Here is a 56,330-nt window from a genome sequence, read left to right on the forward strand (position 1 = left end):
CGATGGAGAGCGTGGTCACAGTCCCACCTTCTTGTAGCGGCGCAGCAGAAGGCCGTAGCTCGCGGCGATGAGGCCGAGGACGACGAGCAGGTACACCGCGCCCTGGGCGTGGGAGGGTCCGTCGCCGCCCGGGAAGGTGTTGGTGCCGCCGAGCAGGGCGGTGCTCAGGCCGCCGATCAGGGTGACCGGCGAGAAGAGGCCGATCCAGGGGATGGCGCTGGTGCTGCCCTGGGAGTCGGCGATGGCCTGGAGGGTGGAGACCGCGCCGTAGGAGACGATCAGTACGGCGATGACGGCGGCGATGCCGAAGCCGCGGCGCGGGGTGATCGACGCGATGACCAGGCCGATGCCGGCGAAGAGCAGGGACAGCAGGGCCACCGAGAGCAGTCCCTGGCCGAACCCCTTGGTCTGGTGGGCGAAGTCCATCTTGGCGAGCAGCGCGCCGATGTACAGCACGACCAGCGGGGCGCCGGTGAGGACGAACATCGCGGAGGCCAGGGCCGCGAACTTGGCCTGGACGTAGTCGGCGGTCTCGATGGGCCGCGAGAAGTACAGCGGGATGGTCTTGAAGCGCAGGTCGCGGGAGACGGCCTGGGGTGCCTGGGAGGCGACGTACAGGCTGATGACGGCCTGCATGATGATCGCGTACCGCGTGTAGGGCACCGGCAGGTCGTGCGCCTTGGTGGCGACGGCGACGGCGACCATGATGGCCGCCGGCACGCACATCACGGCGAACAGCAGCATCGGCAGCACCTTGGACTTCACCGAACGGCCGAGGCCGTAGGAGCCGCGCAGGGTCTGCGAGTAGAGGGACCGGCGGGCGTACGCGCGGCCGAGACGGGGGCCGTCGTAGCCGCGGTAGCCGATGTCATGGATCCGGGACTGGTCACCCGGTCCCGCGATGGGCTGGTCAACCGCCATGGACGGTCGCCTCCTTCCGCTGCTCGTCGTCGTTGGTGAACACCTCGGAGATGTGGTGCCGGCGCTGCTCCATGCGCACCAGGCCGAGGCCGAGGTCGGCGACGACGTCGCGGACGAGGTCGTACGTCTCCTCGCCCTGGGCGGTGAGCAGCAGGATGTGGCCGGCGCCGGGGAGGCCGCCGCCCTCGTTGTCCGTCTCCACCCCGCGCGCGTGGAGCGCGTCGCGCATCGCGCGGGTGCCGTCGGGGTGCTCGTCGCTGTCGGTGACCTCGATGGCGAGGGTGGTCGTGGACTGCGTGAAGTCGGTGGTGGAGCTGGACCGCAGCAGCTTGCCGCCGTCGACGACGACCACGTGGTCGCAGGTGCGTTCCAGTTCGCCGAGCAGGTGCGAGGTGACCAGGACCGAGATGCCGAAGTCGGTGTGGATACGGCGGATCAGGCCGAGCATGTCGTCGCGGCCGACCGGGTCGAGGCCGTTGGTCGGCTCGTCGAGGAAGACCAGCTGCGGGTCGTGCACCAGGGCCTGGGCGAGCTTGACGCGCTGCTTCATGCCGGTCGAGTAGCCGCCGATGGGGCGGTACCGCTCCTCGTAGAGCCCGACGTGGCGCAGGGTGTCGGCGGTGCGCTCGCGGGCGGCGGCGGGCGGCAGGCCGGACATGCGGGCCATGTGCACGACGAACTCGGTGGCCGAGACGTCGGGCGGCAGGCAGTCGTGCTCCGGCATGTAGCCCACGCGCTCGCGGATGGCGGCGCCCTTGGTCGCGACGTCGAGGCCGAGCACTTCGGCGCGGCCCTCGGTCGCGGGGGACAGACCCAGCAGGATCTTGATCAGGGTGGACTTGCCGGCGCCGTTGGCTCCGACGAGTCCGGTCACACCGGGTCCGATGTCCACGGACAGCCGGTCGAGCGCGGTCACCCGGGGGAACCGCTTGCTCAGGCTTTCGGTCGCGATCACAGTCACGCCATAGAAGGTAGTGACCCGGGCCACTCGGGTCGTCAGACCTCGGAGCCGTCTTCGCGTCAGACTCCAGTATTACGGGGCCCTAGGGGAACCCCTGCCTGAGAGCTACGCAGAGTTGTCCACAGGCCTTGCCCAGGCCTATTGACGTCGCCTCTAACAACTGTCACATTCACCAGTGTCAAGTTACGGACGCGTACCGCAGTCGACGGAGACGGGGACGGGGCGGATGACGACGGCAGTGGCATTGCAGGATGAACGCGCCACGGAGCTCCAGGGTTTCCGGCGGGTCCAGCGGCTCGCGTACGAGTGCGCGGAGGCGGTCGCGGCCCGGCTGGAGCCGGGGATCACCGAGCGCGAGGCGGCCCGGATGCAGCGCGAGTGGCTGCGCGCGCGGGGCGTGCGGGACTGGTTCCACCTCCCCTTCGCCTGGTTCGGCGACCGCACGGCGTTCACGGACTTCCGCATACCGCTGCAGTTCTTCCCGACCGACCGGCGGCTCGCGCCCGGGACGCCGTTCATCCTGGACCTGGCCCCGGTGTACGAGGGGTACACGGCCGACATCGGCTACTCCGGCTCCCTCGGGCCCAACCCCGTGCAGGACCGGCTGATGGCCGACCTGGAGGCGCACCGGGAGCTGATCCTGCGCGAGGTGCGCGAGCGGCGCCCGCTGCGCGAGATCTACGAGGACGTGGACCGCCTCATGGTCCGCCAGGGCTACGCCAACCGGCACCGCGCCTACCCCTTCGGCGTGATCGCCCACAAGGTGGACCGGGTGAAGCAGCGCCGCTGGTCACCGCACCTCTTCGGGTTCGGCACCCAGTCCCTGAAGGGCCTGGCGTCCGACGCGCTGCACGGCCACCGCGAGGGCTGGTCGCCCCTGTGGTCGCCGTACCGCTTCTCCGACCACCCGCCCAAGCCGGGCCTGTGGGCGGTCGAACCGCACCTCGGTTTCCGGGGCACGGGCGCCAAGTTCGAGGAGATCCTCGTGGTCACCGACTCCCGGGACCCCGAGCAGAGCGCCTTCTGGCTGGACGACGATCTGCCGCACGTGCGGCGCTGGGCGGAGGACAAGTGACGGACATCGAAGGCGCCCGCGAGCGCCGGGTGCGTACGGGCGGCGTCGACCTGTGCGTGGCGGAGCTGGGCGACCCGTCGGCCCCGACGGTCGTCCTCGTCCACGGCTACCCGGACAGCAAGGAGGTCTGGTCCGACGTGGCGGCCCGCCTGGCCGACCGCTTCCATGTCGTCCTGTACGACGTCCGCGGCCACGGCCGCTCCACCGCCCCCAGGCCCCTGCGCGGCGGCTTCACCCTCGCCAAGCTCACGGACGACTTCCTGGCGGTGATCGACGAGGTCAGCCCGGACCGCCCGGTGCACCTGGTCGGCCACGACTGGGGATCGGTGCAGTCCTGGGAGTTCGTCACGGTGGGGCGCACGGAGGGCCGCATCGCCTCCTTCACGTCGATGTCCGGGCCGTCCCTGGACCACTTCGGACACTGGATCGACGTGCGCGTGCGGCGCCCGACGCCCCGCCGGGTGGGCCAGCTCCTCGGCCAGGGCGCCAAGTCCTGGTACGTGTACCTGCTGCACACCCCGGCCCTTCCCGAACTGGCCTGGCGCGGCCCCCTGGGCAAGGCCTGGCCGAGGATCCTCCAGCGGGCCGAGAACCTCCCCGCAGGGGACTACCCGACCTCCTCCCTGCCCTCCGACGCGGCACACGGCGCCTGGCTGTACCGCGACAACGTACGGGCCCGGCTGCGCCGCCCGCGCGAGGACGCGTACGCGCACGCGCCCGTGCAGCTCATCACGCCCCTCAGCGACGCGTTCCTCTCCGAGCGGCTCTACGACGACCTGGAGCGCTGGGTGCCCCGGCTCACCCGCCGCACCCTGCCCGACAAGCACTGGGTTCCGCGCACACGCCCGGACCAGGTGGCGTCCTGGATCGAGGAGTTCGTGACGTCGGTGGAGGCCGGCCGGAGCGCGGAGCAGAAGCCCGCCGACCGCCACGCCCAGCGGTTCGGGGGCCAGTTGGTCCTGGTCACCGGTGCGGGCAGCGGCATCGGACGGGCGACGGCGTTCGCGTTCGCGGAGGCGGGCGCGCGGGTGGTGGCCGTGGACCGGGACGCGGAGGCCGCCGCACGCACCGCCGAGCTGTCCCGGCTGATCGGAGCGGCCGAGGCCTGGCCCGAGACGGCGGACGTCTCCGACGAGCAGGCCATGGAGAAGCTCGCGGAGAAGGTCCACCGCGAGTACGGGGTGCTGGACGTGCTGGTCAACAACGCGGGCATCGGGCTGTCGGGGTCCTTCTTCACGACGACGACGGAGGACTGGCGGCGGGTCCTGGACGTCAACCTCTGGGGCGTGATCCACGGCTGCCGCCTCTTCGGCGCGCGGATGGCGGAACGCGCCCAGGGCGGCCACATCGTGAACGTGGCGTCGGCCGCCGCGTACCAGCCCTCCCGCGCCCTGCCGGCCTACAGCACCTCCAAGGCGGCGGTCCTGATGCTGTCCGAGTGCCTGCGCGCCGAACTCGCCTCCCGGCGCATCGGGGTGACCGCGATCTGCCCGGGGCTCATCAACACCAACATCACCTCCACGGCCCGCTTCACGGGGGTCGACGAGGAGGAGGAACGCCGCCGGCAGCAGCGGTCGGCACGGCTGTACGGCATGCGCAACTACCCGCCGGAGAAGGTGGCTTCGGCGATCCTGGAGGCGGTGGAACACAACCGCGCGGTGGTACCGGTGACGCCGGAGGCGAGGGGGGCACGGTGGCTTTCGCGGGTGGCACCAGGCGTGCTGAGGAGGATCGCGCGAGTGGAGCCGAAGTTGTAGGGCGCCGTTGTCCGGGTGCGGGCCGGTGGGGGTTGCTCGCGCAGTTCCCCGCGCCCCTGACGGGGCGCCTCAGCTGCCGTCTCTCTCCTCAGCTGCGGGCAGGCGTGCCGCAGGGCGGCACGGGTGGGCGCAGCGGCACCCCGCCAGCGCGGGCAAGCGAAATCCCCCGCCCCACCCAGCCGCACCAGCCAAGGGACCCCACATGACCGACCCCCCGGCCGCCCCCTCCTACCGCATAGAGGACCTGGCCCACCGTTCCCGCACCAGCGTCCGCACCATCCGCGCCTACCAGGACAAGGGCCTCCTCCCCCGCCCCGAACGCCAGGGCCGCGCCAACCTCTACTCCGACGCCCACCTCACCCGCCTCCACCAGATCGCCGACCTCCTCGCCCGCGGCTACACCCTCGCCTCCATCAAGGAGCTGCTCGACGCCTGGGACACCGGCCGTGGCCTGGCCGGCGTCCTCGGACTGGTCACCGAGGCCGAGGGCCCCTGGACCGACGAGGAACCGGTGCGCCTGTCCCGTGCCGACCTGGACGCCCGCTTCGGCGGCACCCCCGACGACACGGCCGTCGCCGAGGCCGTGGCACTCGGCGTACTGGAACCGGTGGACGGCGACCCCGGCTCCTTCCTCGTCCCCAGTCCCCAGGAGCTGGCCGTGGCAGCGGAGTTGTACGCGGCGGGCGTCCCCCTCTCCGCGATCGCCGGGCACCTGCGGGAGTTGAGGGTGCAGGTAGAGCACATCGCGGCCCGTTTCCTGGAGTTCACCACCGAGCACGTCTTCGCCCGCTACCTCGACGACCCGGACCACCGCACCGACGCCGGCGCGGCCGAAGCGGCCTCGCTGGTACGCCGGCTGCGCCCCCTCGCCCAGCAGACCGTGGACGCCGAACTCGCCCGTGCCATGCGCCTGTTCGCCACCCGCGAGGTACGCCGGCGACTCGGTGCGGGGGAGCAGCCGAAAACCCCCGACGAGACGCGTCCCGTGTCCCTCCCCGCCGACACGATTCAGGCCGTACGACGGCTCGTCGGCCCGGACCGCATCGCCGAGTTCTTCGCGATCGCCGCCGAACGCGAGGTCCGGGCCCGGCGTTTGGACGCACTCGCCGCAGATCACAGGCCTGTTAACGATCTTGACGAAACACCCTGAACTGCCCAGCACTTGTCCACAACTCGGCCAATTTCCTTGTGGATAACCGCACTTGGTTGTGGATCAAACCTGCGGCGAAAAATATCTGCGTGATCCACGTCTCGCCCGGCACCCTGATGGCATGAACACAAGACACAACGAAGGAGCACAGGACGAGCGGCGCACCGTGAAGGTGTCGAAGTACCTCTCGAAACACCTGCGCCACCAGCCCGAACGCATCGGGCTCAGCCTGGACGACGCGGGCTGGGTGGAGATCGACACGCTGCTCGCGGCGGCAGCGGCACACGGTTTCCCGGTCACCCGCGAGGAGCTGGACCACGTCGTCGCCGCCAACGACAAGCAGCGGTTCGCGATCGACGGCACCCGGATCCGCGCCAGCCAGGGCCACAGCATCGACGTCGACCTCGGACTGCCTCCGGCGACCCCGCCGCCGTATCTCTACCACGGCACCGTCGCAAGGAATCTGGACGCGATCCGGAGCGAGGGTCTCAGGCCGATGAACAGGCACGACGTGCATCTGTCGGCGGACCGGGAGACCGCGACGCGGGTGGGTGCCCGGCGCGGGCGCCCCGTGGTGCTCTCGGTCGACGCGGGCGCGATGCACCGGGACGGGCACGTCTTCCACATCAGCGCGAACGGGGTGTGGCTGACCCAGGCCGTACCGCCGCGCTACCTGCGCTTCCCCGATCCGCACTGACCCCGGCATCATGAGTGGTATGGACCATTCGGAGTACCAGGAGCACCGCAACCACCGAGAGCACCTGCCGACCACCGAGGCGGCCGTCGGCGCACTCCACGCGGTCGCGGCCGAGCACGGACGCGGGATCGAGGTCACGCACGACATCGGTGCCGACCGGACCTCGCGGCGCAGCGCGGCGGGCTTCGGTGTCACCACGGACCCGGACGGTTCGCTGCCGCACGAGGCGTACGCCGAGTTCGGCGGCCTGCCCCGGGTGAGCGTGCGGCTCTTCCCGGAGGACGACGCGCTGATCACCGTCGAGGGCGTGGACTTCCACGACGTCTCGCGCGACGACGTGCCCGCCTTCCTGCACTCCGTCTTCGGAGGCCTGGCCCATGTCCGGGCCCGCCGCTTCCCGCCGGCGGCCACCCTGGTCGTGCCGCTGGCCGGGGACCGCACGTACCGGGAGTACCTCGCCGCGCACCTGCTCACGCCGTGGCTGAGCAGCCGCATACGGTGACCGTTTCGTCCGTTGTCGGCGAGTCCCCTTAGTCTCGGACCCATGAGTCTGCGTCTGAGCACCGTGATCCTCCCGTACCGCCGCTGGAGCGAGGGCGGCCGCGCCGCCTGGACGCGCGCGGAGGAGCTGGGCTTCCACACCGCGTACACGTACGACCACCTGTCCTGGCGCAGCTTCCGGGACGGCCCGTGGTTCGGTGCGATACCGACGCTGACCGCCGCCGCCTCCGTCACCGACCGGCTGCGCCTCGGCACGCTGGTCACCTCGCCGAACTTCCGGCATCCGGTGCCCCTCGCCAAGGAGCTGATCTCCCTCGACGACCTCTCCGGCGGCCGCATCACCCTCGGCATCGGCGCGGGCGGCAACGGCTTCGACGCCACCGCGCTGGGCCAGGAGCCGTGGACTCCGCGGGAGCGGGCCGACCGGTTCGCGGAGTTCGTGGCGCTGCTCGACCGGCTGCTCACCGAGGACGCCGTGACGTCCGAGGGCGAGTTCTACTCGGCCGACGAGGCGCGCAACATCCCGGGCTGTGTGCAGCGGCCCCGGCTGCCCTTCGCGGTGGCCGCCACCGGCCCGCGCGGGCTGAAGCTGGCCGCGCGGTACGGCCAGGCGTGGGTGACCACCGGCGACCCGAAGCTGTACGAGAACGGCACGCCCGAGCAGTCGGTCGAGGCACTCCGCGGTCAGCTGGGGAAGCTCGCCGAGGCCTGCGCGGCGACCGGCCGGGACGTGTCGGAGCTGGACAAGGTCCTGCTCACCGGGTTCACCCCGGACCGCGGCCGCCCCCTGGAGTCCCTGGACGCCTTCGTGGACTTCGCAGGCCGCCACCAGGAGCTGGGCTTCACCGAGTTGGTGATCCACTGGCCGATCCCCGACTCGGACTTCGCGGCCGAGCAGAAGGTCTTCGAACAGATCGCCATGGAGGCCGTGGCCCAACTCGGCTGAGGCACGCCCGAGGACGCTTCGGAGTCGTCTGTGTCTCGTCTGTGCGCCCGGCCGCACGACCGTGCGGGCATATGCGCGAGAATGGCCCGGTGACCTCAGCGACCCGACAGCCCGAGACCCCTGCCTTCGCGACCCCGCCCCGGCTGATCGCCACCGATCTCGACGGCACCCTGCTGCGCGACGACAAGTCGGTCTCCCCGAGGACGGTCGCCGCGCTGGGCGCCGCCGAGGAGGCGGGGATCGAGGTCTTCTTCGTCACCGGCCGACCGGCCCGCTGGATGGACGTGGTCAGCGACCACGTCCACGGCCACGGCCTGGCGATCTGCGGCAACGGTGCGGCCGTGGTCGACCTGCACGGCGGCCCCGGCGCCCATCGCTTCGTGAAGGTGCGCGACCTGGCCCGGGAGAACGCGCTGGACGCCGTGGGCCTGCTGCGCGAGGCCGCGCCGGGCACGGTGTACGCGATCGAGCAGACCTACGGCTTCCACCAGGAGCCGGCCTATCCCAAGCTGCACCTGGAGATACCGGACCACCTGCTCGCCGCGGAGGAGATCCTCGCGGTCGACGGTCCGAGCGCGGGCGAGCCCGTGCTCAAGATCCTCGCCTACCACCCCGACCTCGACCCGGACGCCTTCCTCGCCATCGCCCGCCTGGCCATCGGCGAACGCGCCACCGTCACGCGGTCCAGCCCCAGCGCCCTGCTGGAGATCAGCGGTCCGGGCGTCTCCAAGGCCAGCACGCTCGCCCTGGAGTGCGCCGAGCGCGGCATCTCGCGCGCGGAGGTCGTCGCCTTCGGTGACATGCCCAACGACGTCGAGATGCTGACCTGGGCCGGCCAGTCGTACGCCATGGGCAACGCCCACCCCGCCGCCGTCGCCGCCGCCTCCGGCCGTACGGTCGCCAACAACGAGGACGGGGTGGCCGTCGTGATCGAGCAACTGCTGGCCGCCCGCGCCTGAGACCGTCCGCCGCGCCGGACTAGCGGGCCCCCACCAGCGACTCCGCCGCCGCCTCCCGCTCCGCCATCCCGCGCAGCGGTCCGGCCACGGCGGCCAGTTCCGCGTAGGTCCCGCGCTGCGCCACCCGGCCCTCGTCAAGGACGATCACCTCGTCCACGGCCTCCAGGCCCGCCAGCCGGTGCGTGATGAGGAGCGTCGTACGGCCCTCGGTGGCGGCCAGCAGGTCCGCGGTGAGCGCGTCGGCCGTGGGCAGGTCGAGATGCTCCGCGGGCTCGTCCAGCACGAGCACCGGGAAGTCGGCGAGCAGCGCCCGGGCGAGCGCCAGCCGCTGCCGCTGCCCGCCGGACAGCCGCGCCCCGTGCTCGCCGACCAGCGTGTCCAGCCCGTCGGGCAGCCCGTCCACCCAGTCGAGCAGCCGGGCCCGCCCCAGCGCGCCCCGCAGCTCCTCCTCGTCGGCGCCCTTCCGGGCGAGCAGCAGGTTCTCGCGCACCGAACTGTCGAAGAGATGCGCGTCCTGGGCACACAGCCCGACCAGTCTCCGTACGTCGTCGCTGTCCAGGCCGTACGCGTCCACACCGGCGAGCGTGTAGGAGCCCGCGCCCGGGTCGAGGAACCGCAGCAGGACCTGGGCGAGGGTCGACTTGCCGGCCCCGGAGGCACCGACCACGGCGACCCTGCGCCCCTCGTGCAGGGTGAGGTCGAGCCCGGCGAGCGCGTCCCGCACCTGTCCCGGGTACCGAGCCGTCAGGCCCTTCAGTACGACGGGGAAGGGCGCGGCGGGCGCCTGGCGCGGCCGCTCCGGCTCCCGCACGGGCTCGGGCGCGTCCAGCACCTCGTAGATGCGCTCGGCGCTCCTGCGCACCCGCTGCCGGTGCCGCACGGCCAGCGGCAGCCCCAGGACGGCCTCGAAAGCGGCCAGCGGAGTGAGCACGACCACCGCCATCGCCACCCCGCTCAGCCGGCCGTCGGCGACCCCCTGGGCGCCCAGCAGCGCGGCGGCCGCGACGGTCAGCCCCGTCAGCAGTGCGGTCAGCCCGTCACCGAGTGCGGTGGCCGTGGCTCCCCGCGAGGCGATCCGGGTGAGCGTGCCGTCCGCCCGCCGGGCTTCGCCGGTACGAGCGGGCAGCGCGCCGGCGACAGCCAGTTCGGCGGTGCCGGTGAGCAGGTCGGTGACCCGCGTCGCCAGCAACCCGCGGGCGGGCGCCAGCCGGTGCTCGGCACGCCGGGCCACCGCCGACGTCACCAGCGGAACCCCCACCCCGGCCGCCAGCAGCCCCACCGCCAGTGCCGCCCCGGCCTCGGGCAGCAGCCAGGCCGTGAACCCCACGGCTCCGGCGGACACCACCACCGCGACCCCGGCGGGCAGCAGCCACCGCAGCCAGTAGTCCTGCAGGGCGTCCACATCGGCGACCAGCCGACTGAGCAGATCACCCCGCCTGGTCGTCCGCAGCCCGGCCGGCGCGAGCCGCTCCAGCCGCCGGTACACGGCGACCCGCGTATCGGCCAGCATCCGCAGCACCGCGTCGTGCGACACCAGCCGCTCGCCGTACCGGAACACGGCCCGCCCGATCCCGAAGGCCCGCGTGGCCGTCACGGCGACCATCAGATACAGCACCGGCGGCTGCTGCGAGGCCCGCGAGATCAACCACCCGGAGGTCGCCATCAGCCCGACGGCGCTGCCAAGCGCAAGAGCCCCGAGCAGCAGCGCGAACAGCAACCGCCCCCGCCGAGCCCCGGAGGCAGCCCGAACCCGCCCAAGAACACTCAACCGACGCCCAGCCCCCGACTCCCCACCCTCCCTTCCCACCCCACCGGCCAGCCCCACGACCGCACTCCCCGACCGACCGAGCCGATCCGCGCCCCCACCTTCCCCTCGACCGTCCCGGCCTGCGACCTCGCTTCGCGGCCCACCGAGCCGATCCGCAACCTCGCCTTCGAACTGACCGAGTCGGCCCGCGACCCCGCCTCCCACCCCACCGAGCCGATCCGCGACCTCACCCTCCAACTGACCGAGTCGGGTGGTGGGTGGGCGAAGGTTCTGGGGGTCCAGGGGGCGGAGCCCCCTGGGGACCTCGCCTCCGGAGAGCCGCACCACCCGGTCCGCCACCGACAGCAACGCCGGCCGATGCACCACCAGCAACACGGTCCGCCCCTCGGAGAGTCTCCGTACCGCCGCCACGACCTCCCCCTCGGTCACCCCGTCCAGCGCAGCCGTCGGCTCATCCAGCAACAGCACCGGCCGGTCCGCCAGAAACGCCCGCGCGAGCGCCAGCCGCTGCCGCTGCCCGGCGGAGAGACCGGCCCCGTCCTCCCCGAGAACCGTCTCCACGCCCTCCGGCAGCGCGTCCACGAACTCCAGCGCCCCGGCATCCCGCAACGCCCTCCGGACGGCGTCGTCGCCCGCGTCGGGACGCGCCAGCCGTACGTTCTCGGCGATCGTCCCGGCGTACAGATGCGGCCGCTGCGGCACCCACGCGATCCGCGACCGCCACTGCTCCAGGTCGACGTCGGCGAGATCGACGCGGTCGGCACAGTCAGCTCCCCCGACCCGCACCCGCCCGGCCACCGGCCGTACGAACCCCAGCAGCACGTTCAGCAGCGTCGACTTCCCCACCCCGCTGGGGCCGACCAGCGCGACGGTCTCCCCGGGTTCGACGGTGAACGACACATCGGTGACCGCGTCCGCCGACCGGCCCGGGTAGCGGACCGTCACCCCCTCGAAAGCCAGGCCTGCCCCCGCGGGGACCTCACCCACCCCGGACGCCGGCACCGGCGTCTCCAGCACCGCGAAGATCTCCTCCGCCGCCGCCAACCCTTCCGCCGCCGCGTGGAACTGGGCGCCCACCTGCCGCAACGGCAGATACGCCTCGGGCGCCAGCACCAGGATGACCAGCCCGATGTACAGGTCCATGTCGCCGTGCACGAGCCGCATGCCGATGGTCACCGCGACCAGCGCCACCGACAGCGTGGCCAGCAGCTCCAGCGCGAAGGAGGAGAGGAAGGCGATCCGCAGCGTCCGCATGGTCGCCTGCCGGTACTCGCCGGTGATCCGTCGGATGGACTCGGCCTGCGCCTTGGCCCGCCCGAACACCTTCAGCGTGGGCAGCCCGGCGACCACGTCCAGGAAGTGGCCGGAGAGCCGGGACAGCAGCCGCCACTGACGTTCCGTCCGCGACTGGGTGGCCCAGCCGATCAGCACCATGAAGAGCGGGATCAGCGGCAGCGTCCCGACGATGATCGCCGCGGACACCCAGTCCTCGGTGACGATCCGCGCCAGCACCGCGACCGGCACGACCACTGCCAGCCCCAACTGCGGCAGATAGCGCGAGAAGTAGTCGTCGAGGGCGTCGACCCCGCGCGTGGCGAGGGTGACCAGGGAACCGGTCCGCTGACCGCTCAGCCAGCCGGGACCGAGCGCCACCGCCCGGTCCAGAAGCCGCCCTCGCAGCTCGGACTTGACCGCCGCGCTCGCCCGGTGCGCGGCCAGCTCGGTCAGCCAGGAGACCAGCGCCCGGCCGACCGCCACGGCCACCAACAGCAGCAGGGGCGTGCGGAGTTCGGAGACCGAGCGGCCATGCTGGAAGGCGCCGACCACCACCTCGGCGAGGAGCATGGCCTGGGCGATGACCAGCCCGGCTCCGACGGCACCGAGGCCGACGACGGCCACCAGGAAGAGGCGGGTGGCGCGGGCGTAACGCAGCAGACGGGGATCGATTGGTTTCACGTGAAACATGCCCTTCGGCCCGGAGAGGGCGTTTCACGTGAAACATCACGAGCCACCGCGACCATCACCATGAGACACCCTCCCCTCGGACTCAGTGCGCGGCTTCGGTCGCTATGTGCTGCGTACCGATCCGCTTGCGGAACACCCAGTAGGTCCACCCCTGATAGAGCAGGACGAGCGGCGTGGCGATCGCCGCGAGCCACGTCATGATCTTCAGGGTGTACGGACTCGACGAGGCGTTGGTGACCGTAAGGCTCCAGTCCCCGTTGAGCGACGACGGCATGACGTTCGGGAAGAGCGACAGGAAGAGCATCGCCACGGCGGCCACGATGGTCACGCCGGACAGGGCGAACGCCCATCCTTCACGGCCCCGCAGATTGGCCCCGAGAGCCGCCACCAGCGCGGCCACCGCCACGACCAGCGCCACCAGGCTCTTGCCGTCACCGCTGTCGGCCTGGGTCCAGAGCAGGAAGGCCAGCGCCAGTACGGCGGTGAGGACACCGACCTTGGTCGCCAGCTTCCGTGCCCGCACCCGGATGTCGCCGACGGTCTTGAGCGCGGTGAACACCGTGCCGTGGAAGGTGAACAGGGTCAGCGTCACCAGTCCGCCCAGCAGGGCGTACGGGTTGAACAGGTCCCAGAGGGTGCCGACGTACTCGAAGTTCCGGTCGATCTTCACGCCGTGCACGATGTTCCCGAAGGCCACGCCCCACAGGAACGCCGGGATCAGCGAGGTCCAGAAGATCGCGGTCTCCCAGTTGCGCTGCCAGTTCTCCTCGGGCCGCTTCGCCCGGTACTCGAAGGCGACGCCCCGGACGATCAGGCAGACCAGGATGACCAGCAGGGGCAGGTAGAAGCCGGAGAAGAGCGTGGCGTACCACTCGGGGAAGGCGGCGAAAGTGGCACCGCCCGCGGTGAGCAGCCACACCTCGTTACCGTCCCAGACCGGGCCGATCGTGTTGATCAGCACCCGCTTCTCCAGCCGGTCCCGGGCGAGCAGCTTGGTGAGGATGCCGACCCCGAAGTCGAAGCCCTCCAGGAAGAAGTAGCCGGTCCACAGGACGGCGATCAGGACGAACCAGACGTCGTGAAGTTCCATGACTGCGTCTCCCTCGGCCTAGTACGAGAAGGCCATCGGCTTGTCGGCGTCACGGGTCTCGCCGCCGATCTTCGTGGGCGGGTTGAGGTCGTCCTCGGTGAGCTCGGGCGGGCCCGCCTTCACGTACTTCACGAGCAGCTTGACCTCGACGACGGCGAGGACGGCGTAGAGCGCGGTGAAGGTGATCATCGAGATGAGGATCTCGGTCTGGGAGACACCGGGGGAGACCGCGTCACGGGTCTGCAGGACGCCGTAGACGACCCAGGGCTGACGGCCCATCTCGGTGAATATCCAGCCCCAGGAGTTGGCGATCAGCGGGAAGCCGAGCGTCCAGATCGCCACCAGCCAGTACAGCCTGCCGAGCTTCGGGCTGAGCGCCTTGTTCTTGAACAGGACCAGATGCGGCACCTCGTCCTCGCCGACCCTCAGGTGCTGCGGCAGCATGAACTTCTTGCGGGTCAGCCAGAGCCCGGCCAGGCCGATGGCGAAGGACGCCATGCCGAAGCCGATCATCCAGCGGAACGCCCAGAAGGTGACGGGGACGATGGGCCGGTAGTCGCCCGCGCCGTACTTCTGCTGCTCGGCCTTGTTGGTGTCGTTGATGCCGGGGACGTACGAGTTGAAGCTGTCGTCGGCCAGGAACGACAGCAGGCCGGGGACGGACAGCTCGACGGTGTTGTGGCCCTTGCTGACGTCGCCGTAGGCGAAGATCGAGAAGGGCGCCGGCTTCTGGCCGTCCCACAGGGCCTCGGCGGCGGCCATCTTCATCGGCTGCTGCTTGAACATGACCTTGCCGAGGGTGTCGCCGCTGATCGCGGTGAGCATGCCGGCGATGACGACGGTGACCAGGCCGAGCCGCAGCGAGGTCTTCATCACGGAGATGTGCTTCTTGCGGAACAGGTGGAAGGCGGCGATGCCGACCATGAACGCGCCGCCGGTCAGGAAGGACGCGGACAGCGTGTGGAAGGCCTGGGCCAGCGCGGTGTTCTGGGTCAGGACCGCCCAGAAGTCGGTGAGCTCGGCCCGCCCCTTCGCCTTGTCGATCTTGTAGCCGACGGGGTGCTGCATCCACGAGTTGGCCGCGAGGATGAAGTACGCGGACAGGATCGTGCCGATGGAGACCATCCAGATGCAGGCCAGGTGGATCTTCTTGGGCAGCTTGTCCCAGCCGAAGATCCACAGCCCGATGAAGGTGGACTCGAAGAAGAACGCGATCAGTGCCTCGAAGGCGAGCGGGGCGCCGAAGATGTCACCGACGAACCGCGAGTAGTCGGACCAGTTCATGCCGAACTGGAACTCCTGCACGATGCCGGTGACCACGCCCATCGCGATGTTGATCAGGAAGAGCTTGCCCCAGAACTTGGTCGCCCTGAGGTACCTCTCCTTCTCCGTGCGCACCCAGGCGGTCTGCAGGCCGGCCGTGAGAGCGGCCAGCGAGATCGTCAGCGGGACGAACAGGAAGTGGTAGACGGTGGTGATGCCGAACTGCCAGCGCGCCAGTGTCTCCGGCGCCAGAGCCAGGTACACGTCGTCAGTCTCCTTACGTCGCCGTGATACAGCGGCACATGACCTTTTTGTCGCGTGCAGAACGGATCAAAAGGGTCAAGCTTGTGAATGCATTCACATTCACAAGCCATTATGACGCACTGATGGTCGACCATCGAAGGGGGGTCGCACTTGAGCCGTTCGGCACCCTCCGGGAGACGCGTACGGGGCCGTCCGGCCCTCATGCCGGCCGTACGACCCCGCACCCGCGACACCCACCGTGGCCCGCGGAGAGTCCCCCGCCGGCCACGCGGGCTCTACAGCTCCTTGCGGAACGCCTCTGTCACCTTCACGAAGATGTCGTTCGCCTCGGTCTCGCCGACCGTCACCCGCACACCCTCGCCCGGGAACGGCCGGACTACCACGCCGTGCTCCTCGCAGAGCTGCGCGAAGGCGGTCGTACGCTCCCCCAGCCGCAGCCACACGAAGTTGGCCTGGGTCTCGGGCACCGTCCAGCCCTGGCCGCGCAGCGCCTCGACCACGCGCTGCCGCTCGCACACCAGGGAGCCGACCCGGCCGAGCAGCTCGTCCTCGGCCCGCAGCGAGGCGATCGCGGCCTCCTGGGCGAGCTGGCTCACGCCGAAGGGGACCGCCGTCTTGCGCAGCGCCGCCGCCACCGGCTCGTGCGCGATCGCGAAGCCGACGCGCAGCCCGGCGAGGCCGTACGCCTTGGAGAAGGTGCGCAGCACGCAGACGTTCGGCCGCTTCCGGTAGATCTCGACGCCGTCGGGCACCTCGGGATCGCGGATGAACTCCCGGTAGGCCTCGTCGAGGACCACCAGCACGTCACCCGGCACCCGGTCCAGGAACCGCTCCAGCTCGGCCCGCTTCACCACCGTGCCGGTCGGGTTGTTCGGGTTGCAGACGAAGATCAGGCGGGTGCGGTCGGTGATCGCGTCCGCCATCGCGTCCAGGTCGTGCACATCACCCGGCGTGAGCGGCACCTGGACCGACCGGGCACCGCTGATCTGCGTGATGATCGGGTAAGCCTCGAAAGACCGCCACGCGTAGATCACCTCGTCGCCGGGGCCGCTGGTGGCCTGGATCAGCTGCTGGGCGACGCCGACCGACCCGGTGCCGGTGGCAAGGTGGGTGAGCGGGACACCGAAGCGGTCCGAGAGCTCGTTCATCAGCCCGGTGCACGCCATGTCCGGGTAGCGGTTGAAGGAGGAGGCGGCCGCGGTGACCGACTCCATCACGCCGGGCAGCGGGGGATACGGGTTCTCGTTGGAGGAGAGCTTGTACGCGACCGGACCGTCGGCCGCCGCCGGCCTGCCCGGCTTGTAGGTGGGGATACCCTCCAGCTCGGCGCGCAGCTTGGGGCTCGTCTCGCTCACCGCAGTCCTCCTCGCGACCACCGGCGGACCGTCCGCACCGCCGACATCCAATACTGCTCACCTTATGAGGATTCGGCGCCGCCGCGTACAGCGAAGAAGCGCGCGGAACCGGAGCGACCCGGCAGCCGGGTGGGGGACGAACCGGAGCGGACGAACCCCATCCGTCCCACTGGCATCACGGGCATCACCGTACGAAGGCGCATTTTTCGGGGGCGCGCCCTACATATATCTACGCGCCGGTGGCTCGCGCCGTGGCGCGCATCACCCGTGCAGGTGAGTTGAGACCTCTTCGAAACATCGGGCACTTGGCAGGCCCATCCGTGCCGACAAGTCACGTCTCACTATTGGATCGTTCAACTGACTTTCTTTCTAAGGTAGTTGACCCGTATTGACCTTGCAGAAACGTGCCTGTCAACGCGTGCATATGCGTCCGCACTACCCCACCGCATGAGCCCTACTATCGGCTCGCCATGACAGCAGCAGGGAAGCACCAGGTGAGCCGCGCGGAAACCTCTCGGCGAGGCAGCCGGCCGGGCCGGGCGGGCATCAGAGACGTGGCCGCCGCCGCCGGAGTCTCCATCACGACCGTCTCCGACGCCCTGAACGGCAAGGGGCGGCTCCCGGATGCCACCCGCCGCCATGTCAGAGAAGTCGCGGACCGGCTGGGATACCGTCCCTCGGCGGCCGCCCGAACCCTCCGTACCGGCAAGTCGGGACTCATCGGCCTGACCGTGACGACGTACGGGGATGAACCTTTCACCTTCACCGAGTTCGCGTACTTCGCCGAGATGGCGCGCGCCGCCACCTCGGCCGCGCTCGCCCGCGGCTACGCCCTGGTGATCCTGCCCGCGACCTCGCGCCACGACGTGTGGTCGAACGTCGCCCTGGACGGCACGGTCGTCATCGACCCCTCCGACCAGGACCCGGTGGTCAGCGAACTGGTACGGCAGGGCCTGCCGGTGGTCTCCGACGGCCGCCCGGCCGGCTCCCTCCCGGTCACCGCCTGGGTGGACAACGACCACGAGGCCGCCGTCCTCGGCATCCTCGACCATCTCGCCGCCGCGGGCGCCCGCCGGATCGGCCTGCTCACGGGCACCACGACGGACACGTACACGCACCTGTCGACCACCGCCTACCTGCGCTGGTGCGAGCGCGTCGGCCAGGACCCGGTCTACGAGGCCTACCCGGCGCACGACCCGTGCGCGGGCGCGGTCGCCGCCGACCGTCTGCTGGCCCGCCCGGACCGCCCCGACGCCGTCTACGGCCTCTTCGACCCCAACGGCACCGACCTGCTCGCCGCCGCCCGCCGCTACGGGCTGCGCGTCCCCGACGACCTGCTCCTGGTGTGCTGCAGCGAGTCGACCGTGTACGCCAACACCGAGCCGCCCATCACCACGCTCTCCCTGAAGCCGCGCCGCATCGGCACGGCGGTGGTGCAGCTGCTCATCGACGCGATCGAGGGGGTCGAGTCGGACCAGCCGGTCGAGCAGGTGATACCGACCGAACTGATCGTGCGCACCTCCTCCCAGCGACGCACCCAGCGCACCACGGTCAGCCCGCCGCGGGCACCGGAGGAGGAGTAGCACGGGCGTGCGAAGAGCGGGACGGCACAGCTGCCGGGCGGCATCGGACGGCGGCCGGCAGCTGAACGGTACGGGGTCGAACCCCTGCCCAACCGGGGCGAAAGCCACGCTGAACCGGAGTCCTGCCCGGATTCACCACCCCTGGGTCATCACACGGCGCGACGGGCATTCCTATGATGGGCCCACGACACCGCGGGCCGCTGCGACCAGGCAGTCCGAAGCGGTGCAGATGCGGCGCGATGGTGGAGGGGTCTGATGACTCAGGGGGCCGGTCAGGGACCCGAGGCGGAGCGGACGGCGACGTTGCGCGACTTCCGGGTGCCCGGGTACGTCAACGAGACCGGTCCGTACGCCCCCAGCACCCACCCCGGCGACGTCGTCCCACCGCTCGACGACATGTACCCCGAGGGATATCCGGACGGGTACACACCCACCCAGCGCGACCTGCCGGTCATCCACCGCGGCGACACGCTCCAGACGCCCGTCGAACCGGCCGCCGGCCCCGCCGCGCAGCCCGGGAACGGCCCCGGCCCGCTGTTCGTGGTCGGTGACGTGCACGGCTACTTCGACGAGCTGTTCGCCGCGCTCCGCGAGCAGGGTCTGATCGACGCGGACGGGCAGTGGTGTGCGGGCACCGCCCGGCTGTGGTTCCTCGGCGACTTCACCGACCGGGGTCCGGACGGCATCGGCGTCATCGACCTGGTGATGCGGCTGTCCGCCGAGGCGGCCGCGGCCGGCGGCTACTGCAAGGCCCTCATGGGCAACCACGAGCTGCTGCTGCTCGGCGCCAAGCGGTTCGGCGACACCCCCGTCAACTCCGGCGCGGGCACCGCCACCTTCCAGGCGGCCTGGCTGCTCAACGGCGGCCAGAAGACCGACATGGACCGGCTCCAGGACCACCACCTGCAGTGGATGGCCCGCCTGGACGCCGTCGAGGAGGTCGACGGCTATCTGCTGGTCCACTCCGACACCACCGCCTACCTCGACTACGGCGACTCGATCGAGGCGGTCAACGACACGGTCCGCGAGACCATCACGCGTAATGACGCGGACGAGGTGTGGGATCTGTTCCGCAAGTTCACCAAGCGCTTCTCCTTCCGCGACGAGGGGGGTGCAGACGCCGTCCGTTCCCTTCTCGATACGTACGGAGGCACCCGCATCGTTCACGGACACAGCCCGATTCCCTATCTGCTGGGGGAAGTCGGCTCCGAGGAGGGCGAAGAGGGCAACGGCCCCGTTGTGGAGGGACCGCACGTCTACGCCGACGGGCTCGCCATCGCCATGGACGGTGGCGTGACCATGGCCGGAAAGCTGCTGGTGAGGCAACTTCCGCTGGACAACTGAGCTTTCGCCGGGCTGTTCGATCCCCCCGACGTCACACGCGGGACATCCCCAATTTCCGGCAACCCCCTGTCACCGCGTGCCGTAACGGCTCTACCATCGGTTTATCCGTAGCAGGCTCCCCTCCGTTTCTGCCCGACGGCTCGCCGCCGTGCGAGCCACCAGCCCTACGGAGCATCGGGGGATGCACATGAACAGCGTTCCGCAGCACCTGCACAGCGAGGACCGCCAGGAGTACGAGCGGATCCTCGACGAGGCGCTGCGCTCCGCCCAGTACCGTCCCGAACTGGCCGGTATAGGCCAGCGTTTGAACACCGAACAGCTGCGCACCATGGCGCTCAACGCCACCACTCTGATCACGGCGGCCGCGGCGACCGAGTACCAGCACTATGTGAAGGTCCGCGAGGAACTGCGCAATCCGGCGCGGTCCACCCCGGCCGCCGTCCACGAACCCGGCTCCGTGGAGCCGGGCGCGGGCGGCGCGATGGGGCTCGCCACCACCCTCGGCGAGGCCGCCGAGACCACCGGCGCCGGAGGCTTCGCCCTCGCCCTGGTCCTGGCGCCCGTGCTCGCCGGTACCGCCGCCGCCATCTTCCTGCTCGTCGGCTACGTCCTGAAGATGCTGGACCCGGCACCGGCGTTCGCCCAGACCATGCTCACCGCGGGCTGGGTGTTCGGCGTCGTGACCGCGGCCGCCATCATCATGGCCGGCGCGGGACTGCTGCTCACCGCACTGCGCAACAGCCCCTCGCTGGAGGCCGGAGCCTACGGCGAACCCGGCGGGGAGGTGGCCAAGGCCCGCGAGGCCTGGCGGGACGCCCTGTTGGAGCGCGGCATCCTGCCCTTCCTGCGGGAAGCGCTGGCCACCGACACCGGCACGGCCGGACTGCGGCGCACCGCCCCGCCGAGCCCGGCGGGCCGGATGCCGCGGCTCGGTTACGACCGTCCCGGCTTCAGCACCGACGACGGCGCCGCACCCGCCCCCCGCCCGAGCTTCACCAGCCCGGACTACACCAGCCCGGACTTCGGAGGCCCGGAACACCAGCCGGAATGACCCCGGCTTGCGCCCCCGGCCAGGGGGCGCAGGCCGGACAACCGGTCTAGGAGGCCGCGCCGGGGAGCTGACGGGCAGCCCGCCCGTCGAACTCCTCCCGCGCCGCCTGCATGGCGGCCACGTTCGCCTGCGACCAGTCGGTGATGCGCTGCACGAGCCCGCCCGCCTCCCGGCCCAGCCGGGTCAGCCGGTACTCGACCCGCGGCGGCACCGTCGGATACACCGTGCGCGTCAGCAGTCCCTCCCGCTCCAGCGCGCGCAGGGTCTGCGTCAGCACCTTCGGCGTCACGCCGTCCAGCCGTCTGCGCAGCTCCGCGAACCGCATGGGCCGGCCGTCCGCAAGGGCCACCAGCACCAGCATGGTCCACTTGCCGGCGATCACGTCCAGCACGGCACGGGTGGGGCAGTCGCGCAGGAAGACGTCCACGCCGCCGTGTTCTCTCAGGTCGAAGCCGGTATCCATGAGGAACCTCGATATCAGGAAAGTGCCTTCTTCCACAGGGCAGTTGCCGAGGTCGAGCATGGAACGCGCCGCGGCCGCCGCGGCCACCACAACGACCACAACGACCGCGACCCGCCGCTGCCCTCCGCGGCCTGCCGCTACCCGTCGCCGAGGAGCTCTGATCCGATGTCCGCCCGTATGCATGCCGTCGTCCAGTCCGTGTTCGGTGGTCCCGAGACGCTGGAGTACGCCGAGACCGGCATACCGGAGCCGGGCCCCGGAGAGGTCCTGCTGCGGGTCGCCGGGGCCGGGGTGAATCCCGGCGACGCGGTGCTCCGCTCCGGCCGGGTGCCGGAGCTGGTCGAGCTGCCGTGGACGCCGGGCAACGATGTCGCCGGCACCGTGGAGCGGGTCGGCGAGGGCGTGACACGGTTCGCCCCGGGCGACAGGGTGTACGGCATGCTGCCGGTCTCCCGGCGCGGTGCGTACGCAGAGTTCACCGCCGTACCGGCCGGGGCGCTGGCCCCCGCTCCCGGGAACGTCGATCTGGCGGTCGCGGGTGCCGTCCCCCTCGCCGCGGTGACCGCCTGGCAGGCACTGGCCGTGCTGGCGCGGGTCCGGCCCGGTGACCGGGTGCTCATCCATGCGGCGGCCGGTGGCGTCGGCCATGTCGCGGTGCAGCTGGCCAAGGAGCTGGGGGCGTACGTCATCGGCACGGCCCGGGGTGGCCGGCACGACCTGCTGCGCGGGCTGGGTGCCGACGAGCTGATCGACTACACGACCACCGGCTTCGAGTCCGCCGTGGCTCCGGTGGACACGGTTCTGGACCTGGTCGGCGGGTCCTACGGGCCGCGCTCCCTGGATGTGCTGCGCCCCGGCGGCCTGCTCGTCGGTGCGTCGATCGACCCGGGAACGGACGAACGCCAGGCGGCCGAGCGCGGGATGCGCTACGTGTGGGTCACTGCCGCCCCCTCCGGTGAGCTGCTGGAACGGATCACGGAACGTATCGAGGCGGGCAGGCTGCGGATACTCGTCCAGGACACCTACCCGCTGTCCGAGGCCGCCGAGGCCCACCGCGCGATCGAGGCCGGCCGCACCACCGGAAAGCTCGTCCTGATCCCGTGAAAGGCACTGCCGTCCCCCTATGAAGGTCCGTCCATGAAGCTCCGTCACAAGGTGCGCGTGGTCCTGCTCGACGGTGACCACCTGGTTCTCCTGCGCCGGGGATGGCCGGGTGGCTCCCCGTACTGGACGACGGTGGGCGGCGGCGTAGAACCCGACGACGCCGGTCTCGAAGCGGCACTGCGCCGCGAGGTCATGGAGGAGATCGGCGCCACGATCGGCCCCGCCACGCCTCTCCTGACCGTGACCGAACCGGGCGGGACGCTCACCGTCACCCAGCACTTCTTCCTCGCCGACCTGCTGGACATGGACCAGGACCGCCGCGACGGCCCCGAGGTGGACGCCCCCGACACCGGCGACTTCGAGCCGGTCCGGATCCCGCTGGACCTCACCGCCGTGACCGCACTCGACCTGAACCCACCCGAACTCGCCGCGTACGTGCCGGCCCACGCCGAGGCATGGCGAGCCCGGTAGCCGGGGCGGTCCCGACGGCCGGGCCGTGTGCCGAAGCCCGCTTCCCGAGCCTCCGGCACACTCCCGGGTCCGCCCTCAGTCCGCGATCGGCAGATACACCCGGTTCCCCGCAGCCGCGAACTCCTTCGACTTCTGAGCCATCCCCGCCTCGACCTCGTCCCGACTCCCGCCGTGCTCGCGCCGGATGTCCTGCGAGATCTTCATCGAGCAGAACTTCGGCCCGCACATCGAGCAGAAGTGGGCCGTCTTCGCCGGCTCCGCCGGCAGGGTCTCGTCGTGGAACTCTCGGGCCGTGTCCGGGTCCAGGGCGAGGTTGAACTGGTCCTCCCACCGGAACTCGAAGCGGGCGTCGGACAGCGCGTCGTCCCACTCCTGCGCGCCCGGGTGGCCCTTGGCGAGGTCGGCCGCGTGGGCGGCGATCTTGTAGGTGATGACGCCGGTCTTGACGTCGTCCCGGTTGGGCAGGCCCAGGTGCTCCTTGGGTGTGACGTAGCAGAGCATCGCCGTGCCCCACCAGGCGATCATCGCGGCACCGATGCCGGAGGTGATGTGGTCGTACGCCGGTGCGACGTCCGTGGTCAGCGGGCCGAGCGTATAGAACGGAGCTTCATCGCAGATCTCCTGCTGAAGGTCGATGTTCTCCTTGATCTTGTGCATCGGGACATGGCCCGGGCCCTCGATCATCGTCTGTACGTGGAAACGCTTCGCGATCCGGTTGAGTTCCCCGAGCGTGCGCAACTCCGCGAACTGGGCCTCGTCGTTGGCGTCCGCGATGGAGCCGGGGCGCAGGCCGTCGCCCAGGGAGTACGTGACGTCGTAGGCGGCGAGGATCTCGCAGAGTTCCTCGAAGTTCTCGTACAGGAACGACTCCTTGTGGTGCGCGAGGCACCAGGCCGCCATGATCGAGCCGCCGCGCGAGACGATGCCGGTCTTGCGGTTGGCGGTGAGCGGCACGTACGGGAGGCGTACGCCCGCGTGGACGGTCATGTAGTCCACGCCCTGCTCGGCCTGTTCGACGACCGTGTCCTTGTAGATCTCCCAGGTCAGTTCCTCGGCCCTGCCGTCGACCTTCTCCAGGGCCTGGTACAGCGGCACCGTGCCGATGGGGACGGGGGAGTTGCGCAGCACCCACTCGCGGGTGGTGTGGATGTTGCGGCCGGTGGAGAGGTCCATGACCGTGTCGGCGCCCCAGCGGGTCGCCCAGGTCATCTTCTCGACCTCCTCCTCGATGGAGGAGGTGACCGCGGAGTTGCCGATGTTGGCGTTGACCTTTACCAGGAACCGCTTGCCGATGATCATCGGCTCGATCTCCGGGTGGTTGACGTTGGCGGGCAGTACGGCCCTGCCCGCCGCGATCTCCTCGCGGACCACCTCGGGAGAAACGTTCTCGCGGATGGCCACGTACTCCATCTCCGGGGTGATCTCACCCCGGCGGGCGTACGCGAGCTGCGTCACCGCCTCGCCGTCCCGGCTGCGGCGCGGCTGGCGCGGGCGGCCCGGGAAGACCGCGTCCAGGTTGCGCAGGCCACCACGCGGCGAGGTGTGCTTGATCCCGTCGTCCTCGGGACGGACGGGCCGGCCCGCGTACTCGGCGGTGTCGCCGCGGGCGATGATCCAGTTCTCCCGCAGCGGCGGCAGGCCCCTGCGGACGTCGGTCTCGACGAGCGGATCGGTGTACGGGCCCGAGGTGTCGTAGAGCGTGACCGACTGCCCGTTGGTGAGGTGCACCTGACGGACCGGCACCCGCAGATCGGGGCGGGTGCCCTCGACATACCCCTTGTGCCAGCCGATGGACTTCCCGGCCTCCGGGGACTTTTCACCCGAAATGGGCTGTTCGTCCTGACTGAAGGCAGGCGTGCGTGCGTCCTTGTTGGTCATGAGACCTACTCCCTACGCCGGCATTACCCGGTAACAGGTTCGGCGGTCGACGCAGCGGCTTCCGTCGGGCGGCGTTTCCTGTGAAACATCACTCGTTCCACGTGAAACATCGCGAATACGGAGGTCAGCGCCCTCTCAGCCCGGTGCTCCGAGCTCCCGCGTGTGCAAAGGTGCCTCCACGCTAGCGTCAATTCGGGCGCGGTGAACAGAGGGCCCCTGCCGTTCTTGCGATGATCGGGCGGTGACCTCGACACAGCAGCACCCCTATCCGCCGCCCGAGCCGCGGCGCGGCAACGGCGCCGCGCAGGGCGGCGGACCCGGCCACGGGGGCCATGGTGCCGGTGACGGACACACCCACGGTCAGGGCGAGCAGTACGACCAGGGGCACGCCCTCAGCCACACCCACCATCACGACAACGGCCAGGCCCCCGGTCACAGTCACGGCCACGGAGAGGCCCATGGCCATGCGGCCAACGGCCGGCCCCATGGCCATGCGCCCGGTCCGAGCACCGGCCAGAGCGGCTCCGGGCCCGGCGGTGGTCACGGCCACTCGCACGGGCACAGCCACAGCCACGGCCCCGCCGCACCCGTCTCCAAGCATCTGCGCAAGGTCATCGCGGCGATCCTGATCCCCTTCACCGCCGCGGTCGCGGTCGGCCTGGTGGTGCTGTGGCCCGGCGGTGCCCCGCCGCACGAGCGCACCGGCGTCGGCTTCGACCGCCAGACGCAGGCGGCGACGGTCACCAAGGTCGTCTCGGTCAGCTGCAAGTCGGTCAACGCCTCCGGCGGCGGCTCGGCCGGAGACACCTCCACCGCCGACGGCACTTCCTCGAAGGAGGAGGGAGACACCTGCAAGAAGGCCACGGTCCGGGTCGACGCCGGCAAGGACAAGGGCCGTACCTTCACCGAGATCGTGCAGCCCGACCAGTCGCGGCAGTTGCACGAGGGCGAGAAGGTCGTGGCCGCGTACGAGCCCTCCGCGCCCAAGGACCTCCAGTACTCCGTCACCGACGTGAACCGGAAGTTCCCGATGGCGCTGCTGGCCGGGATCTTCGCGCTCGCCGTGGTGGTGGTGGGCCGGCTGCGCGGTGTGATGGCGCTGGTCGCGCTGGCGGTCAGCTTCCTGGTGCTGACCCTGTTCATCCTGCCGGGAATCCTGCAGGGATCGAACCCGCTGCTGATGGCGGTGGTCGGGTCGAGCGCCATCATGCTGATCGCCCTGTACATCTGCCACGGGCTGTCGGCCCGGACCTCGGTGGCCGTGCTCGGCACACTGGTCTCGCTGTGCCTGATCGGACTGCTCGGCTCGGAGTTCATCGACTGGGCCGCGCTCACCGGCAACACCGACGACAACACCGGCCTGATCCACGGCCTGTACCCGTCGATCGACATGAGCGGTCTGCTGCTGGCCGGTGTCATCATCGGCTCGCTGGGTGTCCTGGACGACGTGACGGTGACCCAGACCTCGGCCGTCTGGGAACTGCACGAGGCCAACCCGACCATGGGCTGGCGCGGGCTGTACCGGGCGGGCATCCGCATCGGCCGTGACCACATCGCGTCCGTCGTCAACACCCTCGTTCTGGCTTATGCGGGTGCCGCGCTGCCGCTGCTGCTGCTCTTCTCGATCGCGCAGAGCAGTGTGGCCACGGTCGCCAACAGCGAGCTGGTCGCCGAGGAGATCGTGCGCACCCTGGTCGGCTCGATCGGCCTGGTCGCCTCGGTGCCGGTCACCACGCTGCTCGCGGCCCTGGTGGTGTCCGCCGACCGGCCGGGCACGGAGACAGCCGTGTCCGTGGAGCCCGCGCCGACCGCGGCACGGGCCGGACGGGGACGGCGCCGGAAGCGGTGAGGCGCGGTGGACGGCCCGGGAGGAGGCCGTCCACGAGGCACGAGGTGAGGCACGGACGGTCCGCATGAGAAGAAGCGTGCCGGCAGGGGCCTCGCACCGGACGCGCAGAAGCGTTCCTGCGCGTCCTCACGCGGCTCGGCGGAGCGGCGTGCGCCCCGTGCCGTAACGCTTCAGCCGGCGCTCTGTTCCTCGGCCAGGATGCGGTCCAGGGCCTCGTCGAGGTGGGCGTCGAAGTCGGCGAGTGAACCCTCCTGGCCGAGCGGCACCAGCTTGTCCGTACGGTCGAGGAAAGCCACCAACGGAGGTGCGGAGGACCGGAACACCGCCTGGTCGCCGCCGACCTGAAGCCGGATCAGCACCTCGCCCAGCACCTCGGAATCGGCGGGCGCGATGTGCACATCGCCCTCGCCGCACGGCCGCCCCACCCCGTCGATCAGCAGCTCCCGGCCGAAGGCCCAGGTCACCGGCGCATCCCCGGGCAGGTGGAAGGTGAGCCGGACGGCATAGGGATCACAGGTCTCGTAGCGCAACTCCACGGGGATGCGGAAGGAGAGCTCCTCCGAGACGAGAAAGCTCATCATGACTTCTGCTTGTACGGACTCGCGCATTGCCTACCCCGTCATATGACACCGACTGGCCGGGATTTATCCCTTGATGGTGGTCAAATCTTGCTGAAAGTACACGGGAGATCACAAGGAGTGAGTTTTCAGATACTGATAGCGATCGCCAGGGACCCCAGATGCCGGCCCACTTCGCCTTGCAACTGCCGGACGGCGGGCAGCAGCCGGTCGGCCTGGTGGAGAGGGAGGGAGACGGCGATCGTGGCGGCCGTGGTGCCGACGGTGAGGGGGATCGCCGCACACACCGTCCCCAGTGCGTACTCCTGGCGCTCCACCACCGGTTCCATCCGCCGCGTCCGCTCCAGCCGCCGCAGCAGGGTCTGGTCGTCACGGACCGTGTACGGGGTGAGGGGTCGCACCGGATAGCGGCCGAGATGGTCGCGGCGGACGTCCTCGTCCAGCTGGGAGAGCAGACACTGGCCGATGGCGTGCGCGTGCCCGGTCTCGCGGAAGCCGGCCCACTCCTCGACCGCCGGAGTCCCCGGGGAGTCGGAGACGCACATGACCTCGATCTCGCCGTCCCGGTACATGGCGTAGTACACCGGGACACCGATCGAATCGCGCCAGTGGGCGAGGGTGTCGGCGACCGCGCTGCGACGTTTCTGCTGCGCCCCGCTGCTGCTCAGCCGCTCCGCCGCCTCACCGAGGAAGAACAGCCCCTTGTCGCGGCGCAGGTAGCCCTCGTGAACGAGGGTGCGCAGCAGGTGGTAGGCGGTGGGCAGCGCGAGGCCGGTCTCCCGGGCCAGTTGTTTGGCGGGTGCGCCGTGCGCGTGTCCGGCGACGCACTCCAGCAGGCGCATCGCGCGCTGCACGGAGCCGATGAGCGTGGCCGAGTGTGGCTGTGCGGGGTCGACCGGGCCGGCCGGCCGCTGCACGGGGGGTGTGCTGGAACGTCGTTGGGCGGGGGGTGCTGGATGTTCCGTGGGTGCGGGGGCGGCGTCAAGCGTGGCCAAGGGTCACTCCCGGAGCGCGAGGGGGTCAGCGACTCTAACCGTCCGCCACCGCTCCCGGTCCGGCTGTACGGGAAACTTCCCTCCCCCGAGGGAACCGGTGATTCCTGTTACCGGCCACCGATTCCCACGGTCCTCACCAGTCGCTCTTCGACGAGGAGTTCGACATGAACTTCCGCACGATGTAGATCAGTCCGCCGACCAGCGCCACGAAGATCAGCAGCTTGAAGAGCAGGAAGACCACCCAGCTGATCACGGCCGTGATCAGGCCGCCGAACACGACCAGCGCGATGACCGGCACCGCGATCCACTTCACCCACCACGGCAGACCCGTGAAGATCTCTCGCATTGCCCTGTCCTCCGCTTTCTGGTGCGCTCCGGCACGTACGGTCTCGTGCGTCCCGCACGATGCGATGTCCTGCACTCGATGCTAGAGCCGCGAGGGGGCCGTTCGGAGGTCCCTGATCCCTTGTCCTCCCCTGACCCTTCCCCTAGGGAACCCCTAGAGCCGAGGTCAGGCCTCGGGGGGAGAGAAGACGACCAGAACCCTCAGATCCTCGCTGATGTGATGGAACTTGTGGGCCACCCCGGCCGGAACGTACACCACGCTGCCGCGCGCCACCTGCGTGGTCTCCATGCCGACGGTGATCGCGGCGCGGCCGCTGACGACGAAGTAGACCTCGTCCTGGTTGTGCGGCTGCTGCGGGTCGTGCGAGCCCGCGTCGAGGGCGTAGAGACCGACCGACATGTTCCGTTCCCGCAGGAACTGCAGGTATGCCCCGTCGTTGGCGGCGCGTTCCGCCTCCAGTTCGTCCAGCCGGAATGCCTTCATCTCAGTTGTCGCCCTCGCCTCACTATTTGCATCCGATCTCTTCTGCCACGATCAGACACATGAAGAATTTCGTAGTCAAGACGATCGCCAACGCGGGCGCCCTGGCGGTCGCCGTGTGGCTGCTCGACAAGATCACCCTGACCGGCGACAGCACCGCCAAGAAGGTCTGGACGCTGATCCTGGTCGCCCTGGTCTTCGGCCTGGTGAACTTCCTGGTCAAGCCGATCGTGAAGGTCCTGACCTTCCCGCTGTTCATCCTCACCCTCGGCCTGATCACCCTGGTGGTCAACGCGCTGATGCTGCTGCTGACGTCGTGGGTGTGCGACAAGCTCGACCTCAGCTTCCACGTGGAGGGCTTCTGGACGGCCGTCCTGGGCGGTCTGATCATCTCGATCGTGTCCTGGGCCCTCAACATGGTCCTTCCCGACTCGGACTGAGCACCCGATGACCTACCGCGTCTGCTTCGTCTGCACCGGCAACATCTGCCGTTCCCCGATGGCCGAATCCGTCTTCCGCGCCCGCGTGACCGAGGCCGGGCTCGACGACCGTGTCGAGGCCGACAGCGCCGGCACCGGCGGCTGGCACGAGGGCGACGGCGCCGACCCCCGCACCGTCCGCGTCCTCGCGGAGCACGGCTACGGCAGCGACCACACCGCCCGCCAGTTCCAGGCGTCCTGGTTCGGCCGGCTCGACCTCGTGATCGCCCTGGACTCCGGTCACCTCAAGGCCCTGCGGCGGCTGGCCCCCACCGAGGAGGACGCGCGCAAGGTGCGTCTGCTGCGCTCCTACGACCCGGCGGCAGGCGACGACCTCGACGTACCGGATCCGTACTACGGCGGTCTGGACGGCTTCGAGGAGTGCCTTGAGATGGTGGAGGCGGCGAGCGAGGGGCTGCTCGCCGCGGTGCGGGACGAAGTGGAGGGAACGGCGGCATGAGCGAGGCGGCCATGGGCGAGGGCACGCGGGCGGTGCGCGCGGGGCTGCCCGAGCCGGTCAAGAACGAGCCGACCCTGCCCGGGCCGGTCTTCGCCGCGCACTTCCATCTGCCGGGCGAGGTGAGCGGACCGTACGCCTACGGGCGCGACGAGAACCCGACCTGGACCCATCTGGAGCGGGCCATCGGCGAGTTGGAGGCGCCCGGTGAGGCGGACGTCGAGACGCTGGTGTTCGCCTCCGGTGTGGCGGCCGTCGCGGCGGTGCTCTTCTCGCAGCTGAGCGCCGGGGACGCGGTCGTGCTGCCCTCCGACGGCTATCAGGTGCTGCCCCTGGTCCGCGCCCAGCTGGAGGCGTACGGCATCGAGGTGCGCACCGCACCGACCGCCGGCGACGCCCAGCTCGACGCCCTGGACGGGGCGAAGCTGCTGCTGATCGAGACGCCGTGCAACCCCGGGCTCGACGTCTGCGACATCCGGCGCCTCGCCGAGGCCGCACACGCGCGTGGCGCCCTCGTCGCCGTCGACAACACCCTCGCCACCCCGCTCGGGCAGCGGCCGCTGGCGCTGGGTGCCGACTTCTCCATGGCCAGCGGCACCAAGCAGCTCACCGGCCATGGGGACGTACTGCTGGGGTACGTCGCCGGGCGCGACGCGGCGGCCATGGCCGCCGTACGCCGCTGGCGCAAGATCATCGGGGCGATCTCCGGGCCCATGGAGGCCTGGCTGGCCCATCGCTCCCTCGCCACCATCCAGTTGCGGGTGGACCGGCAGAACGCGACCGCCCTGCTGCTCGCGGAGGCACTGCGCGAGCGGCCCGAGGTGACCGGCCTGCGTTATCCCGGGCTGTCCGACGATCCCGCACACAAGATCGCCTCGCAGCAGATGCGCCGCTACGGCTCGGTGATCTCCTTCACGCTGCCCACGCGCGCGCGTGCCGAGCGTTTCCTTCAGGCCCTGCGGCTGGTCGACGATGCCACGAGCTTCGGCGGGGTGCGTTCCACGGCCGAGCGGCGGCGACGCTGGGGCGGGGACGACGTACCGGAGGGCTTCATCCGGCTGTCGGTCGGTGCGGAGGATCCCGAAGATCTCGTGGCCGATGTGCTGCGCGCACTCGACGAGTCGGACCGGTGACCGGATTACGGACGCCTCCACGGATCCGGCTACGCATAACGGACGGTCCGAGCCTCCCCCCTCGTGGCTCGGACCGTCCCGGTTCTCGCGCGCCAAGAACCGCGCGACCAAGGCTAGTTGACTCTGCGTCAGTGTCCAATCACTGTAGCGACAGAGACCTATCGACTTATTTATAGTTGGGGACCTGCCCGGGGGCCGGAAAAGGGGCAGGGCGAACGGGAGGGTGTGCGATGGATCTGGCCTTGCTGCGCACGTTCGTCACCGTGCACCGGGCCGGCTCCTTCACCCGCGCCGCGGCCCTGCTCGGACTCTCACAGCCGGCCGTGACCTCCCAGATCCGGACCCTGGAACGACAGCTGGGCCGCCCGCTCTTCCTGCGCCAGGCCCGTGGGGTGACCCCCACGACCATCGGCGACGAACTCGCCCACAAGGCCGCCCCGCATCTCGACGCCCTCGTGGAGATAGCGGAACGCGGCCTCGACGACGACTCCTCGGTGCGCACCCTGCATCTCGCCGGCCCGCCCGAGTTCACCGCCGAGCGTGCCCTTCCCGCACTCACGGAGCTCGCCGGTGACGACGGCCAGGGCTTCGCGCTGCGCGCTTCGTTCGGGAACGCCGAGGAGACCCTGGAGGGGCTGTCCGCCGGTCACCATGACCTGGCCATCAGTACGGTCCGGCCGCGCGGTGCCCTGCTCACCGCGACCGCGCTCTGCGACGAGGAGCATGTACTGGTCGCCGCTCCACGCTGGTCCGAGGAGATCGGCACCGACGCCGTACGTGGCAAGGGCTCGGCAGCCCTGGAGAACCTGCCGGTCGTCGAGGTCCATGAGTCGCTGCCGTTCGTCTCGCGCTACTGGGGTTCCGTCTTCGACACGCGTCCGGCCGCCTCGGGCACGGTCGTGGTGCCCGATCTGCGCGCGGTGCTCGCCTGTACGGTCGCGGGTGCCGGCCTCGCCGTACTGCCCCGGTATCTGTGTACGGCCGCTCTGGAGCGCGGGGAGGTCGTGGCACTGCACGATCCCGCTGTGCCCCCCTTGCGGACGTACTTCCTCGTGGTGCGCACCGGCACACTCGCCATGCCCCATGTGGCACGGGCGCACGAGTGGCTTCAGCACGCGGCCTCGGACTGGGGCTGAGCATGTCCTGCTGAGTTAACGCGATGCGTCCGCACGGTGGCGCCTCGCGATGTTTCACGTGGAACCAGCTGGGCCACATTCCTCCCATGACCGTCCGACCCGTGGTCAAGCGCACCGCCCGTGCCGTCCTCCTGGACGGCGACAACCTGATTCTGATCAAGCGCACCAAGCCTGGTGTCGATCCCTACTGGCTCACCCCCGGTGGCGGGGTCGAGCCGGAGGACGCCACCGTCGTCGACGCCCTGCACCGCGAGGTGGACGAGGAGCTCGGCGCGAAGATCACCGACGTGGTGCCCTGCTTCGTGGACACCGTGGAACACATCGGCGACAACGGCAGCGCGACCGGTGTGAAAGTGCAGCACTTCTTCGTCTGCCGGCTGGAGTCCATGGACCCGGCCCTGCGCCACGGCCCCGAAGTCGACGAGCCCATCGGCGAGTACGAGATCGTGCGCGTGCCCTTCACCCGGGTGGGGATCGCCTCCGTGCACCTCGTACCGCTGTCACTGCGGCACTACCTGGACGGCAACATCGAGGGTGTGCGGGCCATGCACGCCCCGGACCTCGGATGAGGGATCAGTCGCCGACGACGACCAGTTCCTCGACCGAGTCGTGCCGGATGCGGTGTGCGGGGATGCCGACGTCCCGCAGCGCGGTGATCCCGTTACGGATCATTCCGGGCGGGCCGGAGAGATAGGCGTCGTAATCGATCCACGGGCCGTACCCACGGATGGCGTCGGGGAGCTGGAGGTGCGCCTGCTGGTCGACGACCGCCCGGACCGCGAGCCAGGGATGGATCTGCTGGAGCCGGAGCAGGTTGTCGATGTCGTACAGATCGTGGTCGGTGCGGGCCCCGTAGAACACCTCGACCGGGCGGCGCGCGCCGCGTTCGGCGATCTCCTCGACCATCGCCCTGATGGGTGCGATGCCGGTGCCGCCGCCCAGACAGAGCAGCCCGTTGTCCCTCGTGTGGTCGACGGTCATCGAGCCGCCGGGCGGGCCGAGGCGGACGACGTCACCAGGGCGGGCGCGATGTACCAGCGAGTTGGAGACCCAGCCGGCGGGGACGGCCTTCACATGGAACATGAGCAGGCCGTCCGAGCGGGGCGCGGAGGCGAAGGAGTAATGCCGCCACACCCGCGGCCACCAGGCTGTCTCCAGGCTCGTGTACTGCCCGGCGAGGAAGGGATACGGCTGGTCCGGACGGACCGTGAGCACCGCGACGTCCGCGGTCCTGAGGTCATGGGCGACGATCTCCGCGTGCCACCACGCCGGAGCGCGCAACTCGTCCCTGGCCGCCGCGTCGATCATCACCTGGGACATCGTCGTGTACGCCCGTACCCAGGCCGCCTCTGTCTCGGGGTCCCAGATGCCCGAGGCGTACCTGCTCAGCGCGCCGATGAGGCACTCGCCGACGGCAGGATAGTGCTCGGGCCTGGTGCCGTACTTGCGGTGACCGCGGCCCAGGTTCTGCAGGTACTCGACCAGGACGGGCGTGTTGTCGATGTGCTCGGCCGCGGTGAGCAGCGCCTTCAGCAGCCGGTCCCGCTGGGTGTCCATGGCGGCGGGGAACAGTGAACGCAGTTCGGGGTGGCGGACGAAGAGCAGCGCGTAGAAGTACGAGGTGACCTTGTCGGCGATCGGACCGACCTCGGCCATGGTGCCGCGGATTCGGATCGCGTCCGGGGAGGCGCCCTGCGTCTGCTGTGTACTGCGCTGTGGCGGGACGCGCTGCTCGAAGGTGCCGGGTGCGGGGTGCCCGGCCGGAGGCCCGAAGGGGCCGGGCGCCACGGGCTGCCCACCGGGCGGGGCCTGAGCGGCCCCCTGAAGGCGCGGCGGCTCCGCCGACGGCCGTATTCGCTCCCGGGGCTCCGCGGGCACGGGAGGACGGCTCTGAGGCGTTTCCTGCCCGCCGCCCGGCGGCACGACCGGAGGCCCGGCGGAGGGGTGGAACGCGGGCCTGTCGTGGGGGGCGAACCAGTGGCCTCCGCCGGCCCCGTCGTTGCCCGCCGACGTGGTGGTCGGAGCGTCCATGGTGTGCCCTCGCCTCGAACATCTTGCGGTCGGTCTGCGCACTTCACTCGGAAGGTGCTTGCTTTCCCCCGTTGACGGCTAGCTCTCCCCGGTCGGGCCCCGTGGCCGACACGACCACATTCAACCCGCGATTCCCCGTGTACGGACAAGTAAGGCGAGAGTGTGACATGGGCCGCAATCACTCCCGCGGAAGCGTCCAGCCCCGGACATTAACCGGAGTCGACCCTACCGGCCGTCGCCGCGCGCACAAGTCCCCCCTGTCTCCCCCTTGAATCTGGCAACGGGCGAACCATAGGTTCCCTCAATTACCGGGCGCCGCGCGCCAATTCATAGGCATCCCATAGATCCCTGCCCGTGTAGGAGTACGTCGCCAGACCGGCGAGATGTCCGTCCGCATTGACCGCCACGGACACCGGAACCGCGGCGAACAAGTCCCGGTCCGACATCGAGTCGCCGTAGGCGACGCAGTCCGCCCGGCCGACCCCGAACTGCTCGCACAGGCGGTCCGCGATGGTCACCTTGGCGGCTGCGGTGAGCACTCCCGCCGGATCCACGGGCTCCACGAACGGTACCGCCGGGAAGCGCGATCCGAAGGCCGCATGGGCTCCCCAGTCCAGCAGACGCTCCACGAAGAACGAGGGCGACAGCGAGACCACCGCGCAGTAGTCCCCCGATCCCCTGATCTCGGCCCAGACGTCCCGGATACGGGCGAGCCACGGCGCGCCGTCGAATGCTGCCGTCACCTGCGCGTCGGTCAGCTCGGCCCACAGGGTGTACACCCGCGTCGCATACTCCGGCGGATCTATCCGTCCCGCTGAAATCGCCCGGTCCAGCTCCATGGTCTCTGCTTCCAGACCGAGTTGACGGGAAATCTCGACGGGTGCGGAAGTGCCGTGCAGCAATGTGCCGTCGAGATCGAAGAGATGAAGTCGCGCCATGCCCCCGAGGCTAACGGCAAGCAGTCACTGCCCCTCGGAGCGGCCGCGGACGGCTGCCATAAAGCGATGTTTCACGTGAAACGTCTCGGGTCTGTCCAGGGGGTGTGCCTGGGGCTACGACATGGCCAAAAGCAGGTGCGTGTGCCCTGAAACAGGTGGACGCCAGGGGGCTCGGTCGGCAAGCCTGACCTGCGTGTCAACTCCTTCCGACGCTCCTCTGCCCATTCGCCGACTGATGCCACGCGATCTCAGCGCCTGCGCCGATTTGTCCGAGGATCGGGGGTGGCCCCGTGAGGAACACAAGTGGCGCCTGCTCCTCACAGCCGGGCGGGGATACGGCATCGACGACCCCGGCGGAGGCCTGGTCGCCGCCTGCGTCACTACGGAGTACGGCCCGAGGGAACGCCCGCATCTGGGTGCGATCGGCATGGTGCTGGTCGCCGAACGGCACGCCCGCCAGGGCATCGGGCGCCGCCTGATGCGGCACATCGTCTCGGCGATGGGGACGACTCCCCTGACCCTGTACGCGACGCCGTACGGCCGTCCGCTCTACGAGGAGCTGGGGTTCAAGGTCACGGGACGTTCGGAGATGCTGTCCGGGCCCTTCTCACGGGGCGGAGCCGAGCCCCGGGTGGCAACCCGGCCGGCCACCGCGGAGGACCTCGGTTCCATCCTCCGGCTGGACGAGGAGGTGTTCGGAGTCGACCGCACCCTTCTCATCACCCGGCTGCCCGCGTTCTCGGACCTGCTGCGCGTCGCCGTGGACGACGGGCGCATCGTCGGGTACGCGGCCGCCTGGCCCAATATGGACACGCATGTCGTCGGGCCGCTGATCGCCCGTGACACCGAGACGGCGAAGTCCCTGATCGCCTCGCTCGCCGCTCACACCGATCGACCGCTCCGTACCGACATCGACGTCCGGCACGAGGAACTGCTGGCCTGGGCGAAGGCGCGAGGGCTGGCCTCCGTCGCCATGAACTCCGTGATGACCTACGGCATCGCGGAGTTGCCGGGGGACTGGACACGGCGGTTCGCGCCGCTGACGGTCGCGGTGGGCTGAGAGGCCTTCGACACGTGGAACGCCGGCTCCCCTGGGGGAGCCGGCGTTCCACGTCGAGCGGGGCTGCTGTCAGGCGAGTGCCTGTACCGCGGTGGAGGCGAACCCGTGGTCCTGGTCGGGCGCACCGCCGCCGACACCGATCGCCCCGACGAGCCGGCCGTCCCGCTGGACGGGGACACCGCCCGCGATGAACAGCAGCGGCCGGTCGAGCGCGGTGGGCAGGGTGTGGAAGAGGCCGCCGGGCTGGACGGCGTCGACGAGGTCGGCGGTGGGGGTGTTCAGCTGGAGCGCCGTGTAGGCCTTGCGGGTGCTGGTCTCACCCGAGATGAGCACGGCGCGGTCGTCCCGTCGGAAGGCCAGCAGATGGCCTCCGGCGTCCAGGACGGTGACGCTGACGGTGACCCCTGCTGCCTCGGCGGCTCGGCCGGCCTCGGCGATCAGGAACTCGGCGTCCTGGATGGTGATCGGCGCGAGGGTGGTGGTGCTCATGGTTCTCCTTGGATGGTGCTGAGGCGCGGTGAGATTGCGGGCGGTCAGTGGTGGACCGACGCCGTCTGTCCGACGGGCGTGCCACTGGCGACCACCGCGCTCGGGGCGCTGTCGCGGCGCTCCAGCGCGGCCGACAGGAAGGCGAGGACGAGGGCGGCCGCGGCGAGGGCGGCGCCGACCCAGTTGGGGGAGGTGTAGCCGAAGCCGCCGGCGATCACGATGCCGCCGAGCCAGGCGGCCAGGGCGTTGCCGAGGTTGAAGGCGCCGATGTTCACGGCCGAGGCCAGGGTGGGGGCGCCGTGCGCCTGGTCGAGGACGCGCTTCTGGAGCGGCGGGACGGTGGCGAAGCCCAGGGCGCCGATCAGGGCGACGGTCACCGCGGCCGCGATCTTGCTGTGCGCGGTGAGCGTGAAGAGGGCGAGGACGACGGCCAGGGCGCCCAGGGACACGTACAGCATGGGCATCAGGGCGCGGTCGGCGAACCTGCCGCCGACGAGGTTGCCGGCGACCATGCCGAGGCCGAAGAGGACCAGCAGCCAGGTGACGGAGCCGTCGGCGAAGCCGGTGACGTGGGTCATCATCGGCGCGATGTAGGTGATGGCCGCGAAGACCCCGCCGAAGCCCAGGACGGTCATCGCCATGGCGAGCAGGACCTGGGTGTTCTTGAAGGCGGCCAGTTCGTGCCGCAGGTGCACGCCCTGCGGGCCGGGCAGTTCGGGGACCAGCTTGGCGATGCCGGCCAGGCCGACGACGCCGAGGGCGGCGACGATGCCGAAGGTGACGCGCCAGCCGGCGTGCTGCCCCACGAGGGTGCCGAGCGGGACGCCGACGACGTTGGCGACGGTGAGGCCGGTGAACATCATCGCGATGGCCCCTGCCTTCTTGCTCGGTGCGACCAGGTCGGCCGCCACGACCGAGCCGATGCCGAAGAAGGCGCCGTGGGCGAGAGAGGCGACCACCCGGCCGATCAGCATGACGGCGAAGACGGGGGCCACGGCGGTCAGCAGGTTGCCGGCGATGAAGAAGCCCATCAGCAGCATCAGCATCCGCTTGCGGGGAACCCTCGTGCCCAGCACGGTCATCAGCGGTGCGCCGATCACCACACCGAGTGCGTAACCGGTGACGAGCAGGCCGGCGGTCGGGATGGAGACCCCGAAGTCACCCGCGACCTCGGGCAGCAGGCCCATGATCCCGAACTCGGTCGTTCCGATTCCGAAGGCCCCGATCGCGAGGGCCAGAAGCGCGAGAGGCATGGAGGTACGACCTTCCCAGACGATTGCAGGTGCGCTTTGCGTGCGTCAACAATAGTTGCAGACGCGGACTACATGCAAGCGAGGGATATTGCACACCTGCTCTATCCTGGGTTCAGCCGCTCCGGGACGGAGGAAGAACGCCAATGACAGCGACGGACCCCGCACTCACCGCCCTTGCCCAGGGCTGGTGCGCCCTCTCCCTGCTGCACGGGAGGATCGAGGCACACATCGAGCGCGCCCTGCAGGCCAAACACGACCTGAGCGTCCGCGAGTACTCCCTGCTCGACGTCCTCAGCCGGCAGCACGACGGCGAAGGGGGCCATCTGCAGATGAAGCAGGTCGCCGACGCGGTCGTCCTCAGCCAGAGCGCCACCACCCGACTGGTCACCCGCCTGGAGGACCGCGGCCTCCTCGAGCGCTATCTCTGCCCGACCGACCGGCGCGGCATCTACACGAACGTCACCGAGGCCGGCCTGCTTCTCCTGGAGGAGGCTCGCCCCACCAACGACACGGCGCTGCGCGAAGCCCTCGACGAGGCGGCCAGAAACCCGGAGCTGGCTCCTCTGGTCCGGGCCGTGGAGTCGCTGCACGCACCCGCATAGGCTGCGGGCATGGGAGACCTTGACATACGCACCGCGGTCGCCGACGACATCCCGGCCATCGTCGGCATGCTCGCCGATGACCCGCTGGGCGCCCAGCGGGAATCACCGGACGACCTGGCGCCCTATCTGAGCGCTCTGGAGCGACTCAGCGCCGATCCCAACCAGCAGCTGGTGGTCGCCGTCCGCGAAGGCCGCATCGTCGGCACACTCCAGCTCACGGTCATCCCCGGTTTGTCGAGGCGCGGCGCCACCCGGTCGATCATCGAAGGCGTGCGTATCCACGCCGACGAGCGCGGCAGCAGACTGGGCACCCGGTTCATCGAGTGGGCGATCGACGAATCCCGCCGCCAGGGCTGCCAGTTGGTCCAACTGACGTCGGACACCTCACGGATCGACGCCCATCGCTTCTACGAGCGGCTCGGCTTCACCGCCTCACACGTGGGCTTCAAGCTCGAAATCTGAACCTCGGCGGCTTGAGGCCGAACGGAGTAATCGCACAGGGGCGGTGTTTCACGTGAAACACCGCCCCGACTTCTCGCCCGCTAACCGATCCCCCGCCATCCCTCGGGGTCCACCCCGCCGGGGACGGGAGCCGTCTCGTCGTACGGCTGACGCGTGAACACGAACGATCCAAGGTCCAGATGGCTCACAGTGCCGTCCGGACGCCGTACGGGCCGCAGCAGCTCTCCGACGTAGTAGCCCTCCAGGCCGGTCCAGGTGCCGTCGCCGTTGGAGCGGAATCGGGCCCGGCGGCCGGCACCGGTCAGTGGTCCCAGCGAGACCATTCCGTCGGCCGTCATCCGCAGCACGAAGGGATGTGTGCCCCAGTACCACTGGCCCGCCAACTCCAGGACAGAGGGATCGACCTGGGTCAGAGGACGCCATGGTTCGGGGATGCATGGCTCGGCCTCCGCGACGATACGGACGAGGTCGGCGCCGGTGGCGGACAGCAGTGGGCCGGAGGTGCAGTTCGCCAGCACGACGGCCGCCACATCGTCGTCCACGCTGATGGTGAGGTTGGCCAGGAAGCCGGGCAGCGAGCCGGAGTGCCCGACGAGCAGCCTGCCGTCGCGGCGCTGGATCTGCAGGCCAAGGCCGTAGGTGGCGCCGTCCAGGACGTCGGCGGGCTCGGCGGGGGCCGCCGGGGTGCGCATCTCCCGTACCGACTCGGTACTCAGCACCCGGTCGTCCCCGGCTGCCAGGAACACGGCGAAGCGGGCCAGGTCGCCGGTGGTCGACCAGAGCTGCCCGGCCGGTGCCATCCGGCCGAGGTCCTCCAGCGGCTCCGGGAGCATGGCGTCGGCCCAGGGATGCACCGCCCAGCCACCGGCGTGCGGCGACTGCGGCTGAGCGCTCGTGCGGTCGAGGCCCAGAGGTTCGAGCACCTCCCGTCGCAGCACCTCCTCCCAGGGGGCACCACGGAGCTCCTCGACCAGTGCGCCGAGCAGGGTGTAGCCGGGGTTGGAGTAGTGGTGACGGCGGCCGACGGGATGCACCAGGGGCTGCTCACCGAGGACATCGCTCAGTTCCGGCCGCAGTGAGCCCGGGGTTCGTTCCCACCAGGGAGCCGGCGACTCGGCCGCCAGACCGCCGGTGTGCGCGAGGAGTTCGGCGATGGTCGCCTCCCCCGCCCCGGTACCCGGCAGGTGTTTTTCCAACGGATCACCGAGGTCGAGCAGCCCTTCGTCACGCAGCCGGAGCACCAGCACGGCCGTGAACGTCTTGGTGATCGAGCCGATCCGGTACTGCACGTTCTCGTCCGGTCCATGCCCGTCCACCGAGGTCCGCGCTCCGTGCCAGACGGTCCGCCCGCCTCGCACGACCGCCGCCACCAGGGACGGCGCCCGGCCTTCGGACTGGGCCACCGCGATCCGATGCAGGAGCGCCCGCCGGGTGGCGGGGAGCAGCTCTTCCTGGAATGTCGTCATGCACTCAGTCCACCTGGTGAGCGGACCGGCGTCGAGTTCATTTCGGCGGCGCGGGCCGGGTCAGCGCCGCCTCCTGGCGTGGATCAGGTCTGTGCCATGTCCACGAAGCGGGAGTAGTGGCCCTGGAAGGCCACCGTGATCGTCGCCGTCGGGCCGTTTCGGTGCTTGCCGACGATGATGTCCGCCTCGCCCGCGCGCGGCGACTCCTTCTCGTAGGCGTCCTCGCGATGCAGCAGGATGACCATGTCGGCGTCCTGCTCGATGGAGCCGGACTCACGCAGGTCGGACACCATCGGCTTCTTGTCCGTGCGCTGCTCGGGACCACGGTTGAGCTGCGAGAGCGCGATCACGGGGACCTCCAGCTCCTTCGCCAGCAGCTTGAGGTTTCGCGACATGTCCGACACCTCCTGCTGGCGGCTCTCGGAGCGCTTGCCGCCGGACTGCATCAGCTGGAGGTAGTCGATGATCACGAGCTTGATGTCGTTGCGCTGCTTGAGCCGGCGGCACTTGGCACGGATCTCCATCATCGACAGGTTCGGGGAGTCGTCGATGTAGAGCGGCGCGGCCGAGACATCCGGCATCCGGCGGGCCAGCCGGGTCCAGTCCTCGTCGGTCATCGTGCCGGACCGCATGTGGTGCAGGGCGACCCGGGCCTCGGCGGACAGCAGACGCATCGCGATCTCGTTGCGGCCCATTTCGAGGGAGAAGATGACGCTGGGCAGGTTGTTCTTGATGGACGCGGCACGGGCGAAGTCCAGGGCGAGGGTCGACTTGCCCATGGCGGGACGGGCGGCGATGACGATCATCTGCCCCGGGTGCAGGCCGTTGGTGAGCGAGTCCAGGTCGGTGAAGCCGGTGGGGACGCCGGTCATCTCGCCGGTACGGGACCCGATCGCCTCGATCTCGTCGAGGGCACCCTCCATGATGTCGCCGAGCGGCAGGTAGTCCTCGCTGGTCCGCTGCTCGGTGACGGCGTAGATCTCGGCCTGGGCGCTGTTGACGATCTCGTCGATGTCGCCGTCGGCCGCGTATCCCATCTGCGTGATCCGCGTGCCCGCCTCGACCAGCCGGCGCAGCACCGCCCGCTCGTGGACGATCTCCGCGTAGTACTCGGCGTTCGCCGCCGTCGGCACCGTCTGGACGAGGGTGTGCAGATAGGAGGCGCCGCCGACCTTGTTGATCTCGCCGCGTTTGGTGAGCTCCGCGGCGATGGTGATGGGGTCGGCGGGCTCGCCCTTCGCGTAGACGTCGAGGATCGCCTGATAGATCGTCTCGTGCGCGGGCTTGTAGAAGTCGTGGCCCTTGAGGATCTCGACGACGTCGGCGATGGCGTCCTTGGAGAGCAGCATGCCGCCGAGCACGGACTGCTCGGCGTCCAGGTCCTGCGGAGGAACCCGCTCGAAGGTGGCGCCCCCGCCCTCCCAGTCTCCGCTGTCCCGGCCCCGGTCGTGCCGGTCGTCCCGGCCGCGGCCACCCTCGCTCCGTCGGCGGGAGGCGGGCAGACGATCACCGGGACCGGCGTCGGCCCACGGATCGTCCAAGGGCTCGGAAATGCTCACCGAGCCACCTCCTCCCGTCCGCACCGCGGACCTCGCCATGCCCTCTTTTTTACGGCACGGCACTGACAACTAGGACGCCCCATTCCGGTTCTGGACGCGTCGGTTTTGTGAGGTTTCCGAGGCCGTGACAAGGAGCGGGTGCCGGACCACGGTAGGCCCGCGGGCACCGTCAGCCAATCTGGTTATCCACAGGCCATGTGGACGACCGTCCGTATGCTGTGGAGAACCCCCCAAAACCTGTGCACGACGCGGTGGACAGCCCTGTGAACAAGCCCTCGATCCCTCTCCACAATAGGCCCTGACCTGCACCTTTCCCATCCACCGGCTGTGCAGAAGAAAAACTTTCCCAGTCGGATCAAGATCGCTTCGAACAGCGCGCGACAGTGCGGACCGCGCAACACCAGGTAAGGGTCACTTGGCAATTGCATCTCTTACCTGTGGACGATTAGATTAGCGCTCATGTCACTGGCTCCCCCGACCTCCGAGGCCACCCGGCGGCGGCACGACCGAGAGATCGTCACACTGGCCGTCCCGGCCTTCGGCGCACTCGTCGCCGAGCCGCTTTTCGTCATGGCCGACAGCGCGATCGTCGGCCATCTCGGTACCGCACAGCTCGCCGGTCTCGGCATCGCCTCAGCCCTTCTCACCACCGCCGTCAGCGTCTTCGTCTTCCTCGCCTACGCCACCACGGCCGCTGTCGCCCGCCGGGTCGGCGCCGGGGATATCCAGGCAGCCGTCCGTCAGGGCATGGACGGCATCTGGCTGGCCCTGCTGCTGGGAGCCGCCGTCATCGCCGTCGTCCTGCCTCTCGCCCCCGGCATCGTGGACGTCTTCGGCGCCTCGGCCACCGCGGCCCCCTACGCGACCACCTATCTGAGGATCTCCTCCCTCGGGATCCCGACCATGCTGGTCGTGCTCGCCGCCACGGGCGTCCTGCGCGGCCTCCAGAACACCCGGACGCCGCTGTACGTCGCCGTAGCAGGATTCATCGCCAACGCCGGGCTCAATGCGGCGCTCGTCTACGGCGCCGGACTGGAGATCGCCGGATCTGCCTGGGGCACGGTCCTCGCCCAGTGCGGAATGGCAGCGGTCTATCTGACCGTCGTCATACGCGGCGCACGCAGGCATGGTGCCTCGCTGCGACCCGACGCCACCGGGATACGGGCCTCGGCTCAGGCCGGCGTACCCCTGCTCGTCCGAACGCTCTCACTGCGCGCCGTCCTCATGATCGCCACCGCCGTGGCGGCCCGGCTGGGCGATGCCGACATCGCCGCCCACCAGATCGTGCTGTCCCTGTGGAGCCTGCTGGCCTTCGCCCTGGACGCGATAGCGATAGCCGGGCAGGCCGTCATCGGCCGCTACCTCGGAGCGGAAGACCCTGTCGGCGCCCGCGGGGCCTGCCGACGGATGGTTCAGTGGGGCATCGCCACCGGAGTGGTCCTGGGCTTGCTGGTGATCGCCAGCCGGCCGCTCTTTCTCCCCCTGTTCACCGGCGACTCCGCGGTGAAGAACACCGCACTGCCCGCGCTGCTCATCGTGGCGCTCTCCCAGCCGATCTCCGGCGTGGTCTTCGTACTCGACGGCGTACTGATGGGCGCCGGAGACGGACCGTATCTCGCCGGGGCCATGGTCCTGACTCTTGCGGTCTTCACGCCGGTGGCACTGGTCGTCCCCGCCCTCGGTGGCGGGCTCACAGCGCTCTGGGGAGCCATGACGCTGATGATGACCGTACGGATGCTCACCCTCTGGCTGCGTGCTCGCTCCGGCCGGTGGATCGTGACCGGTGCAACGCGCTGACCGATGCGCCCTGCCGACGGTTTCGCCCTGTCGACGGTTTCACGTGAAACAGCGCGGGCTGTCACGTTTCACGTGAAACACCCACCGCGTCACATCGTCAACAGCCAAGCCAAAGGGGCTGCACCTGTACAGGTGCAGCCCCTTCCAGCTACTGCTCAAGCCGAGCGCAGCGTCAGGCCGCGACGACCTCGATGTTGACCTTGGCGGCAACCTCGGGGTGCAGACGCACGGACGTCTCGTGGGCGCCCAGGGTCTTGATCGCCGAAGCGACCTCGATGCGGCGCTTGTCGACCTCGGGGCCACCGGCAGCCTTGATCGCCGAAGCGATGTCGGCCTGGGTGACGGAACCGAAGAGGCGACCGGCGTCGCCGGCACGGACGGCCAGACGGACCTTGACGCCCTCGAGCTGGGCCTTCACCTGGTTGGCCTGCTCGATGGTCTGGATCTCGTGGATCTTGCGAGCACGACGGATCTGCTCGACGTCCTTCTCGCCACCCTTGGTCCAGCGGATCGCGAACTTCCGCGGGATCAGGTAGTTGCGGGCGTAGCCGTCCTTGACGTCGACGACGTCGCCGGCGGCGCCGAGGCCAGAGACCTCGTGGGTGAGGATGATCTTCATTAGTCGGTCACCCTTCCCTTAGCGCGCGGTGGAGGTGTAGGGCAGCAGCGCCATCTCACGGCTGTTCTTGACGGCCGTGGCGACGTCACGCTGGTGCTGCGTGCAGTTGCCGGTCACGCGACGGGCACGGATCTTGCCGCGGTCGGAAATGAACTTCCGCAGCATGTTCGTGTCCTTGTAGTCCACGTACGTGACCTTGTCCTTGCAGAAAGCGCAGACCTTCTTCTTAGGCTTGCGCACAGGCGGCTTCGCCATGGTGTTTCTCCTGTGTGATCAAGAAGTGGGGATACGAGCCCTTGGCCCCTAGAAGGGGGGCTCGTCCGAGTAGCCGCCACCGCCGCCGGAGCCGGAGCCGCCGCCCCAGCCGCCACCGCCCTGGTTGTTGCCGCCACCGGCGGGAGCGCCGGAAGCCCAGGGGTCGTCGTTGGGGGCGCCGCCCTGGTTGCCGCCGCCGGAGCCACCGCCCCAGCCGCCGCCACCCTGGCCGCCACCGCCGCCGTAACCACCCTGGCCACCGCGGCCGCCGCCACCGGCAGTCTTGGTGACCTTGGCCGTGGCGCTCCGCAGGCTGGCGCCGACTTCCTCGACGTCCAGCTCGTAGACCGTGCGCTTGACACCCTCACGGTCCTCGTAGGACCGCTGCTTCAGTCGGCCCTGCACGATGACGCGCATGCCTCGCTGGAGCGACTCCGCGACGTTCTCCGCCGCCTGACGCCAGACCGAGCAGGTCAGGAACAGGCTCTCGCCGTCCTTCCACTCGTTCGTCTGACGGTCGAAGGTGCGGGGAGTGGACGCGACACGGAACTTCGCGACCGCCGCACCGGAGGGGGTGAAGCGCAGCTCGGGGTCATCGACAAGATTGCCGACGACCGTGATGACGGTCTCGCCTGCCATGGGGGAACCTCTCGGCGGGTTTGCTGCTGGCTGCTTGTGCTGCTACTCGAAATCCCGAGATCAGCTGAGCTGAGAGCTCAGTGGGTCTCGGGGCGGAGGACCTTGGTCCGGAGGACCGACTCGTTCAGGTTCATCTGGCGGTCGAGCTCCTTGACGACCGCAGGCTCGGCCTGCAGGTCGATGACCGAGTAGATGCCCTCGGGCTTCTTCTTGATCTCGTACGAGAGACGACGACGGCCCCAGGTGTCGACCTTCTCGACCTTTCCGCTGCCCTCACGGACGACGGAGAGGAAGTTCTCGATCAGGGGGGCGACAGCGCGCTCCTCCAGATCGGGGTCGAGGATGACCATCACCTCGTAGTGACGCATGTGGAACCCACCTCCTTTGGACTCAGCGGCCACGGTCGTTCCGTGGCAGGAGGGTTGTGATGCGTGCGCAACGGTATCGGCCGCCACTGACATTCGGGGGCTCCCGTCGGGATCCCGCCAGAGTCCGGGCAGACACCGGTGCAGAGGGTACAGAGTACCCGCACACCCGCTTCCGGTTGAAATCCGGCCGCCGTGGCCCTCAATCTGTACACATCGGGTGTGTACGGCGCTACGATGCGCCGCCTTCCGCAGGAGGTGCCCTATGGCACAGGCATTGCGACCCAACACCGCCGGCTCCCTGTTCGCCACCGACGGCAAGACCCATCCGCTCCAGGACTCACTGATGGCAGTGACGCTGGTGCTCGGGCTGATCGCCTTCATCACGTCGTTCTTCCACAGCCTGCACCTGCTCAGCTCCTGGACCGGTCTGATCGGTCTCCTCACCGGTCTCTACGGGCAGTGGATCTCGATCACCACGCGCGAGCGCTTCGGTCTGATCCTGGGTCTCGGTGCCGCGGGCGTCGGCTTCTTCATCGGCATGGCGAACGGCGGCCTGTTCGGCTGAGTCCGGCACCCCCACAACACCGTGGAACGCCCCGGCCGGACAGGAGCCGGGGCGTAGGTGGCGTACGCCCAGTCAGGCCATGGGCAAGGCGCAGTAGGCTTCGGCGCGAGAGCCGGAGCCCCTGTACCCATGGGGACACACCAGCCCGAGGAGCGCCCCGACATGAGCCTGACCCTGCGGACCATCAGCCGCGAACAGCATCTGGCGTACATCCAGAGCCTGCCGGCTGCCAGCCACATGCAGGTCCCGGCGTGGGCCGATGTCAAGGCGGAATGGCGTTCGGAGAACCTCGGCTGGTTCGACGACCGCACCGGCGAGATGGTCGGTGCCGGCCTGGTGCTGTACCGCCAGCTGCCCAAGATCAAGCGCTACCTGGCCTACCTTCCCGAGGGCCCGGTCATCAACTGGTACGCGCCGAATCTCGACGAGTGGATCCAGCCGATGCTGGCCCACCTCAAGCAACAGGGCGCGTTCTCGGTGAAGATGGGCCCGCCGGTGATCATCCGGCGCTGGGAGGCCAACTCCATCAAGCAGGGCATCCAGAACCCGGACGTGAAGCGGCTGCGCGACATCGAGCCCGACTTCATCGAGCCGCGCGCATTCGAAGTGGCCGACAAGCTGCGCCGGATGGGCTGGCAGCAGGGCGAGGACGGCGGTGCCGGCTTCGGCGACGTGCAGCCCCGCTACGTCTTCCAGGTGCCGCTGGCCAACCGTTCCCTGGAAGAGGTCCACAAGAACTTCAACCAGCTGTGGCGCCGCAACATCAAGAAGGCCGAGAAGGCCGGCGTCGAGGTCGTCCAGGGCGGTTACCAGGACCTGGCGGAGTGGCAGCGGCTGTACGAGATCACGGCCGTGCGCGACCACTTCCGGCCGCGCCCGCTGTCGTACTTCCAGCGCATGTGGACGGCCCTCAACACCGAGGACCCCAACCGGATGCGGCTGTACTTCGCCCGGCACAACGGGGTGAACCTCTCCGCGGCGACCATGCTGATCGTCGGCGGCCACGTCTGGTACTCCTACGGCGCCTCCGACAACATCGGCCGCGAGGTGCGCCCCTCGAACGCGATGCAGTGGCGGATGCTGCGCGACGCCTACGCGCTCGGCGCCACCGCCTACGACCTGCGCGGCATCTCCGACTCGCTGGACGAGACGGACCACCTCTTCGGCCTGATCCAGTTCAAGGTGGGCACCGGCGGTGAGGCCGCCGAGTACCTCGGCGAGTGGGACTTCCCGCTGAACAAGCTGCTCCACAAGGCTCTCGACATCTACATGTCGCGCCGCTGAGGTCACGCTCCGTGCTTCTATAGCCCTGACACACCGCACTCCTCCGGCTCACCCCAGCCACCCAGAAAGGTCCCAGGTCCGGCCATGGCGCTCACGCTCTACGTCGACACCGCGCGCTGGCGTGCGCACCACAAGCGCGTGCAGGAGCAGTTCCCGGGCCTGGTCCCGGTCTGCAAGGGCAACGGCTACGGCTTCGGGCACGAGCGGCTGGCGGAAGAGGCCACGCGACTCGGCTCGGACATCCTCGCCGTCGGCACGACGTACGAGGCCGCGCGCATAAAGGACTGGTTCGGCGGCGACCTGCTGGTGCTGACGCCGTACCGGCGCGGCGAGGAGCCGGTGCCGCTGCCCGACCGCGTCATCCGCTCGGTGTCGTCCATCGACGGCGTGTACGGCCTGGTGGGCGCCCGCGTGGTCATCGAGGTGATGTCCACGATGAAGCGGCACGGCATCAGCGAGCAGGACCTGCCGCAGCTGCACTCGGCCATAGAGAACGTCCGGCTGGAGGGCTTCGCCATCCACCTGCCGCTGGACCGCACCGACGGCTCGGACGCCGTCGAGGAGGTCATCGGCTGGATGGACCGGCTGCGCGCGGCCCGGCTGCCGCTGCACACGATGTTCGTCAGCCATCTCAAGGCCGACGAACTCGCCCGGCTGCAGCAGCAGTTCCCGCAGACCCGGTTCCGGGCCCGGATCGGCACCCGGCTGTGGCTGGGGGACCATGACGCGACCGAGTACCGCGGGGCGGTCCTGGACGTCACCCGCGTCGCCAAGGGCGACCGGTTCGGCTACCGGCAGCAGAAGGCGGCCTCGGACGGCTTTCTGGTGGTCGTGGCGGGCGGTACGTCGCACGGGGTGGGCCTGGAGGCCCCGAAGGCCCTGCACGGCGTCATGCCGCGCGCCAAGGGCGTCGCACGGGCCGGCCTGGCCACGGTGAACCGGAACCTCGCTCCGTTCGTCTGGGGTGGCAAGCAGCGCTGGTTCGCGGAGCCGCCGCACATGCAGGTGTCGATCCTCTTCGTGCCCTCGGACGCCCCGGAGCCGAAGGTCGGCGAGGAGCTGGTGGCCCACCTGCGGCACACCACCACCCAGTTCGACCGTCTCGTGGACCGCTGACCGGCCGCAGGACGGAGAAAGGGCCGCACACGGAGTCCGTGTGCGGCCCTTTTCACGTCCAGGACCTGGTCTGTTCGCTCAGAGCGAACCGTCCTCGGAGGATCGGCTTCCCCATTCCACCTGCGGCCCCTCGAAGTGGACGGCGTGGCGCGGGGGATGGGCTGCCGCGCCCAGTACGAAGACGTCCTCCGCACCGTCCAGCACCCCGCCCGAGGGATCGTCCTCCCCGGTGCGGCGCACCACGTCCCGCTCGGGCATGAGGATGTCGCGCACGACCATGGCACACAGGTAGAGCGTGCCCAGCAGATGCAGGGCGATGGCCCAGTGGTAGCCGTCGGTCGGCAGGCCCTTGTGGGCGTCTCCGCTGGTCGTGTACGCGAGGTACATCCAGATCCCCAGGAAGTACGCCACCTCGCACGCCTGCCAGATCAGGAAGTCCCGCCACTTGGGCCGGGCGAGCACGGCCAGCGGCACCAGCCACAGCACGTACTGCGGGGAGTAGACCTTGTTGGTGAGGATGAAGGCCGCCACGACGAGGAAGGCCAGCTGGGCGAAGCGTGGCCGGCGCGGGGCGGTGAGGGTCAGGGCGGCGATGCCCAGGAAGCAGAGCAGCACCAGGACCGTGGCCGCGGTGTTCACGAAGTCGGTGCTGGGCGGGGTGGTCGTGTTCTGCGACCAGATCAGCCAGAAGGAACCGAAGTCGACGCCCCGCTCCTGGCTGAACGTGTAGAACTTCGACCAGCCGTCGAAGGCGAAGATCATCACCGGCAGGTTCACGACGAGCCAGGCGGCCACTGCACCGCCCGTGGCGATGAAGAACTCCCGCCACTTGCCCGCACGCCAGCACAGCAGGAACAGCGGCCCCAGCAGGAACACGGGATACAGCTTGGCGGCCGTGGCAAGCCCCAGGAGGACGCCGAACGCAAGGGGACGGCTCCGGGACCACATGAGCATCGCCGCGGCCGTCAGAGCGACCGCCAGGAGGTCCCAGTTGATGGTGGCGGTCAGGGCGAAGGCGGGCGCCAGGGCGACCAGCAGGCCGTCCCAGGGACGCCGGCGGTGCGTGCGGACCACGCACACCGCGATGACGGCGGCGCACAGCATCAGCATCCCGGCATTGACGAACCAGTACACCTGCTCCTGGAGCATGATGCTGCCGCTGCCGGGCGTGAGCCACGCGGCCACCTCCATGAACACACCGGTCAGCACCGGGTATTCGAGGTAGTCCATGTCGCCCGGGAGCTTGTCGAAGTACGGCACCAGACCGTCGGCGAAACCGCGCCCCTGGTAGAGGTGTGGAATGTCCGAGTAGCAGGCGTGGGTGTACTGGGAGCTCGCGCCGAAGAACCAGCCACTGTCGTAGCAGGGCACCTTCTGGACCATGCCGAGGGCGAACATCCCGACCGCCACGATGACGACCACCCGCAGAGGCGTCCACCAGGACGCCCCGAGCAGGGCACGCCGCCCGATGGGGCCACCGATCAGCTCACTCCCGGCGGCGGCGACCTCGTCTTCCCTGGTCGGCCGCACCGGCTCCGGCTCGCGCACGCCCGCGGGCGTCGTCTCTGCACTGGGCATGGGGCACATCCTGCCGTACCTCTCTAGGAATACGCCGAGGGCCGCCGCACCTCGTCGGGTGCGACGGCCCATGTTTCACGTGAAACAGACTTCGGCGGGCGAAACAGTCACCAACCGGTCAGACCGCGGCTAGCCGGTCGACCCGCCGAAGAGATTTCCTCCGCCGTTGGCATTGCCTCTGGTGCTGCTGTCGCCGGTCGTCTCCGTAGCCGTCGGCGAGGACGTCGTACCGGACGTGCTGCCAGTGTCACCGCCGTCGGTGGAGCAGTTGAAGGTGAACTGGCAGGTCTCCGTCGCCGTGGGCGACGGGGAGGTGGCCGTCTCGCTGGGCGTGATGGTCGGCGTCTCGCTCGGCGTCTCGCTGGGCGTGATGCTGACGGTCGGCGTCGGCGAGGGAGCCCCCGACTCGTCGGCGATCTCGCCCACCTTGGTGGCCTCCGGGAAGCCCGGGTCGTTCTTGCCCTTCAGCGCGGACTCCATGTACTCGGTCCATACCGAGGTCGGGATGTCACCACCGTGGATGGACTCCACGCCGGCGGTGCCGTTCATGGAGAGCAGCTCGGCGTCCTTCGGATTCTCGCGGAACATCGCCACCGACGTGGCCAGCTGCTGGGTGTAGCCGACGAACCAGGCCGACTTGTTGCTGTCGGTGGTACCGGTCTTGCCCGCCGCCGTACGGCCGAGGGCCTTGGCGTTGGTACCCGTACCGTTCTGGATCACGTTCTCCAGGGTGTCCGTGACGTTGTTCGCGATGTTCTCCGGCATCGCGCTGGTCACCTTCGGCTTGCTGAAGCCCTGCAGGTCAGCTCCGTCCTTCTTGACCTCGGTCACCGAATACGGGTCCGCGTGCTTGCCGGAGGCGGCGAAGGTCGCGTAGGCGTCGGCCATGCGGATCGCGCTCGGAGTCGACGTACCGAGGGCGAAGGACGGGTTGAGGGTCGCGAAGCTGCTGTCCAGGATGCCGGACCGGCTGGCCACGTCCCTCACGTGCGACATGCCGACGTCCCAGCCGAGCTGCACGAACGGCGTGTTGATCGACTGCTCCATCGCCTTGCGCAGGCTGATGTATCCCCAGCGATAGTTGCTCTCGTTGTTCTGGAAGAACGTCGAGCCGTCCTTGTTGAGAACGGCGGTGCCGTCCTCGTTCATGACCTTGAGGTGGTCGTTGCCGTTGTACTTGCTCAGCGGCGAGACCCCTTCGGGAGAGGTCTTGTACGTGCCGTACTGCATGGCGGCGGCCAGGACGAAGGGCTTCCACGTCGAACCGACGGGGACACCGGAGGTGTCGGCGTTGTTGGTGAAGTGGTTGTTCTCGTAACCGGCACCGCCGTACAGCGCGACGATCGCGCCGTCGTTGGGCACCACCGACGCGGCACCGAACTGGACGTACTTGTCCTTCTCCCGGTTCTTCGGGTCCAGACGCGCCTTCTGGACCTTCTCCACGGCCGCGGTCAGCGCGTTGACCTTGTCCTTCTGGAAGGTCGTATAGATCTGGTAACCGCCCTGGTCGAACTGCGTCTCCGTGATGTTGGAGTGCGCGAGGACGTACTTCTTGGCCGTGTCGGCGAGGTAGCTGATCTGGCCGGTCATTCCCTTGACCGCCTTGCGGCCCTGGGGCGTCGGGTACTTCTTGATGGCTTCCTGGTACTGAGCGTCCGTGAGGTGCTGGTCCTTGTGCATCTCCTCGAGGATCCACGCCCAGCGGTCGTGCGAGCGCTGGTAATTGGCCTTCGGGGTGGCCGCGGAGTCGATGTCCGTGTTGCCTGCGGGGTCGTAGTACGTCGCGCCCTTGAGCAGGGCTGCCAGGACCGCACACTGGCTCGGCTTGAGGTCCTTCGCGTCCACGCCGTAGTAGGTCTGGGCGGCGGCCTGGATGCCGTACGCGCCACGGCCGAAGTAGGAGGTGTTCAGGTAGCCCTGGAGGATCTGGGACTTGCTGAACTTGGTGCCCACCTTGATGGAGATGAACATCTCCTTGAACTTACGCGTGAGCGTCTGGTCCTGGCTGAGGTAGGTGTTCTTGACGAACTGCTGGGTGATCGTCGAACCACCCTGCGTCTCACCGCCCTGGGCCATGTTGACGAGAGCGCGGGCGATGCCCTTGAAGTCGACGCCCGGGTCCGTGTAGAAGCTCTTGTTCTCCGCCGAGATCACCGCGTACTGCATCGCCTCGGGGATCTGGTCGATGGTGACGTTCTGCCGGTTGACGCCGGTGCCCGTCGCGACCATCTGCTTGCCGTCGGACCAGTAGTAGACGTTGTTCTGGGACTGGGCCGCCGTGTTCTCGCTCGGCACGCCCACCATGGCATAGCTGACGCCGACCAGTGCGACCAGGCTGCCGAAGAAGGTGATGCACAGGCCGGAGACGAGCCTCCAGGAGGGCACCCAGCGGCGCCAGCCGAACCTGTTCGCCCTGGGGTAGTCGATGAGGCGCTTCTTGCCGGGCGCCGTCGACGCCCTGCCTCTGCCACGCCCTGGACCGGCAGGACCACCCGGACCACGGCTCTCGTTGTCGGCCGGTCTGCGGCGACTGTTTCCCGTGCTTCTCTGCGTCGCCCGGCGTGCCTCGGCACGGCTGCCGTACGGACGCTCCTCACCTCCCGAGCCAGAGTCCGACCCATAGGAACTGGACCCATAGGAGTCGGAAAGAGACCCGGTGGCGCCTCGCGGTGCCGCACGGCGGCCGGAGGACGGTCCGGACTGGCCGCGTCGGGCCGCGGCACGTCCGCCTCCCTGCGGCGGCGGCGGTTTGCGACGGTGCTCGCTCATCGAACGATTACTCCTCGGGCAGGCGCACCCGTGCGCGCCTGGAACGGCGGCTGGTTTCCGGTCCCCCCAAAGTACGGATGTGGTCGGTCCTGCATTCACCCGTACTGCACCGGGGACGTGGACGCCCCCCAGGCGTCACTTGGTTCCCGGTGGTGTGCATGCCGCACAGACTACGCACCACCAAAACCCGCCGAGGCCCGAAGTTCACCCCAAATCAGGCAACTTGCCTCCAACGAATCGGTGATGTGATCCCGTTCACCGTCGCTCCTCTTGTCGCACGGGGAAGGTCGATCTATCGTCAAGATGTATCGAGTCGATACATCAGAGCGAGATAAGCAAGCCGCGGACGAGAGGAGGGGACCATGAGCCGGCGTTCCGGCATTCTTGAGTTCGCCGTCCTCGGCCTGCTCCGTGAGTCCCCGATGCACGGCTATGAGCTGCGGAAACGCCTCAACACATCACTCGGCGTCTTCCGTGCCTTCAGCTACGGGACGCTCTACCCCTGCCTCAAGACGCTGGTCGCCAACGGCTGGTTGATCGAGGAGCCGGGGAGCACCGCCGAGGAACCCCTCGCCGCACCGCTCGCCGGCCGCCGCGCCAAGATCGTCTACCGGTTGACGGCCGAAGGGAAGGAGCACTTCGAGGAGCTCCTGTCCCAGACCGGCCCCGACGCGTACGAGGACGAGCACTTCGCGGCGCGGTTCGCCTTCTTCGGGCAGACCTCGCGCGATGTGCGGATGCGCGTGCTGGAGGGCCGCCGCAGCCGGCTGGAGGAGCGCCTGGAGAAGATGCGCGCCTCGCTGGCACGGACTCGGGAGCGCCTCGACGACTACACGCTTGAGCTCCAGCGCCACGGAATGGAGTCCGTGGAGCGCGAAGTGCGCTGGCTGAACGAGCTCATCGAGAGCGAGCGGGCCGGGCGGGACCTGAAGGGTTCCGCCTCCGGGGGGTCCGCTCAGCAGAACACCACCAATGGAGCGCCGGGCGCCCTGCCCCGGTCCGGGGAACCTCTCCGGCCGGATGCGTCCGACGACACCGCCACGTGAGTCCCGTTCAGGGCCTCACTCGTACACACAGGGAGCAACCGGAATGGGTTCGGTTCGCGTAGCCGTCGTCGGCGTGGGCAACTGCGCTGCGTCGCTGGTACAGGGAGTCGAGTACTACAAGGACGCCGACCCGGCGTCCAAGGTCCCCGGCCTGATGCACGTGCAGTTCGGCGAGTACCACGTCAAGGACATCGAGTTCGTCGCCGCGTTCGACGTGGACGCCAAGAAGGTCGGCCTCGACCTGGCGGACGCCATCGGCGCCTCCGAGAACAACACCATCAAGATCTGCGACGTGCCCAACACGGGCGTGACCGTCCAGCGCGGCCACACCCTCGACGGTCTCGGCAAGTACTACCGCCTGACCATCGAGGAGTCCGAGGCCGAGCCGGTCGACGTCGTCCAGATCCTCAAGGACAAGCAGGTCGACGTCCTCGTCTGCTACCTGCCCGTCGGTTCCGAGGACGCGGCGAAGTTCTACGCCCAGTGCGCCATCGACGCCAAGGTCGCCTTCGTCAACGCTCTCCCGGTCTTCATCGCCGGCACCAAGGAGTGGGCGGACAAGTTCACCGAGGCCGGTGTGCCGATCGTCGGTGACGACATCAAGTCGCAGGTCGGCGCCACCATCACGCACCGCGTCATGGCGAAGCTGTTCGAGGACCGGGGCGTCGTCCTGGACCGCACGATGCAGCTGAACGTCGGCGGCAACATGGACTTCAAGAACATGCTCGAGCGTGATCGCCTGGAGTCCAAGAAGATCTCCAAGACGCAGGCCGTCACCTCCCAGATCCCCGACCGGGACCTCGGTGAGAAGAACGTCCACATCGGCCCGTCCGACTACGTCGCCTGGCTCGACGACCGCAAGTGGGCCTACGTCCGTCTTGAGGGCCGTGCGTTCGGCGACGTCCCGCTGAACCTGGAGTACAAGCTCGAGGTCTGGGACTCCCCGAACTCCGCGGGTGTCATCATCGACGCCCTGCGCGCCGCGAAGATCGCCAAGGACCGCGGTATCGGCGGCCCGATCCTCTCCGCGTCCAGCTACTTCATGAAGTCCCCGCCGGTCCAGTACTTCGACGACGAGGCCCGCGAGAACGTGGAGAAGTTCATCCGCGGCGACGTCGAGCGCTGACCCGGCACACCGCCGGACGCTGAAGCTCCACAGCTCAAGCTCGCAAAAAAACGCTCCTGCCAGGGCTCAGAAGGGTCCCCGAGTCATCCGATCCGGGGACCCTTCTCCTGTGCACGGCCCCATATGTGAGGCTGTGCCCCATGCCCGTCGTCCGCGACCTGCGTGTCCTGCTGCGCCTGCGGAACTTCCGCCGTCTACTCGTCATACGCCTGCTCTCCCAGGGGGCCGACGGTGTCTACCAGGTCGCCCTCGCCGCCTACGTCGTCTTCTCGCCGGAGAAGCAGACCTCACCGGCCGCGATCGCCTCGGCCATGGCCGTCCTGCTCCTCCCGTACTCCCTCGTGGGCCCCTTCGCCGGCGTCCTCCTGGACCGCTGGCGCCGCCGCCAGATCTTCCTCTACGGCAATCTGCTGCGTGCGCTACTGGCCGCGGCCACCGCCGTCCTCATGGTCAGCCACGTTCCCGACTGGCTCTTCTACGCCTCCGCCCTGTGCGTCACGGCCGTCAACCGCTTCGTCCTTTCGGGTCTCTCCGCCGCACTGCCACGGGTGGTCGACTCCGACCGACTGGTACTCGCCAACTCTCTGTCCCCGACCGCCGGCACCCTTGCCGCGACCGCCGGCGGCGGCCTCGCCTTCGCGGTACGGCTGGTCGCCTCGGATTCCGATGCCGCGGTGGTGTCGCTGGGCGCCGTCCTGTACCTGTGCTCGGCCCTCGCCGCCCTGCCTATGGCCCCCGACCTTCTCGGCCCGGACCGGCATCCCGTACAGCCGAGCCTGGGAACGGCCGTGATCACCACCGCACGCGACCTCCTGGAGGCGATACGGCATCTCGCCGCACCTCGGCGCCGTGAGGCGGTCTGGGCGCTGGTCAGCATGACGGCGATGCGCTTCTGTTACGGCGCGCTGCTCGTCCTGGTGCTGATGCTGTGCCGGTACGCCCTCTCCTCGGACCCGGACCACGGACTCGGGCTGCTGGGGCTGGCCCTGGGGATCTCCGGCGCGGGCTTCTTCGCCGCCGCCGTGGTGACGCCGTGGACCGCGGGTCGGCTCGGCCCCGGCCGCTGGATCGTTGTGTGCGCCGCGTCCGCCGCGGTGCTGGAGCCCGCGCTGGGCCTCCCGTTCATGACCGTCCCCATGCTCGTCGCTTCCTTCGTGCTGGGGCTGATCACCCAGGGCGCGAAGATCGCCACGGACACCATCGTTCAGTCGTCCGTCGACGACGGTTTCCGCGGCCGGATCTTCTCGGTGTACGACGTGCTCTTCAACGTCGCCTTCGTCGGGGCCGCG

Annotated in this window: 53 protein-coding genes and 1 riboswitch (2 of these 54 only partly in view); of the genes, 28 read left to right on the plus strand and 25 right to left on the minus strand. The window is 69.6% G+C overall.

Annotated features, from left to right (window positions below; genetic code table 11):
- The 3 genes in view from ABZ887_RS09365 to ABZ887_RS09375 are tightly spaced (each overlapping or abutting the next) and all read right to left on the minus strand, a layout consistent with a single transcriptional unit that may run on beyond the window.
- Positions 1-19: the beginning of an ABC transporter ATP-binding protein gene (locus ABZ887_RS09365; RefSeq protein WP_361285103.1), read on the minus strand. Its footprint begins 893 nt before the window's first position; 19 of the gene's 912 nt are visible here — the first part of the coding sequence; the start codon lies at positions 17-19; its stop codon lies beyond the left edge, outside the window.
- On the minus strand, positions 16-921 hold the full coding sequence (locus ABZ887_RS09370; RefSeq protein ID WP_361285106.1) for an ABC transporter permease subunit: 906 nt from the start codon (positions 919-921) through the stop codon (positions 16-18). Before ABZ887_RS09370 ends, ABZ887_RS09365 begins: the two co-directional genes overlap by 4 nt.
- Positions 911-1,876, minus strand: coding sequence for an ABC transporter ATP-binding protein (locus tag ABZ887_RS09375; RefSeq protein WP_361285773.1), 966 nt, complete (start codon positions 1,874-1,876; stop codon positions 911-913). The genes ABZ887_RS09370 and ABZ887_RS09375 overlap by 11 nt, the downstream gene beginning before the upstream one ends.
- A 232-nt stretch (positions 1,877-2,108) precedes the next feature.
- Between ABZ887_RS09375 and ABZ887_RS09380 the strand changes: the two genes are divergently transcribed.
- The 7 genes from ABZ887_RS09380 (at position 2,109) to ABZ887_RS09410 (ending at position 8,967) form a co-directional block, all read left to right on the plus strand.
- Positions 2,109-2,957, plus strand: a complete 849-nt coding sequence (locus tag ABZ887_RS09380) for a M24 family metallopeptidase (protein WP_361285109.1) — start codon at positions 2,109-2,111, stop codon at positions 2,955-2,957.
- Complete coding sequence (locus ABZ887_RS09385) at positions 2,954-4,714, plus strand: SDR family oxidoreductase (protein ID WP_361285112.1); 1,761 nt, start codon at positions 2,954-2,956, stop codon at positions 4,712-4,714. The genes ABZ887_RS09380 and ABZ887_RS09385 overlap by 4 nt, the downstream gene beginning before the upstream one ends.
- Before the next feature lie 202 nt (positions 4,715-4,916).
- On the plus strand, positions 4,917-5,864 hold the full coding sequence (locus ABZ887_RS09390; protein WP_361285115.1) for a MerR family transcriptional regulator: 948 nt from the start codon (positions 4,917-4,919) through the stop codon (positions 5,862-5,864).
- 121 nt (positions 5,865-5,985) lie between these two features.
- Positions 5,986-6,561, plus strand: coding sequence for an RNA 2'-phosphotransferase (locus tag ABZ887_RS09395; protein WP_361285118.1), 576 nt, complete (start codon positions 5,986-5,988; stop codon positions 6,559-6,561).
- A gap of 19 nt (positions 6,562-6,580) precedes the next feature.
- Entirely contained in the window at positions 6,581-7,063 is a 483-nt protein-coding gene (locus ABZ887_RS09400; protein ID WP_361285121.1) for a hypothetical protein, read from the plus strand.
- 42 nt (positions 7,064-7,105) lie between these two features.
- Entirely contained in the window at positions 7,106-8,008 is a 903-nt protein-coding gene (locus tag ABZ887_RS09405; protein ID WP_361285124.1) for an LLM class flavin-dependent oxidoreductase, read from the plus strand.
- A gap of 71 nt (positions 8,009-8,079) precedes the next feature.
- Positions 8,080-8,967 carry an HAD hydrolase family protein gene (locus tag ABZ887_RS09410; protein ID WP_361285127.1) on the plus strand — a complete coding sequence of 296 codons (888 nt, stop codon included), beginning with the start codon at positions 8,080-8,082 and terminating at the stop codon, positions 8,965-8,967.
- A gap of 19 nt (positions 8,968-8,986) precedes the next feature.
- On the opposite strand, the gene cydD is transcribed toward ABZ887_RS09410, so the two are convergent.
- From cydD to hisC, 4 genes are all read right to left on the minus strand, one after another.
- Complete coding sequence (gene cydD, locus ABZ887_RS09415) at positions 8,987-12,691, minus strand: thiol reductant ABC exporter subunit CydD (RefSeq protein WP_361285130.1); 3,705 nt, start codon at positions 12,689-12,691, stop codon at positions 8,987-8,989.
- A gap of 91 nt (positions 12,692-12,782) precedes the next feature.
- A complete protein-coding gene (gene cydB / locus ABZ887_RS09420; protein WP_361285133.1) occupies positions 12,783-13,790 on the minus strand; it encodes a cytochrome d ubiquinol oxidase subunit II in 1,008 nt (335 codons plus the stop codon).
- 18 nt (positions 13,791-13,808) lie between these two features.
- Complete coding sequence (locus ABZ887_RS09425; RefSeq protein ID WP_361285136.1) at positions 13,809-15,317, minus strand: cytochrome ubiquinol oxidase subunit I; 1,509 nt, start codon at positions 15,315-15,317, stop codon at positions 13,809-13,811.
- Positions 15,318-15,592: 275 nt separating this feature from the next.
- On the minus strand, positions 15,593-16,672 hold the full coding sequence (gene hisC, locus ABZ887_RS09430) for a histidinol-phosphate transaminase (protein WP_361285139.1): 1,080 nt from the start codon (positions 16,670-16,672) through the stop codon (positions 15,593-15,595).
- Between the two features lie 470 nt (positions 16,673-17,142).
- On the opposite strand from hisC, the gene ABZ887_RS09435 reads away from it, so the two are divergent.
- The 3 genes from ABZ887_RS09435 (at position 17,143) to ABZ887_RS09445 (ending at position 20,650) form a co-directional block, all read left to right on the plus strand.
- Entirely contained in the window at positions 17,143-18,255 is a 1,113-nt protein-coding gene (locus tag ABZ887_RS09435; RefSeq protein WP_293988594.1) for a LacI family DNA-binding transcriptional regulator, read from the plus strand.
- 255 nt (positions 18,256-18,510) lie between these two features.
- Positions 18,511-19,599, plus strand: a complete 1,089-nt coding sequence (locus tag ABZ887_RS09440; RefSeq protein WP_361285143.1) for a metallophosphoesterase — start codon at positions 18,511-18,513, stop codon at positions 19,597-19,599.
- Between the two features lie 181 nt (positions 19,600-19,780).
- Entirely contained in the window at positions 19,781-20,650 is an 870-nt protein-coding gene (locus ABZ887_RS09445; RefSeq protein WP_361285145.1) for a hypothetical protein, read from the plus strand.
- A gap of 46 nt (positions 20,651-20,696) precedes the next feature.
- Here ABZ887_RS09445 and ABZ887_RS09450 read toward each other — a convergent pair whose 3' ends face one another.
- Entirely contained in the window at positions 20,697-21,113 is a 417-nt protein-coding gene (locus ABZ887_RS09450) for a helix-turn-helix domain-containing protein (RefSeq protein WP_361285148.1), read from the minus strand.
- A gap of 165 nt (positions 21,114-21,278) precedes the next feature.
- Here ABZ887_RS09450 and ABZ887_RS09455 point away from each other — a divergent pair, with 165 nt between their 5' ends.
- Complete coding sequence (locus tag ABZ887_RS09455; protein WP_361285151.1) at positions 21,279-22,217, plus strand: NADP-dependent oxidoreductase; 939 nt, start codon at positions 21,279-21,281, stop codon at positions 22,215-22,217.
- Between the two features lie 33 nt (positions 22,218-22,250).
- Positions 22,251-22,688, plus strand: a complete 438-nt coding sequence (locus ABZ887_RS09460; protein WP_361285154.1) for an NUDIX hydrolase — start codon at positions 22,251-22,253, stop codon at positions 22,686-22,688.
- Positions 22,689-22,763: 75 nt separating this feature from the next.
- On the opposite strand, the gene thiC is transcribed toward ABZ887_RS09460, so the two are convergent.
- Positions 22,764-24,566: a phosphomethylpyrimidine synthase ThiC gene (gene thiC / locus ABZ887_RS09465; RefSeq protein ID WP_361285157.1), complete on the minus strand. Its 1,803-nt coding sequence runs from the start codon at positions 24,564-24,566 to the stop codon at positions 22,764-22,766.
- Positions 24,559-24,736, minus strand: a riboswitch (TPP riboswitch). It overlaps the preceding gene by 8 nt.
- A gap of 71 nt (positions 24,737-24,807) precedes the next feature.
- Here thiC and ABZ887_RS09470 point away from each other — a divergent pair.
- Positions 24,808-26,415, plus strand: a complete 1,608-nt coding sequence (locus ABZ887_RS09470; protein ID WP_361285159.1) for a YibE/F family protein — start codon at positions 24,808-24,810, stop codon at positions 26,413-26,415.
- Between the two features lie 170 nt (positions 26,416-26,585).
- Here the strand turns inward: ABZ887_RS09470 and ABZ887_RS09475 are convergent, their stop codons facing one another.
- From ABZ887_RS09475 to ABZ887_RS09490, 4 genes are all read right to left on the minus strand, one after another.
- On the minus strand, positions 26,586-27,023 hold the full coding sequence (locus ABZ887_RS09475; protein ID WP_189262811.1) for an SsgA family sporulation/cell division regulator: 438 nt from the start codon (positions 27,021-27,023) through the stop codon (positions 26,586-26,588).
- A gap of 98 nt (positions 27,024-27,121) precedes the next feature.
- A complete protein-coding gene (locus ABZ887_RS09480) occupies positions 27,122-27,910 on the minus strand; it encodes a helix-turn-helix domain-containing protein (protein ID WP_361285162.1) in 789 nt (262 codons plus the stop codon).
- Positions 27,911-28,121: 211 nt separating this feature from the next.
- Positions 28,122-28,334: a DUF5326 family protein gene (locus ABZ887_RS09485; protein WP_089100495.1), complete on the minus strand. Its 213-nt coding sequence runs from the start codon at positions 28,332-28,334 to the stop codon at positions 28,122-28,124.
- A gap of 165 nt (positions 28,335-28,499) precedes the next feature.
- Entirely contained in the window at positions 28,500-28,817 is a 318-nt protein-coding gene (locus ABZ887_RS09490; protein WP_089100494.1) for a cupin domain-containing protein, read from the minus strand.
- Between the two features lie 59 nt (positions 28,818-28,876).
- On the opposite strand from ABZ887_RS09490, the gene ABZ887_RS09495 reads away from it, so the two are divergent.
- The 5 genes from ABZ887_RS09495 (at position 28,877) to ABZ887_RS09515 (ending at position 32,588) form a co-directional block, all read left to right on the plus strand.
- Entirely contained in the window at positions 28,877-29,254 is a 378-nt protein-coding gene (locus tag ABZ887_RS09495; RefSeq protein WP_361285166.1) for a phage holin family protein, read from the plus strand.
- Positions 29,255-29,261: 7 nt separating this feature from the next.
- Complete coding sequence (locus ABZ887_RS09500) at positions 29,262-29,753, plus strand: low molecular weight protein-tyrosine-phosphatase (RefSeq protein ID WP_361285169.1); 492 nt, start codon at positions 29,262-29,264, stop codon at positions 29,751-29,753.
- Complete coding sequence (locus ABZ887_RS09505; protein WP_361285172.1) at positions 29,750-30,883, plus strand: cystathionine gamma-lyase; 1,134 nt, start codon at positions 29,750-29,752, stop codon at positions 30,881-30,883. The genes ABZ887_RS09500 and ABZ887_RS09505 overlap by 4 nt, the downstream gene beginning before the upstream one ends.
- A 230-nt stretch (positions 30,884-31,113) precedes the next feature.
- Positions 31,114-32,019, plus strand: coding sequence for a LysR family transcriptional regulator (locus ABZ887_RS09510; RefSeq protein WP_361285175.1), 906 nt, complete (start codon positions 31,114-31,116; stop codon positions 32,017-32,019).
- A gap of 86 nt (positions 32,020-32,105) precedes the next feature.
- Positions 32,106-32,588 (plus strand): NUDIX hydrolase, encoded by a 483-nt coding sequence (locus ABZ887_RS09515; protein WP_361285177.1) that lies wholly within the window; start codon positions 32,106-32,108, stop codon positions 32,586-32,588.
- 4 nt (positions 32,589-32,592) lie between these two features.
- Here ABZ887_RS09515 and ABZ887_RS09520 read toward each other — a convergent pair whose 3' ends face one another.
- Together ABZ887_RS09520 and ABZ887_RS09525 are read right to left on the minus strand one after the other, a co-directional pair.
- Positions 32,593-33,807 (minus strand): globin domain-containing protein, encoded by a 1,215-nt coding sequence (locus tag ABZ887_RS09520; protein WP_361285180.1) that lies wholly within the window; start codon positions 33,805-33,807, stop codon positions 32,593-32,595.
- A gap of 548 nt (positions 33,808-34,355) precedes the next feature.
- Positions 34,356-34,988 (minus strand): HAD-IB family phosphatase, encoded by a 633-nt coding sequence (locus ABZ887_RS09525; RefSeq protein ID WP_361285183.1) that lies wholly within the window; start codon positions 34,986-34,988, stop codon positions 34,356-34,358.
- Positions 34,989-35,223: 235 nt separating this feature from the next.
- Between ABZ887_RS09525 and ABZ887_RS09530 the strand changes: the two genes are divergently transcribed.
- Positions 35,224-36,048 (plus strand): GNAT family N-acetyltransferase, encoded by an 825-nt coding sequence (locus ABZ887_RS09530; RefSeq protein WP_361285186.1) that lies wholly within the window; start codon positions 35,224-35,226, stop codon positions 36,046-36,048.
- A gap of 69 nt (positions 36,049-36,117) precedes the next feature.
- Here the strand turns inward: ABZ887_RS09530 and ABZ887_RS09535 are convergent, their stop codons facing one another.
- Positions 36,118-36,537 carry a heme-binding protein gene (locus tag ABZ887_RS09535; protein ID WP_361285189.1) on the minus strand — a complete coding sequence of 140 codons (420 nt, stop codon included), beginning with the start codon at positions 36,535-36,537 and terminating at the stop codon, positions 36,118-36,120.
- Between the two features lie 44 nt (positions 36,538-36,581).
- Positions 36,582-37,790, minus strand: a complete 1,209-nt coding sequence (locus ABZ887_RS09540; protein ID WP_361285192.1) for an MFS transporter — start codon at positions 37,788-37,790, stop codon at positions 36,582-36,584.
- A gap of 143 nt (positions 37,791-37,933) precedes the next feature.
- Between ABZ887_RS09540 and ABZ887_RS09545 the strand changes: the two genes are divergently transcribed.
- Positions 37,934-38,392 (plus strand): MarR family transcriptional regulator, encoded by a 459-nt coding sequence (locus ABZ887_RS09545; protein WP_361285195.1) that lies wholly within the window; start codon positions 37,934-37,936, stop codon positions 38,390-38,392.
- A gap of 9 nt (positions 38,393-38,401) precedes the next feature.
- The gene (locus ABZ887_RS09550; protein WP_361285198.1) at positions 38,402-38,854 is read left to right on the plus strand and encodes a GNAT family N-acetyltransferase; all 453 of its coding nucleotides are present in this window, start codon (positions 38,402-38,404) and stop codon (positions 38,852-38,854) included.
- An 80-nt stretch (positions 38,855-38,934) separates the two neighbouring features.
- Here ABZ887_RS09550 and ABZ887_RS09555 read toward each other — a convergent pair whose 3' ends face one another.
- Both ABZ887_RS09555 and dnaB read right to left on the minus strand, forming a co-directional pair.
- Complete coding sequence (locus ABZ887_RS09555) at positions 38,935-40,320, minus strand: serine hydrolase domain-containing protein (RefSeq protein ID WP_361285200.1); 1,386 nt, start codon at positions 40,318-40,320, stop codon at positions 38,935-38,937.
- A gap of 83 nt (positions 40,321-40,403) precedes the next feature.
- Positions 40,404-41,879 carry a replicative DNA helicase gene (dnaB, locus tag ABZ887_RS09560; RefSeq protein WP_361285203.1) on the minus strand — a complete coding sequence of 492 codons (1,476 nt, stop codon included), beginning with the start codon at positions 41,877-41,879 and terminating at the stop codon, positions 40,404-40,406.
- Positions 41,880-42,338: 459 nt separating this feature from the next.
- On the opposite strand from dnaB, the gene ABZ887_RS09565 reads away from it, so the two are divergent.
- On the plus strand, positions 42,339-43,676 hold the full coding sequence (locus ABZ887_RS09565) for an MATE family efflux transporter (RefSeq protein ID WP_361285206.1): 1,338 nt from the start codon (positions 42,339-42,341) through the stop codon (positions 43,674-43,676).
- A gap of 172 nt (positions 43,677-43,848) precedes the next feature.
- On the opposite strand, the gene rplI is transcribed toward ABZ887_RS09565, so the two are convergent.
- The 4 genes from rplI to rpsF all read right to left on the minus strand — a co-directional run bounded on the left by rplI (position 43,849) and on the right by rpsF (position 45,557).
- Positions 43,849-44,295, minus strand: a complete 447-nt coding sequence (gene rplI, locus ABZ887_RS09570) for a 50S ribosomal protein L9 (RefSeq protein ID WP_046727591.1) — start codon at positions 44,293-44,295, stop codon at positions 43,849-43,851.
- An 18-nt stretch (positions 44,296-44,313) separates the two neighbouring features.
- A complete protein-coding gene (rpsR, locus tag ABZ887_RS09575; protein WP_003949403.1) occupies positions 44,314-44,550 on the minus strand; it encodes a 30S ribosomal protein S18 in 237 nt (78 codons plus the stop codon).
- 48 nt (positions 44,551-44,598) lie between these two features.
- Positions 44,599-45,189, minus strand: coding sequence for a single-stranded DNA-binding protein (locus ABZ887_RS09580; RefSeq protein ID WP_361285210.1), 591 nt, complete (start codon positions 45,187-45,189; stop codon positions 44,599-44,601).
- A gap of 77 nt (positions 45,190-45,266) precedes the next feature.
- On the minus strand, positions 45,267-45,557 hold the full coding sequence (rpsF, locus tag ABZ887_RS09585) for a 30S ribosomal protein S6 (RefSeq protein ID WP_261703747.1): 291 nt from the start codon (positions 45,555-45,557) through the stop codon (positions 45,267-45,269).
- 262 nt (positions 45,558-45,819) lie between these two features.
- Between rpsF and ABZ887_RS09590 the strand changes: the two genes are divergently transcribed.
- From ABZ887_RS09590 to ABZ887_RS09600, 3 genes are all read left to right on the plus strand, one after another.
- On the plus strand, positions 45,820-46,122 hold the full coding sequence (locus tag ABZ887_RS09590) for a hypothetical protein (protein WP_361285214.1): 303 nt from the start codon (positions 45,820-45,822) through the stop codon (positions 46,120-46,122).
- A 162-nt stretch (positions 46,123-46,284) separates the two neighbouring features.
- Positions 46,285-47,406, plus strand: coding sequence for a peptidoglycan bridge formation glycyltransferase FemX (gene femX / locus ABZ887_RS09595; RefSeq protein WP_361285217.1), 1,122 nt, complete (start codon positions 46,285-46,287; stop codon positions 47,404-47,406).
- A gap of 84 nt (positions 47,407-47,490) precedes the next feature.
- Positions 47,491-48,522 carry an alanine racemase gene (locus ABZ887_RS09600; RefSeq protein ID WP_089100475.1) on the plus strand — a complete coding sequence of 344 codons (1,032 nt, stop codon included), beginning with the start codon at positions 47,491-47,493 and terminating at the stop codon, positions 48,520-48,522.
- Positions 48,523-48,600: 78 nt separating this feature from the next.
- Here the strand turns inward: ABZ887_RS09600 and ABZ887_RS09605 are convergent, their stop codons facing one another.
- Complete coding sequence (locus ABZ887_RS09605; protein WP_361285221.1) at positions 48,601-50,100, minus strand: glycosyltransferase 87 family protein; 1,500 nt, start codon at positions 50,098-50,100, stop codon at positions 48,601-48,603.
- Positions 50,101-50,229: 129 nt separating this feature from the next.
- Positions 50,230-52,485: a transglycosylase domain-containing protein gene (locus ABZ887_RS09610; RefSeq protein WP_361285224.1), complete on the minus strand. Its 2,256-nt coding sequence runs from the start codon at positions 52,483-52,485 to the stop codon at positions 50,230-50,232.
- A gap of 746 nt (positions 52,486-53,231) precedes the next feature.
- Between ABZ887_RS09610 and ABZ887_RS09615 the strand changes: the two genes are divergently transcribed.
- The 3 genes from ABZ887_RS09615 to ABZ887_RS09625 all read left to right on the plus strand — a co-directional run.
- Positions 53,232-53,915 carry a helix-turn-helix transcriptional regulator gene (locus ABZ887_RS09615; RefSeq protein WP_361285227.1) on the plus strand — a complete coding sequence of 228 codons (684 nt, stop codon included), beginning with the start codon at positions 53,232-53,234 and terminating at the stop codon, positions 53,913-53,915.
- 43 nt (positions 53,916-53,958) lie between these two features.
- On the plus strand, positions 53,959-55,041 hold the full coding sequence (locus ABZ887_RS09620) for an inositol-3-phosphate synthase (protein ID WP_361285230.1): 1,083 nt from the start codon (positions 53,959-53,961) through the stop codon (positions 55,039-55,041).
- 140 nt (positions 55,042-55,181) lie between these two features.
- Positions 55,182-56,330: the 5' portion of an MFS transporter gene (locus tag ABZ887_RS09625; protein WP_361285233.1), read on the plus strand. Its footprint extends 147 nt past the window's final position; the window shows 1,149 of its 1,296 coding nt (coding positions 1-1,149); its start codon is at positions 55,182-55,184; the stop codon falls past the right edge of the window.

It is taken from the genome of Streptomyces sp. NPDC047061, from assembly GCF_040643955.1.
Lineage (GTDB): Bacteria > Actinomycetota > Actinomycetes > Streptomycetales > Streptomycetaceae > Streptomyces.

Excerpts from the sequence above, each read along its gene's own strand:
- ABZ887_RS09370 (WP_361285106.1), bottom strand. The coding sequence starts at position 921 with ATGGCGGTTGACCAGCCCATCGCGGGACCGGGTGACCAGTCCCGGATC.
- ABZ887_RS09380 (WP_361285109.1), top strand. The coding sequence starts at position 2,109 with ATGACGACGGCAGTGGCATTGCAGGATGAACGCGCCACGGAGCTCCAG.
- ABZ887_RS09390 (WP_361285115.1), top strand. The coding sequence starts at position 4,917 with ATGACCGACCCCCCGGCCGCCCCCTCCTACCGCATAGAGGACCTGGCC.
- ABZ887_RS09395 (WP_361285118.1), top strand. The coding sequence starts at position 5,986 with ATGAACACAAGACACAACGAAGGAGCACAGGACGAGCGGCGCACCGTG.
- ABZ887_RS09400 (WP_361285121.1), top strand. The coding sequence starts at position 6,581 with ATGGACCATTCGGAGTACCAGGAGCACCGCAACCACCGAGAGCACCTG.
- ABZ887_RS09405 (WP_361285124.1), top strand. The coding sequence starts at position 7,106 with ATGAGTCTGCGTCTGAGCACCGTGATCCTCCCGTACCGCCGCTGGAGC.
- ABZ887_RS09410 (WP_361285127.1), top strand. The coding sequence starts at position 8,080 with ATGCGCGAGAATGGCCCGGTGACCTCAGCGACCCGACAGCCCGAGACC.
- cydB (WP_361285133.1), bottom strand. The coding sequence starts at position 13,790 with ATGGAACTTCACGACGTCTGGTTCGTCCTGATCGCCGTCCTGTGGACC.
- ABZ887_RS09435 (WP_293988594.1), top strand. The coding sequence starts at position 17,143 with ATGACAGCAGCAGGGAAGCACCAGGTGAGCCGCGCGGAAACCTCTCGG.
- ABZ887_RS09440 (WP_361285143.1), top strand. The coding sequence starts at position 18,511 with ATGACTCAGGGGGCCGGTCAGGGACCCGAGGCGGAGCGGACGGCGACG.
- ABZ887_RS09445 (WP_361285145.1), top strand. The coding sequence starts at position 19,781 with ATGCACATGAACAGCGTTCCGCAGCACCTGCACAGCGAGGACCGCCAG.
- ABZ887_RS09450 (WP_361285148.1), bottom strand. The coding sequence starts at position 21,113 with ATGGATACCGGCTTCGACCTGAGAGAACACGGCGGCGTGGACGTCTTC.
- ABZ887_RS09455 (WP_361285151.1), top strand. The coding sequence starts at position 21,279 with ATGTCCGCCCGTATGCATGCCGTCGTCCAGTCCGTGTTCGGTGGTCCC.
- ABZ887_RS09460 (WP_361285154.1), top strand. The coding sequence starts at position 22,251 with ATGAAGCTCCGTCACAAGGTGCGCGTGGTCCTGCTCGACGGTGACCAC.
- thiC (WP_361285157.1), bottom strand. The coding sequence starts at position 24,566 with ATGACCAACAAGGACGCACGCACGCCTGCCTTCAGTCAGGACGAACAG.
- ABZ887_RS09475 (WP_189262811.1), bottom strand. The coding sequence starts at position 27,023 with ATGCGCGAGTCCGTACAAGCAGAAGTCATGATGAGCTTTCTCGTCTCG.
- ABZ887_RS09485 (WP_089100495.1), bottom strand. The coding sequence starts at position 28,334 with ATGCGAGAGATCTTCACGGGTCTGCCGTGGTGGGTGAAGTGGATCGCG.
- ABZ887_RS09490 (WP_089100494.1), bottom strand. The coding sequence starts at position 28,817 with ATGAAGGCATTCCGGCTGGACGAACTGGAGGCGGAACGCGCCGCCAAC.
- ABZ887_RS09495 (WP_361285166.1), top strand. The coding sequence starts at position 28,877 with ATGAAGAATTTCGTAGTCAAGACGATCGCCAACGCGGGCGCCCTGGCG.
- ABZ887_RS09500 (WP_361285169.1), top strand. The coding sequence starts at position 29,262 with ATGACCTACCGCGTCTGCTTCGTCTGCACCGGCAACATCTGCCGTTCC.
- ABZ887_RS09505 (WP_361285172.1), top strand. The coding sequence starts at position 29,750 with ATGAGCGAGGCGGCCATGGGCGAGGGCACGCGGGCGGTGCGCGCGGGG.
- ABZ887_RS09510 (WP_361285175.1), top strand. The coding sequence starts at position 31,114 with ATGGATCTGGCCTTGCTGCGCACGTTCGTCACCGTGCACCGGGCCGGC.
- ABZ887_RS09515 (WP_361285177.1), top strand. The coding sequence starts at position 32,106 with ATGACCGTCCGACCCGTGGTCAAGCGCACCGCCCGTGCCGTCCTCCTG.
- ABZ887_RS09525 (WP_361285183.1), bottom strand. The coding sequence starts at position 34,988 with ATGGCGCGACTTCATCTCTTCGATCTCGACGGCACATTGCTGCACGGC.
- ABZ887_RS09530 (WP_361285186.1), top strand. The coding sequence starts at position 35,224 with ATGCCACGCGATCTCAGCGCCTGCGCCGATTTGTCCGAGGATCGGGGG.
- ABZ887_RS09535 (WP_361285189.1), bottom strand. The coding sequence starts at position 36,537 with ATGAGCACCACCACCCTCGCGCCGATCACCATCCAGGACGCCGAGTTC.
- ABZ887_RS09540 (WP_361285192.1), bottom strand. The coding sequence starts at position 37,790 with ATGCCTCTCGCGCTTCTGGCCCTCGCGATCGGGGCCTTCGGAATCGGA.
- ABZ887_RS09545 (WP_361285195.1), top strand. The coding sequence starts at position 37,934 with ATGACAGCGACGGACCCCGCACTCACCGCCCTTGCCCAGGGCTGGTGC.
- ABZ887_RS09550 (WP_361285198.1), top strand. The coding sequence starts at position 38,402 with ATGGGAGACCTTGACATACGCACCGCGGTCGCCGACGACATCCCGGCC.
- ABZ887_RS09555 (WP_361285200.1), bottom strand. The coding sequence starts at position 40,320 with ATGACGACATTCCAGGAAGAGCTGCTCCCCGCCACCCGGCGGGCGCTC.
- ABZ887_RS09565 (WP_361285206.1), top strand. The coding sequence starts at position 42,339 with ATGTCACTGGCTCCCCCGACCTCCGAGGCCACCCGGCGGCGGCACGAC.
- rplI (WP_046727591.1), bottom strand. The coding sequence starts at position 44,295 with ATGAAGATCATCCTCACCCACGAGGTCTCTGGCCTCGGCGCCGCCGGC.
- rpsR (WP_003949403.1), bottom strand. The coding sequence starts at position 44,550 with ATGGCGAAGCCGCCTGTGCGCAAGCCTAAGAAGAAGGTCTGCGCTTTC.
- ABZ887_RS09580 (WP_361285210.1), bottom strand. The coding sequence starts at position 45,189 with ATGGCAGGCGAGACCGTCATCACGGTCGTCGGCAATCTTGTCGATGAC.
- rpsF (WP_261703747.1), bottom strand. The coding sequence starts at position 45,557 with ATGCGTCACTACGAGGTGATGGTCATCCTCGACCCCGATCTGGAGGAG.
- ABZ887_RS09590 (WP_361285214.1), top strand. The coding sequence starts at position 45,820 with ATGGCACAGGCATTGCGACCCAACACCGCCGGCTCCCTGTTCGCCACC.
- femX (WP_361285217.1), top strand. The coding sequence starts at position 46,285 with ATGAGCCTGACCCTGCGGACCATCAGCCGCGAACAGCATCTGGCGTAC.
- ABZ887_RS09600 (WP_089100475.1), top strand. The coding sequence starts at position 47,491 with ATGGCGCTCACGCTCTACGTCGACACCGCGCGCTGGCGTGCGCACCAC.
- ABZ887_RS09605 (WP_361285221.1), bottom strand. The coding sequence starts at position 50,100 with ATGCCCAGTGCAGAGACGACGCCCGCGGGCGTGCGCGAGCCGGAGCCG.
- ABZ887_RS09615 (WP_361285227.1), top strand. The coding sequence starts at position 53,232 with ATGAGCCGGCGTTCCGGCATTCTTGAGTTCGCCGTCCTCGGCCTGCTC.
- ABZ887_RS09620 (WP_361285230.1), top strand. The coding sequence starts at position 53,959 with ATGGGTTCGGTTCGCGTAGCCGTCGTCGGCGTGGGCAACTGCGCTGCG.